Below are 46,443 nucleotides of genomic sequence, written 5' to 3'. Positions count from 1 at the left end.
CGACGAGACAGGCCGAGGGAGGCAGACGGAGGGAGGCAGGCGGAGGGCGTTACCGTCCGGCCGGGGAACCGCAGAATCCGGCAGTGCTGATCGCGGCGATGATCCTGCGGGCCTGGTCATCGGAGACCGGATCCGCGCCCGGGCCGGTGAATCTGATTTTCGTGACGGTCAGCAGGTCCTCGGCGCCGCCGGCAATGCCGGAGCAGGTTGCCCGCACCTTCGAAAGGGCATCACCGCTGAGCAGCAGCGGGTCGATCGCCGCCAGTTCCGCCAGCACCGCCTGCTGCGCTCCGGTGCCCTCCGTGGAGACAGCACGGTTCACCACCGGGGCTTGGGCCACCGGGGTCTGGGCCGCGCGCGTCTGGGCCGGCGGGGTCTGGGCCGACGGGGTCTGGGCTGCCGGGTCCGCGGCGGTGCCGCAGCCGGCGAGCAGCGCTGCGGACAGCAGCGCCGGAAGGGCTGTTTTCTGCATGTGCTCCTCCTGCCCGTCCGCCGCCACGTGCCGTCCGGGACAAGGCCCGGGGCGGTCCTGCGGTTGCGGTGCCGGTCCCGGACCGGCCCGCTACTGTCCAGGATCCGCCTTTCAGGCCCGGTTGCGGCCCGGACTGCACCCCAGTGATCGGATGCTGGGGTGGATACCGGCGGCCGGGACCAGGAGGGCGGCCAAGGCCCCGGGACCGTGTCGGCGAAGAAACCGCCGATGTTCACCGGCTGATGGCTGTTTCGATCAGCTGCCGGAATTCCTCCAGGGTGGACGGTTCGATTTTCTGCCCGTCCAGGAAGAAGGTGGGGGTGCCGGCCACGCCCAGGCCGGTGCCGTCGTTCTTGTCCTGCTCCACCCGGGCGGCGGTGGTCGGATCGGCGACGGCCGCATCATAGGCGGCCAGATCCAGGCCCATCGCCTGGGCGAAGCCACGGAAGGTGCTCGCACGGGAATCGTTCGCGTGGGCCCACTCGGTCTGGGTTTCGAACATCCGATGGTACATGTCCTCAAACCGGCCCTGCTGCGCGGCGGCCTCCACGGCCAGCGCAGCATTCATCGAGTTGTAGTGCCCGGGCAGCGGGAAGTAGCGGGTGACGATGGTCAGATTCTCGGCGTAGTCGGTGCGCAGTTCCTCCACGAAGGGATACGCGGCCAGGCAGGATTCGCATTCGAAGTCAACGAATTCCACGAGCACGGCCTTCTCATCGGCGGCTGCGGAGAGCCGGTGGCTGTCCTCCCTCACGACCTCGGCGCTCTGGGCCAGCGAGGCCTGCGATGCAGCTTTGCTGCCGGAGCCGATCACGACGGCGGCGACGATGGCCAGGATCGCGGCGATGGCCAGGCCGATGGCGAGCTTGTTCGGAAGGGACATGGCGGGTTTGCCGGTCGGGGCGGACATGAGGGTACTCCTGGTTTCGCAGTGAAGGGCCGGCCGCATGGTGCAGGCGGGCCGGCCCTTTGGATCATCCCGAGGTTACCCCGCGGTACCGATGACAGCACAAAACCGCTATCATCGCTCTATGGCGATCAATCGAACCGAACCCGCAAAGGCATGCCAGGGCCTTGATCCGGCGGCTGCCCTGTTCCACTCGCTGGGCGATCCGACGCGGCTGGCGATTGTGAAGCGCATGGCCGGTGGGGAGGTGCGCGTCGCCGAGCTGACCGGAGAGCTGGGGCTGGCCCAGTCCACCGTCTCTGCCCATGTGGCGTGCCTGCGTGATTGCGGCTTGGTCGAGGGCAGGGTGCAGGGGCGCAGCGTGTACTACTCGCTGACCCGGCCGGAACTGATGGACATGCTCGCGGCGGCCGAGATCCTGCTGGCCGCCACCGGGAATGCGGTCAGCCTGTGCCCGAACTACGGCACCGCAGGCCTTGGCCAGTCCACGACGAAGGAGGGAACCCGATGAGCGACGCGTGCGGCTGCAGCGACGACAGGCCCGGAACCACCGAAACCGGCGAGGAGGAAGCGGAAGGTTTCTGGCACGTCACCGAGATCCGTGCCGCGGCCGTCTCCGGTGTCCTGCTGCTGGCAGCGTGGATTGTGTCGCTGGCCGACGGCCCGCCATGGCTGGGTCTGCCGCTGGAAATCATCGCGCTGGTGGTGGCGGCCCGGACCTTTGTCCCGTCGACACTGCGGCGCCTGGCCAAAGGCAAGATCGGGGTCGGCACGCTGATGACCATCGCCGCGGTCGGTGCCGTCCTGCTCCGCGAGATCGAGGAAGCGGCCATGCTCGCCTTCCTGTATGCGATTTCCGAGGGGCTTGAAGAATATTCGCTGGCCAGGACCCGCCGCGGCCTGCGCGCCCTGCTGGACCTCGTCCCGGCCGAAGCGACCGTGCTGCGCGACGGGACGGAAGTAACGGTCTCTCCGGCCGAACTCGTCCCGGGCGACCGCATGGTGGTGCGCCCCGGAGAACGGCTCGCCACCGACGGGCGGATCATCACCGGCCGCACGTCGCTGGATACCTCGGCCCTGACCGGGGAATCCGTGCCGGTCGAGGCGGGCCCGGGAACCGAGGTCTATGCCGGCTCCATCAACGGCACCGGCCCGCTCGAGGTCGAGGTAACCAGTACCGCGGAGAACAACTCGCTGGCCAGGATCGTGCACATCGTCGAGACCGAGCAGTCCCGCAAGGGACCGGGCCAGCGACTGGCCGACGCCATCGCCAGCAAGCTCGTGCCCGGGATCCTGATCGCAGCGGCGCTCATTATCGCTTTCGGCTTTATTGTCGGGGAACCGCTGCTGTGGTTCGAACGCGCCCTCGTCGTACTGGTCGCCGCCTCACCCTGCGCGCTGGCGATCTCCGTGCCCGTCACCGTCGTCGCCTCCGTCGGCGCGGCCAGCCGCATCGGCGTGCTGATCAAGGGCGGCGGCGCCCTCGAAACCCTGGGCAGAATCCGCACCATCGCCCTGGACAAGACCGGCACCCTGACCCGCAACCGGCCCGCCGTCGTCGACGTCGCCACCGCGGGAACCGCCTCCAGGGAGCACGTGCTCGCCCTGGCCGCCGGACTGGAAGCCCGCAGCGAACACCCGCTCGCCCGCGCCATCCTCGCCGCAACCCCCGAACGGGCCGAGGTCACCGACGTTGACACCATCCCGGGCGCCGGACTGGAAGGAACCCTGGACGGCAGGAAGCTGCGCCTGGGCCGCCCGGGCTGGATCGAGCCCGGAGTTCTGGCTGCGGACGTCGAGAGGATGCAGCAGGCAGGTGCCACCGCCGTGCTGATTGAGGACGACGGCCAGGTCATCGGGGCCGTGGCGGTGCGTGACGAACTGCGCCCGGAAGCCCGCGAAGTCATCGCCCGGCTCACCCGTTCCGGCTACACCACGGCCATGCTCACCGGTGACAACACCATCACCGCCAACGCCCTGGGCAAGGAGGCCGGCATCACCGAAGTCCACGCCGACCTGCGCCCGGAGGACAAGGCCGAGATCATCCGTGAACTCAAGGGCAGACGGCCCACCGCGATGGTCGGTGACGGCGTCAATGACGCACCGGCGCTGGCCACGGCCGACACCGGCATCGCGATGGGCGCCATTGGCACCGACGTTGCCATCGAAACGGCAGACATCGCCCTGATGGGCGAGGACCTGAACCACCTCCCCCAGGCACTCGACCACGCCCGCAGAACCCGCCGCATCATGCTGCAGAACGTCGGCCTGTCCCTGCTGCTGATCGCCGTGCTGATCCCGCTGGCGCTGTTCGGAGCGCTCGGACTGGCCGCCGTCGTACTGGTGCACGAGCTGGCCGAGATCGTCGTCATCGCCAACGGCGTGAGGGCCGGCCGGATCCGCCGGAAGAACCGCCTCAGCGCCCAGCAGCCCTCTCCCGTGCTGGAGCCGGCGGCTTGAGCACCGAAACCACACGCCGAAAGGACACCGATGCAGGGATTTCCAATGGTGCTCGCCTTCGCCGCCCTGCCGGCTATTGGCAATCTGCTCGGAGGCCTGGCCGCCGAAGTCCCAGAAAAATCAAACCAAGACTATAGAAGTATTATGAATTCTATGGTAGTGCTAATGGCATGAAGCTCTCGGACTACGCGAAACGGAACGACATTCAGTACCGTGCTGCGTGGAACCGGTACAAGGCCGGGAAAATCCCGGGGGCTTGGCAGGATGAATTTGGCACTATCCATGTCCCCGATCCGGTCATGGTCGACGCGAAGCTTGAGAATACCGCCGTGGTGTACGCCCGGGTCTCGGACGCCAGCCAGCGCGAGAACCTGAACCGGCAGGCCGACCGTGCCGTGGACTGGGCGATCGCACAGGGACTGCATGTCGTCGAGGTGGTCAAAGAAGTCGGCTCCGGTGTCTCCGACACCCGCCCGAAGCTGCACAAGCTGCTAAAGAAAACGAGCTACTCCACCATCGTCGTTGAGTACAAGGACCGGCTGACCCGGTTCGGCTTCGCATGGTTCGAAACCCTCGCGACCACTTCAGGCAAGCGGATTCTGGTCATGAACCCCTCTGAAGGCCAGCGTGAGGACATCGTTGCCGACCTGACCAGCGTCATCTATTCGTTCACTGCGCGCATGTACGGGCAGCGCCGGGCCGCCCGCGCGAAGGCGAAGCTCGCGCAGGAACTGCGCCCCCAGGAAGCGACTCCCGGGGAGGACGGCACATGAGCAGGCGGAACAAGGGCCTGCCGGAGCCCGCCAAGAGCCGGAAGACCCGACGAAAGAAGAGGCCGCAGCCGCAGCCAGAGCTGAAACTGACCGGCGAGGAAAAGATCCGCGCCTACCCGCTGGAGAACCACGCCAATGAGGGCAAGCTCGTGCAGGTCCGCGAGGTCCTCGGACCGTGGCGGCAGGCGCTGGTTAATATGGCCTGCATGCTCACTCGGGGCATTTATGCGGGCGAGGGACTGAAAGAGCGCATCCCGCTCAAGCCCACCGACCTGCCCTTCACCACCGTCCTGTCCTCCCGGCAGGTCAACTCCATCCACACGCAGGCACGCGGTGCGCTCGACTCGTGGCAGGAGAAGATAAAGTCCGCCGTCCGTGCAACCATCACCGGCTCACGGTTGGATGATGAGACCAAGACGATCCTGTACCGGGTGAATGTGATTGCCGGGTGGTTCGCCAAAGAGCTGGCGCTGCCCATGAAGGTCGACATTAAGACCGGCGAGCTCCACCACGGTAAAGCCAAGGGTAAGGGGTGGAAGCCTGCCGACGACCTGATCGTCGACCCGGCGCTACTAAAACTGCTGCGCCATATGGTCAAGCACCACCTCAAGAGGCATGTCCGACTGCCGAACCTGTCCCGGGTGAACTCTATGGCCATGGACGGCAAGGTCGCCCAGATCGAGAAGGCGGGCAGGGACGGCAAGTCGAACTCCTTCGATTACTGGGTCCGGGTCTCCACCCTGACACTGAATAAGCCGGTCCGCATCCCGCTGAGGGTCAATGACCATTTCGTCAAGGCCGATGGTGACCTGTCCGGCTTCGTGCAGGTCACCATCAAGGACGACAACTCGGTGCAGTTCACCCTCCAGAAGAAATCCAAGGAGGTCACCCTCCGCGAGGACAACGACAACTGGCTGGGGCTGGACTGGGGCATGACCGTCCTATTCGCCACCTCCGACGGGCGACTGTACGGGCAGGGAGCGATGCCGCACCTGCATGAGCTGGACCGGCAGGTTACTGAGCTTCAGCGCACCCTCCAGAAGCACAAGATCCGGCCCAGCTCCAGCAAGCGGTACCGCCGGCTGCAGCACCGCATCCGCGAGTACATCAAAAACGAGGTCAACCGCATCCTCAACCGGATCGCGGACGAGGACATCGCCGGACTGGTCGTGGAGAACCTCGACTTTAGGGGCGGCGGGATGAGCCGGGCCATGAACCGGCTCATCACCCGGTTCGGCAGAGCCGCGATTAAGACCAAGCTGAAGAGTCTGACGCAGGACAGGGGGCTGGCGGTCATCGAGGTGAACGCCGCCCTGACCTCGCAGGAATGCTCCGGCTGCGGGTTCGTGCACGAGAAGAACCGCAGCACGAGCAAGCGCACAAAGTTTCTCTGCCGCTTCTGCGGCAAGAAAATCCATGCGGACGTGAATGGTGCGAGGACCACTAAGTCAAGACGTTCTTGGCTTGCGCAGGGGTCCTCCAAGACCAAGCGTCAACGCATGACGGTCCGTGAGAGGTTGGACGGTGACTTCAGAGCCTATTGGGGGATGAAGTCTCAGCCCGCCCCTCGCGCGTCGGGCAGGGGGCGCTCCGCGCCCGCTGCCCATGCCGCCTAGAGCACGGCTAGCTGCGGTCTCCACGACGCACGAACAAGCCGGGTGGGAACAGAATTCCACCCGGGGAGATACTCCTCCGGGTGTCCGATAAGATCCTCAGCCAGGCACTGCATCTGGCGGCTGGTATCGTGCTTGCCGTCGTCGGCCTGGAGCTGATGCCGGAAGCCCTCAGCGGAAACCCGCCCTGGATTCCCATCCTGGCCTTCGCCCTCGGCGGGGCGGCGTTTATCGGACTTGAACGCGTCCTCGCCCTCCTGACCCAACGCGCACGTGCCGGACATCAAGCCCAGGGCCCGATGGCCATCTTCGCGGGTGTCTCGCTCGACCTCTTCAGCGACGGCGTGATGATCGGAACAGCCACCCTCATCAACCCGTCCCTGGGCCTGCTGCTGGCCCTCGGGCAGGTACCCGCCGACGTACCCGAAGGCTTCGCGGCCATAGCCATCCTGAGACGCGCCAGGATCAGACGCCGCCAACGCATTCTGCTGTCCCTGGGCTTCAGTATCCCCATACTTCTGGGAGCAGCCATCGGATACTTCCTCCTGCGCGATGCCCCCGAAATTATCACTCTCTCAGTCCTGGCGCTGACCGGAGGGGTCCTGACCAGCGTCATCATCGAAGAAATGGTCACCGAAGCCCACGAAGGCGAAACCAGCCCGACTGACCCGATCTTCCTCACCGCCGGCGCAGGACTGTTCGCCCTGGTTTCGGTCTACCTCGGTTCGTAAGCCTGGGAACGCTTCGGACCGAGGCCGGATGCGAGGACGGACGTGAGGCCAGACGTGAACCCGGCTGCTGCCGGAATCATTCCGCAGCAGCCGGACAGGTTGGTGCTATTGGCCGGTGTGTTTGCGGTGGCGGAAGAGGAAGGCTGCCACGGCGTCGCGGTTGACCGGTTGCAGCGGTCTGAACGTGCCGTCGGGGTAGCCGGTGGTGATCCCGGTGGAGGCCAGCCAGCAGATTTCGGTGTAGAAGGGGTTGTCGGTGGCCACGTCGCCGAACGGCGAGACCAGCGGCGGGGTGAAGGCCGGGGATCCGGCCAGCCGGTACAGGAACGCGGCCATGGCGTCACGGTTGACCGACTGCAGGTACCGGTAGGTGCCGTCGGGGTAACCGGTGGTGACGCCCTGGGCGGCGAGCCAGGTGATTTCTTTGTAGAACTGGTTGTCCTGGCCCAGATCCCGGAACGGTGAGACGGCCGGCGGGGTGAAGGCCGGGGATCCGGCCAGCCGGTACATGAAGGCGGCCATCGCGTCGCGGTTGACCGGGCTCACCGGCCGGTAGCTGCCGTCGGAGTAGCCGGTGGTGATCCCGTGGATGGCGAGCCAGGAGATTTCGTTGAGGAACTGGGTGCCGGCGGGTACGTCGGTATAGGACGGTGCGGGCGGGTAGGCCGGCGGAATGGTGCCGTCGTCCCAGTAGCAGCGGTCCACGCTCATGGGGTCGTGGGGGTCCGGGGCAGTTTCCGGTCCCACCCGGAACTGGACCATCATGTCGTGGTCCTCATGCGGCAGGTTGTGGCAGTGGACCATGTACTTGCCTTGGTGCGGCCCGAACTGCATCAGCAGCCTCACGGTTTCGCCTTCACCGACGTAGGCGACGTCCTTGGGACCCTCTTCGTAGGTATAGGTGGGCCTGCCTTCGCCGCCGATGATGCGGAAGTCCACCAGGTGCACGTGCATGGGGTGGAACCATCCGCCGGCGTTGTTTTCGAACTCCCAGATCTCCACCGCGTTCAGGTCCGGAGCGGCGATCACGTCCCGGTAGCCGCTGGCCACCACGCTGGCCCAGGTCTGGTCGTCAATGGTCCACAGGTTCGTCACGTCATCGCGTTTGACCCGGAAGCGGCGGGTGACGGCCGCGTCCTCGGGACGCAGGTTCATGATTTCGTTGTTCGGGTTCAGGACGGACGGGATCGTGTTCCAGGTCGGGTCCGTGGTGTCGACCGGCTCATCGGTCACGTCGAAGGCCATAACTTGGTTGGTGAAGTCATAGTCGACGTTGTTCTTGTTGGACAGGTTGTGCAGTTCGATCCGGTCGCCGGGCCGGTAGTTGCGGAAATCGATGAGGATTTCGTAGCGTTCGCCGCCCGAATGCCGCCACTCCCCCACCGTCTGCGCGGCCGGCATGAGTCCGCCGTCGGTGGCCACTACGGTGACCGGATCTCCGTTGCCGAGGGTGAACCGGAAGGACCGTGACACGCACGCGTTCAGGACGCGGAACCGGTAGACGCGCCGCTGCACCTTCATGACCGGCCACGGGGCGCCGTTGACCAGGATGATGTCGCCCCACAGGCCGGAATGGTTGTTGTCGTCATAGGCCAGGGTGCCGTCAGCGGCGAACATCGCGTCGGTGACCGTCAGGGCGACGTCGAAGCGGCCCTGCGGCAGCAGTGCCCTCTCCAGCGGATCATGGATGTGGTACTGGGCCGCGAGCCCGGAATAGGCGTTGGTCCCGGTGTGGTGGACGGCATGGTCGTGGTACCAGATCGTGCGGGCGTGCTGCGAGTTCGGGTACAGGTAGTCCTTGACGAAGCCCGGCGGCGTGGTGTCGTTGGCGTAGCCGTCGTACTCGGGCAGGGAGGCCGAGCCGTGCAGGTGCGTGGACGTGGACAGCTCGTGTCCGTCCAGGGGATGGGTTGCCGGCAGTTGGTTGCGGACCCGCAGCACCGCCTTGGTGCCCCGCTCCACGCTGATCGTCGGGCCGGGGAAAACCCCGTTATAGGACAGGATCGGAGTCGTCAGCCGCGGCAGGATGGCCGCGGTGCCGGCCGTTTCCGTTACCGAGTAGTAGTGGATCGGAGCCCCGTCCTCCGGGTCGTTGCCCTTGGCATAGGGCTCCAGGACCGGGGCCTGGGTAAGGGGTGCCTGGAACAGCCCGGGCCTGTCCTGGGGACTGAGCCGGCTTGCCGATTTGGCCTCGATCGATCCCACCGGCACCGACAGTGCTGCTGCCCCCAACACTCCCAGGCCGCCGTACTGCAGGACCCGGCGTCGCGATACTGACATCCTCATTGTCACGGGAACCACCTCTGGAGAGGGGTGGACTGTCGGGTATGCGGCTCGGCCTGCAGAACGGGACCCCCACCCCGATGCTGCCGATAGCGCCGCATACCCCTTTGCGGTCCTCTGTTTTTCCCATGCATTCCTTGTAAAAAAGTAGGACGGCGGGAGTGACGGTGCGGCTGGCCCGCGTTACTGCTGCATGAGAATTCCTTCACCGATTTCTCATCGTCGTTTCATCAACGCTGCCCACAGTGGAAGACGCCGCAGGCCGCGGTTTCCACAGTCTTATCCCGCCCAAAGGAGTGTCCCCAATGTCCGAAATGAACCAACACCGTACAGTTACGGGACTGCGCGGCGGCATGCTGGCCGGTGCCGCCACCGCCGCCCTGCTGGCACCGCTGCTGGCCGTCCCCGCACAGGCGGTGACCCTGAGCCCGCCGGCCCCGCAGTCCGGTCTGGCCAAGGCCGGCCCCATCAGCCCCGAAACCGGTTTCCCGCAGTGGTTCGAGGACAAGGGAGACCCCGCCCGGGGCCTGGCACCGGTCCGGCTGGAACTGTGCCTGGACCCGGCCCAGTGCCCCATGCTCGCAGAATCGCCCCTGCCCGATGCCGGCGACACCGTGTCCTTCCCGGACAACTTCCCCGGGGAGGCCTTCTGGTGGGCCGGCGAAGCAGTGATTGAGACCCCGACCAACCGTGCGGTGCTGGCGATGGCCACCGAGGCGGCGTTCGGCGGTGCGACTGAGACCGCGGTGGACGGTGAGCAGATCGCCTTCTCCCGGCTGCGCATCCGCGTCGACGGCCTGACTCCCGGTGAGACCTACACCATCACGCACCCGTACGGAGTCGAACAGTTCGTCGCCGAGGACGACGGCAAGGGCAGCGGGGAGATCAACTTCACCGAGGACATCGGCTGCATGGACTTCCCCTGCACCGATGCCGGCTTCGCCCGGGCCACCGCCGGACGCGTGGGCCCGTTCCTGCGCTGGGACGCCGGCGCCCCGGCCGGCCACGTCGGCGACGCGAATGTTCCGCACACCGTCACCGGCAGCCCGTACGACACGAACTTCTTCCGCGTCGAAGGCCCCGGCACGAACCTGGAAACCAATCTGTTTACTGTCCAGGGCAAACTGGCCCCGCCGCCGTCGGTCTTTACCGACGTCACCGAGGAGAACCCGTTCCTGACCGAGATCAACTGGCTGGAGGCCAACGGCATCTCCACCGGCTTCGGCGACGGCACCTTCCGCCCCGCGGCCCCGGTCAACCGCGACGCGATGGCAGCGTTCCTCTACCGGCTAGCCGGCTCCCCGGACTTCACCGCGCCGGCCGCCTCCCCGTTCACCGACCTGGCAGCCACCGGCCAGTTCTACCGGGAGATCACCTGGCTCGCCTCCGAGGGCATCACCACCGGGCACCCCGACGGCAGCTACGGGAGCCTGGCCCCGGTCAACCGCGACGCCATGGCCGCGTTCCTCTACCGGCTAGCCGAATCCCCGGACTTCACCGCCCCGGCGGTCTCGCCCTTCAGCGACGTGGCCACCGACCACCCCTTCTACACCGAAATCACCTGGCTGGCCTCCACCGGGATCACCACCGGCTTCCCCGACGGCAGCTTCCACCCGCAGGCCCCGGTCAACCGGGACGCGATGGCGGCCTTCATGTCCCGCTGGAACACCCAGTTCGGAACCCTCCCTGCCGCAGGTACAGCGGTGGACCCGGAGGCCTAGCCGTCTACCTACAGGCAAGCACGCCGTTGCGGCCCCGGTACCTAACCGGGGCCGCACGGCCGTGGTCAGCGTTTTGGTGCTATCAGTCCCGTCAGAAGGCTCTCGACCCGGCGGCGGATGTCGTCACGGACCAGGCGCATGCGTTCCATGCCCTCGATGCCGCGCAGGGACGGCTCGTCGATATCCCAGTTGCGGAATTCGGTTCCGTCGATGTGGTTGACCTTGGCTTCGCTGCCGAGGGTGATGACCAGGTCTGCGGCCCGGATGGCCTCGTCGGTGATCGCTTTGGGGACTTCATGGCTGATGTCGATGCCGAGTTCGGCCAGTGATTCGGCGGACAGGGCGTTGATCTTGTCGCCGGGCTGGGTGCCGGCGGAGCTGATCTCGAGCCGGTCGCCGGCCAGCTGCGAGGCCAGGCCTGCGGCCATCTGGGATTTGCCGCCATTTTTGACGCAAACGAACAGGACACGGGGTGTGGACGTCATTTCTTCTCCTTAGGAGTCTGTAGTGAGCGGTCAGCAGTCCGGGTCGGAGGAGCGGCCGTGGGCGGTGCCGGTGGCAAAGCCCAGGGACACCGGCTGGGGCCCGGGCGGGCAGCAGGCATCGGTGGCTGCGGCCGGGGTGGTGTCGCAGCTGCCGCCGAAGTCCGAGGAGCAGACCCCGGTTTCGGGCAGGGACAGCTGGACCCGCTCGGCGGCCTGGTGGTCGCCGGCGAGGGCGGCGGCGATGGAGCGGACCTGCTCATAGCCGGTGGCGAGCAGGAACGTCGGGGCCCGGCCGTAGGACTTCATGCCGGCAATATAGAAATCCTGGTCCGGGTGGGCCAGCAGTTTCGCCCCGTGCGGGGGTACCGTGCCGCAGCTGTGGAATTCCGGGTCGATCAGCGGGCCCAGCGCCCGGGGCGCTTCGACGCCCGGGTCCAGTTCCAGCCGGACCTCGCGCAGGATGTCCAGGTCCGGGCGGAAACCGGTGGCCGGGATCAGCAGGTCCACGTTCAGTTCGGTGTCCCCTTCGGGGGTGGAGCCGTGCGCCAGCAGGTTGTCTCCGGTCTTGAACCCGGTGATGGTGAAGGAGGTGTGCAGCTCGAGGATGCCGTCCTCGACCAGCTTCCGTAGCCTGGTGCCGAGTTGGCCGCGGGCGGGCAGCCCGTCCAGGTCTCCCCCGCCGTAGAGCCGGGTGACGGACGGGCCGCGGACGGTCCAGCTGATCCTCGTGCCGGGTTCATTCTTGGCCAGCTGGCCCAGCGAGAGCAGGGTGTTGGCCGCCGAATGCCCGGCCCCGACGACCAGCACGTGCCGTCCGGTGAACCGTTCCCGGTCCGCACCGGTGACGTCCGGCAGCGGCGCGGTGATCAGGCCCAGGCGCCGGGCCTCGTCCTCTCCCGGAGCGGGCAGGCCGGCCTGTCCCAGCGGGTTGGGCCGCTCCCAGGTGCCGGAGGCGTCGATGACGGCGCGCACCCGGTGGTCGGTGACCGACCCGTCGGCGGACTCGATGCGCACCAGGAAGGGCCGCTCCTCCCGGCCCTTGGAATGGGTCTTATCCATGCCGACCCGGCTGACGGCGACTACCCGAGAGGAGGTGTGCAGGGCGGCGGCGATCTGCGGGATGGCGGCCAGCGGCGCGACATAGCGCTCGATCAGCTCCGACCCGTAGGGCAGGGAGGTCAGCCGGGGTTCCTCCCAGCCCGAGGCCTCCAGCAGACGGCGGGAGGCGGCGTCGATGTTGAACTGCCACGGCGAAAACAGGCGGATGTGGCCCCAGGCGCTGATCGCGGCTCCTGCCGACAGGCCTGCTTCGAAAATCAGCGGCGTCAGTCCACGCTCCAGCAAGTGGGCGGCCGCGGCCAAGCCGACGGGACCGGCGCCGATCACCGCCACCGGAAGGCTGGTGGTCTCAGGCATGAATGTCCTCCTTCATTAGACATCGAAGAATATCGATGTCTACTGGTCTTGAGTATGCGCGGAGATATCGATGACTGTCAATGTGTAAGGCATAATGGGACCATGAACACCGCGCACACGCTCCCGCATCGGGTTCTCGAAGCCTGCTCCTGCGGCCCCCTGACCGGGGAGGTACTCAGCGCCGACGACGCGCAGAAATCCGCCCAGCTGCTCAAGGCCCTGGCCGACCCGGCCCGGCTGCGCCTGATCTCCCTCATCGCCGCACAGCAGGACAACGAGGCCTGTGTCTGCGACCTGACCGAACCCATCGGACTGGGCCAGCCGACCATCTCCCATCACCTGAAGATCCTGGTCGACGCCGGCATCCTGCACCGCGAGAAGCGCGGCGTGTGGGCCTACTACTCCATCATTCCCGGCGCCCTGGAACGGGCCGCCGCCATCATTTCGCCGCGGTGAGCGGCTGGCTGTCCGGCGGTGCGTATCAGGCGTGGGTGGGTTCCTCCACGACGGCGGTGGCGATGCTGTCCGCGTCGGCCAGCGCGGCGAGGTAGCGCTCGGCATCCAGCGCGGCGGCGCAGCCGGTGCCGGCTGCGGTGATGGCCTGGCGGTAGCGGTGGTCCACGGCGTCGCCGCAGGCGAAGACGCCGCGGGCGCTGGTCACCGTGGTGGGCGCATCGACCCTGATGTAGCCCTCGCTGTCCAGGTCGATCTGGCCCACCAGCAGTTCGGTCCGCGGCACGTGCCCGATCGCCACGAAGATGCCCGTGGCGTCCAGCTGCCGGACGGCGCCGGTGACGGTGTCCGTCAGCGTCACGCCGGAGACCTTGCCGTCGCCGTGGATGGCCGTGACGGCGCTGTTCCATTCAAAGCGGATCTTCTCATTGTCGCGGGCCCGCTGGGCCATGATCCGGGAGGCCCGCAGCGCGTCCCGGCGTACGATGACGGTCACCGTCCTGCCGAACCGGGTCAGAAAGAGCGCCTCCTCCATGGCCGAGTCGCCGCCGCCGACGACGATGATGTCCTGCTCGCGGAAGAAGAACCCGTCGCAGGTGGCGCACCAGGACAGGCCGTGGCCGCTGAACTTCTTCTCCTCCGGCAGGCCCAGTTCCTTGTAGGCGGAGCCGGTGGCCAGGATGACCGCCGGCGCCTCGTACGTCCTGCCGGCTCCGGTGACCACCTGCTTGAGGTGGCCCTTCAGGTCCACGGCGGTGGCGTCGTCGTACTCGATGACCGCCCCGAACCGTTCGGCCTGCCGCTGCAGGTTCTCCATCAGCTCCGGGCCCTGGATGCCGTCGGGAAAGCCGGGGAAGTTCTCCACCTCGGTGGTGTTCATCAGGGCGCCTCCCGCGGTGACCGAGCCGGCCAGCACCAGCGGTGCCAGGCCCGCGCGGGCGGCGTAGACGGCGGCGGTGTAGCCGGCGGGACCGGAACCGATGATGATCAGACTATGGGTACTCACGACAGAAATCCTTCAGGCTAAGGGGCGGGGTCTACTTGGCGGGCAGCAGGTCGGCGATCAGGGCCTGGATGCGGCCCTTGATGTCATCGCGGATCGGGCGGACGGAATCCACACCCTTGCCGGCCGGATCCTCCAGTTCCCAGTCCTCGTAGCGCTTGCCTGGGAAGATGGGGCAGGTGTCGCCGCAGCCCATGGTGATCACGACGTCGGACTCCTTGACCGCCTCGGTGGTCAGGACCTTGGGAATCTCGGCGGACATGTCGATGCCCTCTTCCTTCATGGCCTCCACGGCGGCCGGGTTGACCTTGTCCGCCGGCTCGGAGCCGGCGGAGCGGACCTCGATGCGTCCTTCGGAGAGGGTGGTCAGGTAGGCGGCGGCCATCTGGGAGCGGCCGGCGTTGTGGACGCAGACAAACAGGACGGACGGCTTCTTGGCGGTTTCGGCGGTCATGAAGGACTCCTTGGGTAGCGGGATATGCAGGGGTGGTCAGTTGGTGGCGGTTAGTTGGTGGCGGCCGGGGCCAGCAGCGGGGCAAAGTTCTCCACGCGCCGACCCAACTCCTCCAGGGCCCGGTCGAAGGCTTCGGGCGTGCCGGCCCGGATCGGATCCGGCACCGACCAGTGGACATCGGTCTTCAGGTCGAGCTCCTCGTGGGCGCGGTCGCAGACGGTGACGACCAGGTCATTGTCCGTGCGCACGTCGGCGACCTGCCGGGGGCGCACCCTCGGCAGCGCCAGGTGGTGCCTTTCGGCGGCGGCGATGGCTCCGGAAGCGATCTGGGCGGCCGGGTGGGTGCCGGCCGAGGCAGCCGGCACCTTGCTGGCCCGGCGCCAGAGCGCCGCGGCCAGGTGGGAGCGGGCGGAATTGGCGGTGCAGACGAACAATACGCGGGCCGCCGGACGCGGGGCGCCGGGGCGGAGGGCATCAAGTACGCCGGGAACGATCCGAAGGTAGGAGCGCCTGCGGTCCCCCTCGGACCTGCTGCGCACCACCAGCCCGACACCTTCGAGGACCTTCAGGTGGTGGGCCAGCAGGTTCGACGGCATCGACAGCAGCGCGGCCAGCTCCGACGGCGAAGCGTCACCGACCAGCAGCGTGTCGACGATCCGCAGCCGGGCCGGGTCGGCCAGGGCTGCGTGCAGCGCCACCCGCCGCTGCAGTCCGTCATTTAGTTCAGTGTCCATTGAGTCAATGTTGACTGAGGCGATGGGTTTCTGTCAATTTTGTTCCATGACAACTACTGAAGCGGCGGTCGTACCGTCCCTAAGCCGCCGCCTGTTCGCTGAATTCCTGGGAACGGGACTGCTCGTGGCCATCGTGATCGGCTCCGGCATCGCCGCCCAACGCCTCTCCCCCGACGACGTCGGGCTGCAGCTACTGGAGAACTCGATTGCCACGACCCTGGGCCTGGCGGTGCTGATCGTGGTACTGGCACCGGTGTCCGGTGCGCACTTCAACCCGGTGGTCTCGCTGGCGGACTGGTTCCTGGACCGGCGCCATCCCGGCGGGCCGACCCTGCCGATGGTGGGCGCCTACATCGTGGCGCAGCTGGCCGGCGGCATCGCCGGAGCGGTGCTGGCCAACCTGATGTTCGAGGTCCCGACCACGATTGCCACCAAGGAACGCATCGGAACGGGGCTCTTCGTGGCTGAAATTGTCGCCACCGCCGGACTGGTGGCGGTCATCTTCGCCCTGGTCCGCACCGGCCGGGCGGCGACACTGGCCGGCCCCGCGGTAGGCGCCTACATCGGGGCGGCCTACTGGTTCACCAGCTCCACCTCGTTTGCCAACCCGGCCGTGACCGTCGGCCGCATCTTCAGCAATACCTTCGCCGGCATCGAGCCCGGCTCCGTCCTGCCGTTCGTGCTGGCCCAGCTGCTGGGCGGGGCCATCGGCGTCGCCGTCGTCCTGGTGCTCTACCGGACACCCGTCCGGGCGGACGCAGGGAACTAGCCTGATAACGGTACGGCAACTGTTTCCCGGGGCCCGGGCGAACCGGTACGCAAGTGCAATTGGAAAGGCATTGTGCCGGCAGAACGCTGATAAATACTGTGGAGATGCTGGCTTCCCGTTATGCGTCGACCTCGCGACCGCGTTCCGGGAAGCCTTCCCATGTCTACGAAGTCCTTTTGCGCGGTGCCCCTCCCGCTGGCCTCCCACTGGCTCCGCACCAAAGGTCGTCCTCAGCGCACATTCCAGCTTCTGTTGCTGAGTCACCGGGAGGGGACTAGGCGCTCCCCCGCGGCCGGCGCGGCCGCGAGCCGGCGCCCGGGGTCGAGGCCCACACCTGGGCCAACTCGGCCCGGCTGGAGACCCCGAGCTTGGTATAGACCCGCTGCAGGTGTGCGTTGACCGTGTTCACCGCGATGCCCAGCTTCTTGGAGATGCTGTCACTGGAGGCACCGGCGGCGGCCAGCTCCCCTACGGTCCGTTCGCGCGCGGTCAGGCCCGGATCCGGGGCCTGGGTGGCGCCAACGGAGATCTTCCGGATCCGGCCCGTCGTCGTGGGCGGCTCGTACACCGGCGGCTGCGGCATCCCCGGCACGCCGGCCACCGGCATGCCGTACGGCGGCGTCGCCGGCCCGAAGAGCCCGGCCCCCGTGCCCTCGGCGGCGCCTGCTCCCGGGGCACCCCCGGCGCCCCTGACTTCACCCGCACCCGGGGTGGGCCGCACGACCGGGATGGCGGTCGTCGTCGTCGGCGGTTCGGCCAGCACCGCCTCCCCGGCATCGATGCCCAGCTCACGCAGCAGCTTGCCCGCCTGCAGCTGGCCCAGCCGGTTGGCCTGCGCGGCGAACAGATCCCGGGCCTTGATCCCGTAATCCCGGGCCAGCAGAGAATCGCCCTGGCTCAGGGCATGCCGGGCGACCTCCAGCATCGCCGTGCCGTCCTGCGCCGCCATCGCCTTTGCATACGCGGTGGCCAGCTCCGCCGTCATCCGGCCCAGCGCCTCCGCTCCGGGGACGTGCGTAAACGTTTCCGGCCGCTCCGACTCCCGCAGCCGGCCCAGCAGATCCAGCGCCAGCTGCTCGACCCCGGTGGTGCCGTGCTCGTGCGCCTCGTGCGCCAGCTCGCGCAGCAGGTCCTGGGCCTCCGCCGACTGCCCCAGCGCGGCCCGGGCAGCGGAGGCGTAGCAGTCCGCGATCCGGGCGGGCAGGTACGGGTCGTAGCGCGGCACCTCGTCGAAGCGCTCCAGCGCCTGGCGCACGGTCTCCCGCTGCCCGGACATCCAGCCGGCGGCTGCCTGCGTGGCCAGCGCCAGCGGCAGCAGGCCCATGTCGTCGCGGGTGCCCAGCTGGGACACCGCGGCGCGCAGCTCCGGCAGCCCCAGGGCGTACTTGCCCTGCCGGCACAGCACCATGCCGCGGAAAAGCTGGATGGGCCCGCCGATGTTCTTCATCCACGGGCTGGCGCCGTTCAGGTGCCCGGCACGCAGCATCTCCGGCTCGCCGAAACGGCCCAGGAAGGTCAGCACCCCGGCGTACTCGGCGAGCACGGAGATGGCGTCCTCCACGGTGGCGCTGGGGACCTGGGTGATGGTGTCCACCGCGTCCCGGGACATCTCCGCGGCCTCCTCGAACCGGCCTTTGGCGGCCAGCCCCTGGGCCACAAGCGAACGCAGCAGCGTGGCCTCCAGCGACTTGGCCGGGCGGCCGTCCGGCAGCGAGAGCATCGGATGGTCCGGAGCAGGCCAGGTTCCGGAGCGGACCTCCACCGCGGCCTCGGCCACCGTCATGCGGTCCAGCATCTTCTTGTGCGCCTTGGGATTGAGCGGATGGTCCGCCCGGTTCACGGCCAGCCTGGCGGCGGCGCGGAAGCGTTCGGCGGCATCCCGCACCACGCGCAGCTCCTCCTCCGAGTTCAGGCCCAGCGGGATCATCTGGTGCACCAGCAGGCAGACCGCACGCACGAATTCGGGGCGGGCCGGTTCCTGCTCCTGCTCGATCACACGGGTCAGCAGCACATAGGCCTGGTGGTAGCGGCGCTCGTAGAAGAACGCGCGGGCCTGCTCGGTCCGGGCAGCCAGCTGGTGCCGGCGGTCCGCCACCATGGTGGCCAGCCGGAGCGCGCGTTCGGGGTCCATCAGGTCATTGGCGGCGCGGGCGGCCTCCAGCAGCAGCCGGTCCGGCACGTGCAGGCCGCAGTCCAGCGAGAACTCGACCCGGCGCAGCGTTTCCCAGAGCGAGCCGGTGCCACGGGGTTCGGCGGCACGGGATTCGGCGGCGCGGGATTCGGCTTCACCGGCGCCCTCCGGGGCTTCGGCTTCGCTTTCGATTCGCTCCGCCGACGGGACGGTCGCGGAGGAGGCGTGCAGGACTTCGGTGCGCAGTGCGACCGAGCGGGGCAGCGCGATGGTGTGGTAGACAACCTCCGCCTCCAGCGAGCTGGAGAGGGTGACGTTGCGCGGGGGCTCGTTGCGCACGGCGATCACGCCGGCCGCATACAGTCCGGAGAGCGCGGCGGACTCAACCAGCCGCTCCAGCGTGGCCAGCGGCAGCGGCTCGGCTAGGGACAGGATCTCCACGATCCGACGCTCCGCCGGGGTGTACCGGCCCATCCGGCGTTCCATCAGCTCCCGCAGCCGGCGCCCGGAGGTGTCGATCGGGCGCATACCCACCCACACGCCGTCGCGGTTGGCGATCGCCCCGGTGAGGGACGCCTCCTCCAGGATGGCGCGCATCAGCAGCGGATTGCCCTGGGCCAGAGCGTGGACCTCGTGCGCCAGGCTCAGCGCCGGTGCCCCGCCCAGCATGGCCCCCATCACTGCCGTCGCGGCCTCCAGCGTCAGCGGGCGCAGGGCGTGCAGCCCGATGGTTCCCTCCGTCACCAGCTCCTGCAGGTCCGGGGAGAACGCGGTCTCCGCCGAGTGGGTTCCCACTACCTGCAGGTCCAGGGTCTCGGCCAGCTGGGTGACCAGCCAGAGCGAAAGGTCGTCGGCGTGCTGCAGGTTATCCAGCACCAGCAGCGTGGGCTTCTCCGGGTCCACGCCGCTGTGGATGTACCGCCGGCAGGCGTTGAGGATGGCCACCGGCACGGCTTCGCCGGACAGCGGATAGCCGGGGGCCAGATGCAGGCCGATCCCGCCCGGGATCTCCCGCAGCGCCGGCGTCAGCGCGTGGCGGACGATGTTGTGCGTCTCCTCCGCGGCCTGGACGACGGCGTCCAGCAGCGTGGACTTGCCGCCTCCGGACGGCCCGGTAATAACGACGCCGGCAAGCTCAGTTGACTGCAGACGGTCCAGGATTTGCCTTGCCTCCTGGTGACGGATCGACGCTTCGCCGCTCATCGGACACTTCCCCGTATTTTCTTCAGTGCCGCCGGTTCCGCTCCCACGAAGCGGTACCGGCCGCGGCCTCCCATGGACTTGCCTTGCACGGTGCGCCATAGACCAGCCTTATCCCCATTGATTAATTAATAAGACTAGTCCTTCGACTGCCCTCATGATTGGCAGAAAGCCTTGGGAGTTCCTTGGAGTGTGCCATTTCTTCCCCGTCCCTCCCCTCCTCCATCGTTCGCTCTGCAGCACATGCACGATGGGCCGCGCTAATGAACGCGTACTGCGCAGCGAACGGGAGGTAAGGGGAAAGGCACCCGATGATTCAGCAGCAGATGCACGTCTGAGGGCGCTAACGAACCTGTGCTGCAGAGTCAGCGGGAGGGTGAGGTCCCCGCCAGCAGACCCAACCCACCTTCGCCGAAACCTCAGTTTCTGTAGGTTCTGACGCCCATTTCCTGCAAAAACTGAGGTTTCGGCGTTGGTGGGTGGGTCGGGGGTGGAGGGTTCGAGGGTGAGATGGAGGGTGGGTCGTCCGGGTCGTCGATCGTGCCCTGGCCGGGGACATCCACGGCGACGGTGACCATCAGCTCCGCCCGGTTGCGCACGCCCACCTTGGCGTAGCTGCGGCGCAGGTGGCCCTCGACGGTGCGCACGGACAGGTGCAGCTTTGCGGCGATCTCCTTGTTGCCCAGCCCCTGCACGGCCAGCTTCACCACGTCCCACTCACGTTCGCTCAGCTGCGCGTCCTCGGCGCTGCCCAGGACCGCGTGCAGGCCCAGCTGCTGCAGGATGCGCGCCGCCGCCAAGGCGTCCTTCCGGGCGGTGGCGAAGTCGCCGCGCTCCACCGCCATGGACGCGGCCAGCCGGAGCGCCCGCGCGGCGTACTGCTGCAGCCCCGCTTCGGAGAGCCGCTCGGAGGCGTCTGACAGGTCCTTCGGCCGGCGGGTCAGCAGGGCCTGGGCGAAGGAGGACATGGCCTCCGCCGTGATGCCTTCGCACTCCCTGGCGACCTCTGACAGGCGGGACAGCAGCGCGGCCTGCCGCTTCAGCCCCTGCTGCCTGGCCTCCGGCCCCTCGGCAGCGGGCACATCCGCCGCGACCGCCGCGGCCAGCGCCAGGATCTCCGTCTCGGCGGCCTTCATGCCCGACTCCGCGGCCGCCTGCGCGCACTGCGCCAGCACGCCGTCGTCCGGCAGGCCCGCCATCCGCCGGGCACAGGCCGCGTACGCCTCGGCGATCATCGTGATGAAGCCGCGGCCCCGGCGTCGTACTTCTTCATACTGGGCCAGCGCCTCCGCCACGCCCGGATCCTTCAGCCGGGCCAGCGCGAAGGCCTTCAGCGCGCGGGCCAGCCCGCGCATCCGCTGGTTGTCTACCCGGTCCAGGGCGGGCAGCACCGGTTCCAGCACCTGGAGCACCCGGTGCATGTTCCCAACGCGCGCCTGCATCCAGGCGATCATCACGTCCACGGCGGTGCCGAAGTAGGCCAGCGCGTACGGGGTGTGCCGCGCGTAGTCCTGCAGCAGGTCCGGCACCTGTGCCCACCGGCCGGACTGCAGCAGCGCCAGCAGGTGGCGGCGCAGGATCACCTCCGCGTGGAAGAGCAGCTCGTCCGGGTACCGGTTCATCAGCTCCAGGGCCTGCGTGGTGCGGGCCGCGGCCGACTCCGGCCGGCCCACCGTGGACAGGAATTCCGCTTCCAGCACCAGCAGCGTGACGTGCAGGCTGCGGTCCCGGGTCCGGGCCGCGTGCAGCCCGGCGGCTTCCTTCAGCCGGCGGCCCATCTCCGTGTACTGGCCGCGGCAGCCCAGTGCCATGAGCTCCAGGAGCTCCGCCGCACGGGCCAGGTCGCTGTGGGCCTGGGCGGCGTCCGCGAGCGCGGGATACTTGGGCGGGTGGTGGTTCGACGCCGGGTGGTTGCCCGGTGTCCTATTATTCGGCGCCCGGTGCTCAGGCACCCGGTTTTCCGGCACCCGGTTCTCCGGGCCGAGCAGCCGGATCGCGGCCTGCCGCACCTTCCGCGCATCCTCCTCCAGGGCCGAGCACGGCCGCGGCCGGCAGACCCGGATGGCCGGGGCCAGCGCGGCGGCGAACTGCACGGTGTGGACGTTCGGGGCCTCGTCGATGGCGCCGTCAATCAGCTGCGCTGCCCTCTCCGTGTCCCCCCGGTGGTAGCTCACCCGCGCCTTGATCAGCCGGGCGATCACCCGGTTCTCCTCCGAGACGATCCCGGCCGCCGCCTTCTCCGCCAGGTTCAGCCCGGCCAGGTTGCTGGCGGCGATGCCGGCGCGCACCAGCTGCTCCTCCGGCAGCTCGATCCCGCAGGTCAGCGACCATGCCACCAGCCGCTGCAGCCCCTGCGACGAGTCCGGCTCCGCCTCCAGCAGCGCCAGCACCTTGGGCCGCAGCCGCAGGCTTTCGGTCACCGGGGTCATCAGCCGGATCGCCTCCCCGGCGAGCGGATAGCGCAGGTGCAGGCCGGCGTCGTCCTCCGTCACCACTCCGGCCTCCCGCAGCTGGCGTACGACGTCGTCCCCCGCCACCGCGGCGGCGGCCGCGGTTTCCACCGGCTCGGCCATGGCGATCAGGGTGGCCGCTTCCTGCGCATCCTGGCCCAGCCGGTCCAGCGCGTGCCGGACCGCAGCCATGGAGTGCGGCCAGTGCCGGCGCCGGGCCGTGCCCACCACCCAAGTGCCGTCCTGCCGGACCAGGGTCCCGTTGCTGCGCGAGTCCTCCAGCAACGCGTGCGCCAGGGCCAGGTTGCCGCGGCACAGCTGCCAGACGATGTCCGTCTGCGAGCGCACCATCAGGCCCGCCAGCAGCAGCCGGCAGAGCTGCTCCATTTCATCCGGAGTCAGGGCCGGGACGTCGATGCGGCCGATGGTGTTGTTGGCCTTGAGCTCATGCCACTCGGGCGGGATGCCGATGGCGGGCGAGCCCTGCTCCGGGTAGCCGCGGGCTGTGGCCAGCAGACGCAGCTGGCGGTGCTCGAGCATCTCGGCGATGACGGCGGCGGAGGCGGGGTCCAGGTCATCTGCGTCGTCGATGACCAGCAGCACCGGGCCGGGCTGGGTGTGCATTTCGTCGAGGACGGCGTGGGCCAGCTGGCGGCGGGTTTCCCGGGCGAGGGACGCGGGCGAGGCGAGGTCCGCCGTCGCAATTCCCACCAGGAAGGGGGCGAGGGCGCTGTACGGGACGCCCTTGAGGGCGGGGCTGCCGGAGAGCCAGTGGACGGTATAGGCCGGTGTGCCTGCGGCGGCTTTTTCGGCGGCTTTTTCCGCGGCCCAGTGCAGCAGCTGGGTGCGGCCGCTGCCCGGCTCCCCCACCAGCACGGCCCCCGGCGGAGTGTCCGCGCGTAGGAAGTCCTCGATCCGGCGTTCGACGTCGGCGCGCATCAGCCGCCTGCCGACGTTCCCAGCGTCCGCCACAGTCCCTCCCTTCCACCCGCACCTCCGGTCCCGGCTGCTACATAAACTGCTTCAGCTGGGAGCGGGCAGTGATATTCAGCTTGGCATAGATCTGGTAAAGGTGGCCCTCCACCGTGCGCACGGATTTGCCGATCCTTCCTGCGATTTCCTTATTGCTCAGCCCCGCCGCCGCCAGCATGGCCACCTGGCGTTCGCGTGCGCTCAGCTGCGTACTGCGCCCGCCGCCGGAATTCAGCCGGGGCTGCGGGCCTGTGTCATCGGTGACCCGGTGCCAGAGCATCTGGTGGGCATTGAAGCCAGGCGGGTGGGGCGGGTGGCCGTTGTGGCTGGGCTGGCCCTTGTGGTTGGTGCGGCCGTTGTGGTGCGGCTCGTCCGGGGCGGCTGCACCGGACTCGCCTGCACCGGACTCGCCTGCAAGGTCGGAGAGCCGGGCGGCCTGCGCGCAGAACATGTACTCCAGGGCGTCGCCGCCGCTTTCCGCGGCCAGGTCCGCCGCGTGCAGCAGCAGGCCCATGTCCTGCTGCCGCCAGCCCCGCGCATAGTCGTGCATGGCCCGCGACAGGGCCCCCTGCGCTCCGGCGGTGATCTCCTCCAGCCGGGCCAGCGCCGCCGGATCCTCCCACAGCGCGGCCAGGGCCAGCCGCATCTCCGCCGGAACATAGCGGCCGGACCGCAGGTCCTCCTCCGCCGTCTCCCGCAGCAGCGGAATCATGTCCAGGTCCCCCGTATGCAGGCGGGCGGACATCTTGCAGTACTCGGTCATGGACCGGGTGAACCAGGAGCCCGCATCGGCGTACCCGGCCGCCAACTCCAGGTACTCGTAGGCGGCGTCCCTCTCATCCATTTCCGCGTGGGCCAGGGCCGCGGCCGCATAGCCCATGCCCAGGTTGGCGGCCGTGGCCCGCTGCCGCAGCTGGGCGATGGCCAGGCGCAGGTAGTGCAGGGCGTCCTGCGGGTAGCCCTGCAGGACGTAGACCAGGCCCAGGACCAGCTCCAGTCCCCCGCGCTGGCTGGGCAGGCGCGCGGGCATGCGATCGATCGACTCCTGGACCAGCACCCGGCAGCGGTTGAGCAGCCCGGCCAGCAGCAGGCACTTGAACAGCCGCGACATCGCGGTGCTGCGCACCGGGGCGCCCAGCTCCGGATCGGGCAGCTGCGCCAGCACCTCCTGCAGCAGGGCCAGGGCGTCCTGCTGCCGGCCCGTGACCGCCAGTGCCTCGCACAGCAGCGCGGCGGCGGCAAAACGGAACTCACGCTCGTCCGGCGTGCGCGCGGCGTGCGGGGGGCGCGGCGGAGTATGGGCGGGCGCGGCGGGGCCGGCCGGATCTGCGGTGCCCGCACCCACGACGCTGGCGGCGATGGTCTCCCGGCCGCCCGCGGGCAGCGTGTCCCCGTCCGGCAGATCCTGCAGCAGCTCCTGCAGCGGACGGATGATGTCCCGGTAGTTCCCAATGAACGCGTAGTGCTCCAGCTCGCGCAGGGCGACCAGCTTCAGCAGGTGACGGACGGTATCCGGATGAGGGCCGGCGTCGTACTTCGCCTGCCACGCGGCCTCGTCCACGCCGGCCGGCGACGGGCCGACGGGCTCGATCCGTGCCCGAGCCTCCGCGAAAAGCTCGGGAACCTCATCGGAGCGGCCGTCGATCGCGTGCAGCACCACGGTGCGGGCGGTGGCGTACTCCAGGAATTCCTCGCCGTCCATTGCCGCCAGCCGATGCGGGCCGATCGCGTCCAGTGCCGCCATCGCCGCCTCCGGATCCTCCTGAATCAGGTGCGCCCGGGCGGTGGCCAGCTGCCCGTCCGTCCACTCCGGGTCCTCCGGGCGGATGTCCGTCACCACGCGCAGCGCCAGCAGCGGATCCAGCAGCCGGTTGGCCTCCCTTGCTGCAGCCAGTGCCGTGGCCGGGGTCAGCCGGTCCCCGCACGCCTGCGTCCACGCCGCAAAGGCCAGCAGCTGGGAACCCTTGACGCCCTCGGGGTGGGCGTAGGGGCCGGCTGTTTCCGGGGTGGCTGGCTGCGGGGCGGCCTGGCCGGGTCCGCCTTGGCCGGGCCCCCCAGGGGCCAGCTTGCGGCGCAGCGCGCGGCTGCGGATCACGGACACATTGGCGCGCACCGTCTCCGCCACGAAGCGGTTCCGGAAGACCACCATCGGATCCGCGGTCAGGGCAATCTCCAGTATGCCCTCGTCCTCCAGAGTGGAGATGTCCTCCGGGTCGTACAGGGCCACCAGCTGGCGCAGCGGGATCCCCTCGGACAGCGAGACCAGCTCCAGGATCTCCGCCAGCGCCGGACCGTAGCGGGCCACGCGGGCATGGATGAGCTCCTGTGCAGCGCTGCCGCTCACGGTGAGCGGACCGCGCAGGGCCCACACGCCGTCGTCGTTCTTTTCGGCGCGGTCCGGGCAGCGGTCCAGGAAGAGGTTCCCGCTGGCCAACTGCTCCGCGACCAGACGCTGCAGGTACAGCGGATTGCCCTCCGTGAGGCTGTGCAGCGCGGCGACCACCGACGGGGCCACGGTCCCGCGCAGCTGCGTCCGCAGGGTGGCGGCCACGCCCTCCTCGGTCAGCGGCGGCAGCTCCACCGGGACCAGCCGGCCGTCGCGGGCCAGGCGCTGGAAGTCCTCCGGGATGTCCTTGGCGCGGCGGCCGAACACGACCACCCGGGCCGCGCCGCTGAACACCAGTTGGATCAGCACGGCGGTACCCTGCGGATCCACCTGCCCGGCGTTATCCACCAGGATGGCCACGGGCTTGCCGTGGGCGTCGCGCTGCAGGTTCCGGGCCAGTTCAAGCGCCACCGTCACCGGGGAGTCCAGCGCCGAATCCGGCAGATCCGCGAGCAGATGGCCGAGCGCGCCGTACGGAATGCGGGAGGCCAGGTTGGTGCCGCGCAGGGCGACCAGATGGTGGGTACGGGCAAGCTTCTGGGCCAGGGCGCGGGCCAGGGCGGTCTTGCCGATGCCCGCTTCGCCGGTGACGACGGCGCCGGCGGGCTCGTGGTCGGGCGGCTGGGTGGCTTGGTTCGTGAGGTGGCCCGGTCCGGGGTGGCTGGGGTGGCCGGCGATGTGCTGGCCCCCGAGGGCGCGCAGGACCGTATCCAGCTCCTGGTCGCGGGCGACCAGAGGCCAACTCCGGCTCACGACTGATCCGGCGAAGGTCTCTGCTCCGTCGCCTGTCTTCCCAACGCCCTCGCTGCCTTCGCTGTCCGGGCCGTACATATCCCGCTTCACAGCAACCCCATTGCGTTCCCGACTTATCCCGACGAAGGCCGATTCCCAGTAGCCCTTCAGGTGACACAAAGCCTACAACGATCACAGGCATGGTTGAACGCTTTGGGGCAATTGTTTCATTGCGGCTTGGGCCCGGCTCGAGCGGAGTCACCGTATTTCGCGCCGATTGGGCTTGTCGCGGGCCGGTGCCGGCTAGCGAAAAACCCGTTAGAGCGCGAAAAGCGTCGGCGCAGCGAGGGGCCGGATGGTTTACACCGTAAGCAACACCGGGATTTTCCCATGGTGCCCGGTGTGTGGTGACGTTACGCCGCTTCAGGCGAAGATCGTGTGCCGGGGCCAGCCCCCCCAACAGCCGCCCCGGCACACGACGTGCGAACGGACACGAGAATCAAGCCGCGCCCTGACGCCCACGGCAAGCAGCCGGCGTCGTAGTTTCCTCCACGAGCGGCACGGCCGCTCCGCAGCACAGGTTCGTTAGCAGTCAGTACCTTCACGGTCCACCTCCCGGGCCGGCGCTGGGGTCATCGGGACCGCAGTGTGCACGGTGGCTCCGCCGCACACGTCGGTTAGAGCACACATTCGTGCGTTACGTACTGCGTCAGCGGGAGGCGGGGCATTCCAAGGTTTTTACAAGTTCCGCTGTTGAGGATATCGACGGGGATAGGTATTGAGGCGCATGAATATTGGTATTCTGCGCTGGATTATGACAGTCGGAGGTCCACGGAGACTCAGCTCCAATAGGGACCCAGCTTGGGGGGGGACAGTTGGTGCGGGTTTCTGACGATTTCAGGTTCCGCCGGTGGCGGCTACAGTGAGGCCGCCGCTCCACGACGATACAAGCCGGCCGGACCTCCAGGTCCAGCCGGCAGGTTCGGCCTGGCCGAAGGCGGGACGCGGAATCCGGCGATGGCTGACGGCGGGCTGTGCCGCGGCAGCGGTGGCCGTCGCCGCGGCGCTACTGTCCTGGGCGGCAGCTGCGGCCCTTGAGCGGGCCGTTCCGGACGCCTGGACCGGGCCGGAAGCGTGGGCGGGGTGGACGGTGCCGCTATCGGCCGTGGTCCATAACCTTGCCCTGTCCGTGGTGCTGGGCGCTCTGGTCTTCGCCCTGCTGATCCTGCCGTCCGGCCCGCACTCAGGTCCGCTTTCAGGTCCGCCCGGATCCTCGGGAGGTCCGCGCGATACCGGCCGGCAGCCGCACCCGGCATTCTCCCTGGCGATGCGGATTGCCGGCGTCGGAGCCGTGCTGTGGGTGTTGGCCGGGACGGCGAACCTGGTCTTCAGCTGCGCGGAAACCCTCGGCAGCGCCGGGGCGGCAAACGTCCACTTCCTGGGGAACCTGGCCGCGTTCATGCTCGGAACCACCGCCGGGCAGGCGTGGCTGGCCGTCATCATCCTCTCGGTGGCGGTCCTCACCCTGGTGATGGCCTCCCCCTCCACCGCCGGGCTGGCAACGGCCGCGGTACTGACGGCCGGAGCCATCGCTCCGCTGACCCTGAGAGCGCATGTGGAGGGCAGTGACAATCACAATGCGGACACCGACACCCTGGCCCTGCATATCCTCGGCGCCAGCCTCTGGGTGGGCGGTTCGTTCGTCCTGGCCCTGATTGCCCGCCGGCTGACGGCAACAGGCACCGGAGGAAGGGAGGAAGTGGCCGCCGTCGTACGCCGGTTCTCCGGGCTGGTGGGGTTCTCCTTCATCCTGGTCCTCGGGGCCGGCACCGCCCATGCCGCGCTGGAGCTCGGCAGCTGGGGCGGACTCATGTCCCCCTACGGTGCGCTGATCGCCGTCAAGGCCGTGGCGACGCTGGCGCTGGGAGCTGTCGGACTCGCGCACCGGCGCTGGACCGTCCTGCGGCTGAGCCGTGCAGAGTCCTCCCCCAGGCCGGACCGCGGCAAGCAGGGCGACGGCAGGATGGACCGCGGGCCGCTCTGGTGGCTGGTCACGGTCGAACTGCTGCTCCTGGGCGCGGTCAGCGGGCTGGCCGTCGCACTCTCCAGCACGTCCCCACCGGTGCCTGAGGTGACCGCAGCTGAGCTGACCCCGGCCCTCCGCCTGACCGGCTACGAACTGCCGCCGCCGCTGGAGCTGGGGCGATGGTTCACCCTGTGGCGGGTCGACTGGACCTGGCTCACCGTCGTCGTGATCGCCGCCGCGCTGTATCTCCGCGGGGTGTCCCGCTACAACCAGCAGGGCCGCGTGTGGCCCGCCCACCGGACCCTTACGTGGCTGGGCGGGCTGGCGATGGTGGCCTACGCCACCTGCGGCGCGCCGGCGATCTATGCCCCCGTGCTCTTCAGCGTCCACGCCGGCAGCCAGCTGGCGCTGGCGATTGTCGTCCCGCTGCTGCTGATCCTGGCCATGCCGCTCACGCTGCTGACCTCCACCGCTGCACCCAGACTGGACGGCAGCCTGGGTCTGCTGGAGATAGCCAGCGACCTCAACGCGGCCCGGGTCAAATGGCTGGGCCATCCGGCCGTGAGCGGAGCGGTGCTGTTCGGCTCCGTTGCAGCGTACTACCTGTCCCCGGCGTTCCATCTGATGCTGGACGGCCACATCGCCCACGAGCTGATCCAGGGCTACTTCCTGGTGATCGGGGTAAGTTTCCATGCGTCCGTGCTGGGCAGGTCCGCGCGGAACGACATCCATGTCAGCACGCGCGGGCTGGTAGCAGCGGTGACGGCGGTGGCGTTCAGTGCCTGGGCCTGCTGGCTGGCCATCTCCCCCGATCCGATCGAAGCCGGCTGGTTCACCTCCCTGGGCCGCGACTGGGGCGTCGGCCCGCTCACGGACCAGCGCAACACCGCACTGGCCGTGTGGTTCATGGCGGTCATGCCTACGATGCTGCTGGCCGCCTGGGTGGGGCTGCGCCGGAAGACCACCCACATCAGCGTGCGGGTGGGGCCGGAGCGGTGAACTGTACCTGCAGCTGTTCCTGCAGGTAGCTCGAGGCCAGCGCCGCCCACCGCGGCCGGAACGAGTACAGGCACGCCAAGCGGAGCCGGTGCACGGCGGCGTAGGACTCGAACCGCACGCGGCTGACGCCGAGCTGTCCGACGGCGGACCGCACCTGCGCGTGGGCGGCCGCGCAGCGCTCCGGCGTCAGCTGCTGCTGGCGCAGCCGCACGTCCAGATGCACGTCCAGGTTGGCCAGGTCCAGGGCCGGCTCCGCGCGGGCCGCCTCGTCGAAGTCCACGAGCCCCAGCGGGGAACCTCCGCCCAGGCCGATGATGTGCTTGTCGTGCAGGTCCCCGAGGGCCCACACCGGCGGATCGGGCACGGACCGCAGCAGGCTCTCCGCCACCGCCGCCGTCCGCGTCTGCAGGGCGTCCCGCTCGGGCTGCACCTCAGGCACGCCCGCGCTGTGCCGGAGCCAAGGATCCACCCAGCGCCGCAGAGTCGCCACCTCGGCCTCAGGTGTATGGAGAGGCAGCGCCGCCACAGCGGCGTACGCCGGCTCGGCGACCAGCAGTGCAACCCAGGCCCGGGACCATTGGGCCCACATCCGGGCAAAGGACTCGTCGCTGACCTCGTTGTGGTCCTGTCCGAGGTCGAGCAGGCGCCGGCCCGGGATTCGGCTGAAGGCAATGACGTCCGACGACACCCGCAGGATCCGGGGCGTGACGAAGCCGCCTCCGGCCAGCAACGAGATTGAGCGGGCGCAGCGCTCGGCCGGGACTTCGGCGTGCCCGGGGCGATAGACCTTGATGTACTGGTCGGGGGTCCGGATGACTGCGCGTTTGTGGGCGCGGTGAACCACTACCTCCCCATACCCGGCCTCCCGGCGCAGGGCGGGCAGTTCCGGATCGTCCAGCGGGACGAGGTCGAGCCGGCCCTGCCGGAAATGCGCGGCCCGGATGCCGGGCCGGCCGGGCGCGGCGACTTCCAGAACGTACTCCCCCGGCGCAAAATCCGGCCAGGCCCGCACCACCAGCCAGCGAGCGCCGGCGTCGTCAACAGCCTCCGGCGGCACGGGTGGATGCCAGCTCACCAGCCACACTCCTTGGGATCTGCCGGGCAGGGGCGCGGTCCGCGGTTGCTGCCCGCCTCCGGCCTGCCCGCCCATAGCCGACGATCCTCCGGGCGGGCCGCGTTGGCAAGGGCGTTTTGGCAAGGGGCGCCCGCCGTCTTACCTTCGTCTCAGCTTGGCGGAGCACAGTGGTAATGGACCCTTACGGAAACTCCGGAAACCGGGCAGGACCATGACGATGACAGCAGGCAGCAAACAGCGGCAGCGGGCCGACGTCCCGGACCCGGTGGACGCGAACCTGCCGGCCCTCGATGCGGTCCTGGACGGCGTCGTACTTTCCGGCCTGTTCGGCGAGGCGCTGCGCGCGGACTACCTCCGATACAAGCCGGGGCAGTCGGTGGTGGCACGCGTGCTGTTTGCCGAAGGCGGGCTGGGCTGGGCTGCCGGCTACCACCCGCGGTACGCCGGCAAGGAGCAGAAGATGTTCGCCGCCGCGCAGCGGTACAACTTCCGGCTGCGCACCGCCGGGTTGGGCGCAGGGCACCGCCTGGTGCTGGGGCCGTGGCAGGCCGACCATCGGGTCTGCCTGCAGCACCGCCTGGCCCGCCGGCTGCCGGCGCTGGCCGCCGGGGCCGAGATGCTCAACTACCTGCCGCACCGGCGCCTGGTACTGGGGTCTTCCGGAGACGCGCCCCGGGTGGTGACGAAGGTGTCCGCGAAGCCGGCGCCGGACCTCGCACCGCTGCTGCACTGGCTGCGCTTCCGGCAGGTGCCCGTGCTGGAACCGCTCGCGCCCCGGGCTGGGCTGCCGGACCACCCGAACGTCACCTATTACCCGTGGTTCGGGGCGGCGGACCTGGACGGACTTTCCCGCGGCCAGCGGCAGCGCTGGAGCCGCCGGACGGCCGAGGCCGCAGGCACGGCACTGGCTGCGCTCCATTGGTCCGGGCCGCTTCCGGGCGGGCTGCTCCCCGAGGACGACGACGGTCCCCGCACCTTGGGTGCCGACGCCATCCGGTCCCGGCTCCACGCACTGTCGCAGGAAACGGCCAGCCTGGTTCCGGAGCTGGAGTTCCGACTCCGACGCGCTGCCCGGCGGATCGCCGAACGGGTCTGCCGGCAGGCCCGGCCTGTCCTGATCCACGGGGACTTCTCCGCCGACCAGGTCCTGGTGGACGGGTTTCAGCTGCGCATCATCGACCTGGACCGCTGCGCCTACGGCCCGCCGGCGGCGGATCTGGGCAGTTTCGCGGCGGCGGACCTGGGCGGGGGTGGACTGTTGCTGACCCCGGCGCTGCTGCAGGGTTATTCGCGGTCGGCGGAGGTGGACCCGCAGGCGGTGACGGACTGGACCGCATTCCACCTCATGGCCCGGATCCAGGAACCGTTCCGCCGCTGCCTGCCGGACTGGCGGGGTCAGGTCGAAAGCCGGCTGGCGGACATCGAGGGCATCCTCGACGGCCCAGCGCTCACCGGGGCCTGACGTCCCAGCGCCCTACCACCCCTCCACTCCCGTCCCTGCCAATCCCGTCCCCACCACCCCCGCTGGCTCCGCGCGAAACGTACGAAAGAGCGCTCAAAGGGACGTGTGCTGCGGAGTGATCCTAGGTTTCAGGCTCCATTCGTGCGCGAAGTGCTGAGTCAGCCCACGGCTGTGGATAACCGGAGCGGAAGAGGACGGTGCCTGCCGATAATGACCGAATGCGGACATCGAAACCCCTCCCCGATCATCTGGCCACCAGCGGTTTCACGCTCACCGACGGCCTCAAGGGCGGCGTCACCGTTGGACAGATGCGCAACCGGCAGCTCGCCATCCCCAGCCGCGGCATCAGGATGCCGGACATCCAGGACATGCAGCTGCTCGACCAGGTCCGGCCCTACACCCGGATCACCGACCGGTCGGCTGCCTCACACGCAACGGCCGCCGCACTGTGGGACCTACCCCGGCCGGAGGGTCTCGGCGAATCGAAGCCGTTCCACATTTCCCGGCCGTCCAATGCTGCCGCTCCCCGCCGCCCCGACGTCATCGGCCATCAGTGCCTGCTCCGCCCGGACGAAGTCGAGGAAAAGGAGGGCGTTTACCTGACCACCAGGGCACGCACCTGGCTGGACCTGGCCGAGCTGCTCGGGCGGCACAAGAAGAAGCGTGGCATCGTGCGGGCGCGGGAGGCCCTTGACCTGAGCCAGGTGGGCTCGGACTCCGCACAGGAGACACGCCTGCGGCTGGCGATCATTAATGCCGGCCTGCCGGAGCCTGTGCTTAATCAGCGCATCGTCGCGGAGTGGGGAGACACCTTTCACGAGCCGGACATGAGCTACCCGGAATATCGCCTGGCCATCGAATACGACGGCGACAGGCACAGCGCCGCCGGTCAGGTGAACCTGGACATCGGCCGCGAAGAAAAGATCGACATGGCCGGATGGAAACAGGTACGGATATCAGCCCCGGATATGCGGAACGAGGCGAAGAAAGCCGTGGCGAAGATCAGGACGGCGCTGTACCGCCAAGGCTGGCGGCCGGCGTCGTAAGCCCCGCGGGCTTCCGGCTCCCGCCCGGTTCAGTCCCCACGTCCACCTCCGGTAAGTCAACAGCACACGCACGAATAAAGGCTCAGACGAACGCGTGCTGCCGAGCCAACGGAGGGAGGGAGGAGGGAAGGATGATGGAGCGGCGCTAACCGTCCGCGGTGAGCCGGTAGCCCAGGCCCCGCACGGTCTTGAGCGTGTTCAGGCCAAAGGCGTCGTCAATCTTGCGCCGCAGATAGCCGATGTAGACCTCCACAACGTTGTCACCACCGCCGAACGCCGGATCCCATACGTTCTCAAGGATCTGCGCCTTGGACACCACCGCGCCGGCGTTGCGCATCAAGAAGTGCAGCAGCGCGAACTCCTTGGCCGTAACCGGTACCGGCTCCTCGCCGGCGGGCAGCCGGCGGGCCACGGTGCGGCGCGCCGGGTCCAGCGCCAGCGAGCCGACGGCCAGCACAGCCGGGCGGGCCGGGGCGCCGCGGCGGATGAGGGCGCGCAGGCGGGCCAGCAGCACCACGAAGCTGAAAGGCTTCGTCAAGTAGTCGTCCGCACCCAGGTCCAGCGCATCGCTCTGGTCGTACTCGCCGTCCTTGGCGGTGAGCATCAGCACCGGTGTCCAAACCTCGGCCTCCCGCAGCCGGCGGACCACCTCATAGCCGTTGAGGCCGGGGAGCATGATGTCCAGAATGACGACGTCGTAGCTGTTCTCCAGCGCAAGCCACAGCCCCGTGGTGCCGTCGTGGGCCGCTTCCGCCACGAAGCCCTCCTGGGCCAGGCCGCGGCAGAGCGATTCCGCGAACAGTTTCTCATCCTCCACCAGCAGCACGCGCATCCGGGGCACCTCCCGCACCTGCGTTTTCTCCAGCCAGCTTAGACCCTGGCGCCCCGCCTGGCTCCGCTGCTTCTCCTACTGGCTCAGCGCCAGACGCTCGAAAGCCGCGTCTAACGGACGTGTGGTGCGGACTCAGCGAGGGGGTGAATCGGGAGGATCCGGAGCCGCGGGAAGGTCGACGGTAAAGCGGGTCCAGCCTTCGGGCGAACTCCCGGCGCGGACGGTGCCGCCGTGGGCCTTGGCGATTTCCGCCACGATGGCCAGGCCCAGTCCGCTGCCGCCGGTGTCCCGGGAGCGGGCCTCGTCCAGGCGCACGAACCGTTCAAAGATCCGGGTGCGGTCGGCGGCCGGGATCGTGTCCCCGTCGTTGTCGATGACCAGGCGGGCGCGGGCGCCGTCCAGCTCCGCGCTCACCCGGATCCGCGATGCTGCGTGCCGCCGCGCGTTGTCCAGCAGGTTCCGGACCAGCTGCGCCAGCCGTCCGGCGTCACCGCGCAGCCGCACCGGCTCCAGCCGCACCTCGATCATCGGAGAGGGCGCCGGAGAGGCCGCCAGGCGGCGGAGTTCACCGTGGACGACGTCGTCCAGATCCACGTCCTCGAACCTCACGAACGCCGCCTGGTCGTCCACCCGGGCCAGCAGCAGCAGGTTCTCCACCAGATGGGACATGCGCTCCAGCTCCGCCAGGACGAGGCCGCGGGACTGCGGCCAGCCGCCAGGATCCCGGGCCGCGACCTCCAGCGAGGTCTTCGCCGCGGCCAGCGGGGTGCGCAGCTCATGGCTGGCGTCGGAAACGAAGCGGCGCAGGCGCACGTCGGCGGCCTGCAGCCGGGCCAGCATCGCGTTCATGGTCTCCGCCAGCTGCGCGATTTCGTCCTGCGTGGGCGGTACGTCCACCCGCCGGTCCAGCTCGGCCGGGCCGATCGAGGCCACCCGGGCCCGGATGGCCTCGACGGCGGTCAGCGACCGGCCGACCAGGAACCACACCATCAGGACCACCAGCGCCACCAGCAGCGGCGCGGCCACCAGCAGGTACAGGCCCACGGTCCGGACCGTGGCTGCCTGGAGCTCGGCGGAGGCGGCCACCAGGACCGTGTACTCGACCTCGTCCTCCTCCACCCCCTCGCCCGCCACCATGTACCGGCCGTCCAGGGCGCCGTTCAGGTCCACGATCCGGCGCGCAGTGTCCTCTTCGCCCAGCAGCAGGTCCGTGATGGCCTCATCCGCGACGTCTTCATCGGACGCAGCCAGGACGTCGCCGTCCGGTCCAAGGATCTGGACCACCTGCTCCCGGCTCTCCATCCGCTCGACCAGCTCGCCGGCGTCGTCCAGTCCATCCGCATCCAGGGCGGTGGCGATGACCGCCGCCCGGGTCTCCACCGTGTCCCCGAGGGCGTCCAGCAGCCGCTGCTGGAGGAGGAACAGCAGCAGGGCGCCGCCGGCCAGCAGTGCCAGTGCGACGACGACAGCCGCCGCCAGCGCTGCCTGCCGGCGGATCCCCAGCCGGTTGGGCATCCTGACCGGGATCCGGTTCAGCGGGGTCCGGCGCAGCGGGATCCGACGGCCCCGCCCGTCAGTGCTGGGCGCCGCCGTGCATCGGGTCGTCACTGCTGTCCTGGGCGGCATCCGGAGCCCCCGCATCCGGCAGGTCCAGGTTTTCGCGGGCCTGGCCCATGCTGGGCTCGCTGCGCGGAACACTGTAGCCCTCCGGCTTCACACCGCGGGCCTGCTCCTCGATCAGCGCCTGCTCTTCACTCAGGCGCAGGACGTTGGCCTCATCCGCGGCATCCCCGGGCACACCCTCGTCACGGACATCCTGGGTATGCGGAGTGACGAACTTGTCCGCCTCCGTATTCCGGCCACTGGTCTGCTCGCTCATCGAACTGTCCTTTCCGCAGGGGTCATTGACATACCGCCGGCACGCTCGCACGCGCCAGCCGTAACCATAAGCCTACTGTTGATCAACTTCGGCCACGAGTCCGGCGGTGCGGGCTGCTGTAGCCAGCGGAGCGGGCTGCTGTTACCTTGGTTTTGGGTCCTGAAGAGGCGGCCCAATTCAACGACGAGTTAGGTCTGCCGATGACCATCACTCCATCCCGCATCCGCCCTCCGGTTCCCGGTCCGGATCAGCACAGTCCGGTTCAGACAGGCCCGGCTGAACGGTTCGCGGCCCGTTCCGTTAAATCCCCGGTCCGCACCTTCGGTGTGGAAGAGGAAGTGCTGCTGGTCGACGCTTCCGGAACCCGGCTGGTGGCCGCGGCCGAGGACGTCGTCCGAGCGGCGCAGGAAGCAGCAGCCCACAGCGCCGGACCCGCCCAGGACCAGGGCGGCCACAAGCTCACCCTGGAAGTGAAGCAGGAGCAGATCGAGATCGTGGGCCCGCCGCAGTCCCGGCTGGACGAACTGGCCGCCTCCATCCGTGCGGGCCGGGCCATGGCAGATGCGGCCGCGTCGCAGGTGGGTGCACGGACGGTCGCCCTGGCCACTTCCCCGCTGGGCCCGGAGCCCCATCTGGTCGCGACCCCGCGGTTCCGCCGGATGCAGGACAAGTTCGGGCTGACCCTCACGGAGCAGCTGACCTGCGGCTTCCACGTCCACGTCGGGATCGAGTCGGATGAGGAGGGCGTCGCGGTCCTGGACCGGATCCGCGCCTGGCTGCCACTGGTGATTGCGCTGAGCGCCAATTCCCCGTTCTGGCACGGCACCGATTCCGGGTACAGCAGCTACCGGTACCAGGCGTGGCGGCGCTGGCCGACGGCCGGCCCGATGGACCTTTTCGGTTCGCCGGCCGAGTATCACCGGCAGGTGGAGGACCTGCTGGGCTCCGGCGTGCCCATGGACAACGGCATGATCTACTTCGACGCCCGGCTCTCCAAGCGCTTCCCCACGGTGGAGATCCGCGTGGCCGATGTCTGCCTGGACCCGTTGCACGCAGCGGGAGTGGCCGGCGTCGTCCGTGCCCTGGTGGAAACCGCCTCGCGGCAGTGGCGCTCCGGCCGTGCCCCGCACCCGGCCACCGCTACCCAACTGCAGCTCTGGTCCTGGCAGGCGAGCCGATCGGGCGTCGAGGGCGAGCTGGTCGATCCGGTGACCGGCCGCCCCTGCCCGGCCGGCGACGCCGTCGCCCGGCTGCTGGACCTGATCCGCCCGGTGCTCGCGGAGTGGCAGGAGGAGACGATGGTGGACACCGTCGTCGGAAGCATCCTCCGCGACGGCTCCGGTGCCGTCCGGCAGCGGAAGGCGTACGGGCGGCGCGGGGACTTCGCCGATGTCATCCGCGACGCGATGGAACCGGACCTGAGTCAGTAGCCGCCTCGGTCAGTAGCCGGGCATGATGGGCGCGGGCGGCCGCGTTTCCCCGCCGCCCGGCGCATACTGCCGGTACTGATCCAGCGTTCCGTCCACCACGGGCACCAGCAGTTCGGCGCTCTCCCCTCCGGCGGAGACCGTCACCGGCACATTGGTCCCGGGCGGCTCGGCCACGGACTCCAGCACGGTTTCTTCGGTGTCGAGCGTGATGTCGCCGTTGGACGGGATGGTCAGCGGCAGGTCCTCGTCGTTGTCGGCGATGGTGATCTGCGCTTCCGTGCCCGACGTGTTGGACAGCGTTCCCAGCAGCCGCCCGGGCTCGGACTGAGCGGTGGACACGATGAGCAGGCTGCGGACCTCCACCTGCCCGACATCCCCGTCCACGCCCACTGCTACGGCCTCAAGGTCCTCGCCCTCCTGCCGGGAGGGATCCTGCTGGTTGTCACCGCAGCCGGCGGTGAACCCAAGCGTCAATACAACAACGACGGCGGTACCCGCCCGCCGTGCGGCGGTCCTGGGTTGGGATTTCATCAGTACTGCTCCTCATCGAATCGGCGAGGTATACGGCTGAGCTTGCCCACACAGTCGTGGGCCCTGCAGAGCCAGCGGGAGCTACTTGGCCGCCAGATCATCCGCGACGCGGTTCAGGTCCGCGGCCCATTCGGTGGACCGGCCGGGCACCAGCGTGCCGGCTTCGAAATTCCGGAGGGCCGCAGCGATGCTGGCAAGGGCCTGGGAAATATTCGCCCGCACTCCGGCGTACCCTTCCTCCGACCGTGGATCGGCGGAGGCGGTCAGCAGTTCCGCCGCTCCGGCCTTGATTATCAGGGACGCTTCGTACTCATTCATGCTCATTGCTCATTCCCGGAATGGACGGGACTCCAACGGCCTGGAAGAGTCAGGAGGTTCCCGGCTGCTTCCAGTGTATGACCGGCCGTGCCGTAGCGGGGCCGGCGCATAGGGCGCAGGTTACTCCGAGAGCCGGTGGTGGGAAAATGGCATATGAACACAAATTTGTCGCCGTCGGCCGCGGACACCTCCCCGGAATCCACTCTGCGGCTGACATCCGTAGTTGCCATCCCGAGCGAACTGTACCTAGGGAAGGCGCCGGCCCGCTATGCGGTGTCGGCCGCGTTCTCCCGGCGGCCCAACACGGCCGAGGCCAAGCTGATTCAGGGACCGGCGGCCCATGAGCGGCTGGCGGAGCAGGGCTACGAACACGTCCGCCTCGGCATTGACGAGCGGCGGCTGGAGATCGCCAACACCAATCTGGAAGAGCTGAATTCAGGTTTGGCCAAGGTGATCGGCTCCCTGGTCCGGGAGATCAGCGAGCAGGCACGCCGTGAACAGGAACAACGGGACGAAGCGGCCCTGCTCAAGAGCCGCGCGGAGGCGGGCCGCCGCAAGGAAGTCGAGGAACTGGCGCGGCAGATCTCCTTCGACTGACTACCCGCGGTACCGCTACCCGCGGTACTGCTAACCGCGGTACTGCTGCACGAGCGGGCACCTGAACGGGTCGCCGGATCTGAGGCCTACCTGGTTGAGGTACCGCACGATGGTCCCGTAGGACTCCCACAGGGAGGTTTCCGTGTACGGGACGCCGTGTTCGCGGCAGTACGCGCGCACGGTATGCCGGACCCTGCGCAGGTTCGGCCTGGGCATGTCCGGAAAGAGATGGTGCTCGATCTGGCGGTTCAGGCCGCCCATGGCAAAGTCCAGCAGCCGGCCGCCGCGGATGTTCCGCGACATCACCACCTGGCGGCGGAAGAAGTCGATGGTGGCATTGGCCGGCACCCAGGGCATCCCCTTATGGTTCGGAGCGAACGCGGCACCGAGCAGGAACCCGAAGACGCTGAGCTGAACGGCCAGGAACGCCGCCGCCTTCCCCGGCGGCAGCACCGCGGCCAGCAGGGCAAGGTAGCCGCCGAAATGCACGGCCAGGAACAGCGCCTCGACCCACCGGTGCCTCACCCCGGCAGCGGCCACCACGGTCCGGATGCTCGCCGCATGCAGCTGGGGGCCTTCCAGCAGCAGCAGCGGAAAGAGCAGATACCCCTGGCGTTTCGCCGCAGCCGCGGCGAACCCCTTCCGTCCCCGGGCGGCCCCGGGGGTAAAGGCCATCACCGTCGAGACAATGTCCGGGTCCCTGCCCACCTGGTTCGGCGCCTGGTGGTGGCGGTTGTGCTTGGTGCTCCACCAGCCGTAGCTCAGCCCGGTCAGGAGCCCGGAAATCACCCGGGCCGCCCACTCGTTCCAGCGGTGCGACCGGAAGATCTGCCGGTGCGCCGCCTCATGGCCCAGGAACCCGAACTGGGCCAGCACCGCGCCCAGCAGCCCCGCCAGAACCAGCTGGTACCACGAGTCACCCAGCCGGACAATGCCGACCCCGATCGCGGCGGTGGCCAGGACCATCCCGATGATCATCGTCCAGTAGAACCCGTAGCACCGCCTGAGCAGACCATCCCGCTGGACCTGCCGCAGCAGCTGGACATAAACATTCACCTGGCCGGTATGTCCACCGGCCCTGACTTTCCGGCGTCCCTCCGGTCGTTCTCCGCCTGCGTCCAACGCCACCGACCTCCCCTGCAGACCAGGAATGCGCCCTGGAGCAACAGTCTAGCGAGAGGAAGAATTCCCCGGAACCGGCTTACCCCAACGTTTCCAGCGCCCTTGGCGCGCACTCAACCAGGACAGGAGTGTCGGCGTCGATCTGCATGACTTCGCCGTCGATCTGGAAGGGAATCGGATCGATGGTGATGAACCCGTACCGGCTGACGCTCGGCTGGACCCCGAGCCCCACGGTTGCAGCGCGGAGGGCCATCAGGCCCACACGCCATCCGCCAGCATGCGGCAAAGTGACGACCTCGAACAGTCCGTCGTCGGGCTCCCCTGCCTCGCTGATCCTGCCGTACTTGGCCATATCGGGAATATTGGCCAGCACCAGGCTGTCGAACGTGGCCCGGGCTCCATCTGCGCGGGTAATCTCAAAGGGCGCCAATTTGGTGAACGTGCGCACCACGGAGACCAGCTCCTTCAGCCTTCCCTTATTGCCCTGCTCAATGCCGATGGCCATGAGCGGTGTCAGCCCGAAGCCAATATAGGAGTGGGCGTAATGCGACCATGCTGCCGGCCCCTCGCCCACCGTCAGGCGCAGCAGGTCGATCCGGCGGACCTCGCCCCTGACGATTGCCTCGATCAACGGCAGCCGGCGGGTGCTGCGGCGGTGATCGTTGGCGTTGCCGCCCGCCAGTACCGCACAGACAGCCCGGCTTCCCTCGGTCTCCATCACCCCGTTGACCACCTCGTTGTACCCGCCGTCACCGCTGACGGAGACGATCAGCGGCCGGCCTCCCGCCGCCGCACGCGCCAGAGCGCGGGCGTGGCCGGCCGATTCCGTGGGCTGCAGGGCGACAGGAGTATCAGGCAAGCGCCGTTCCAGATCCGCGCGCAGAAGCTCCGCCAGGTACACCGGAATACCGCTGCTCTTGGGGTTGTAGATGAGGACGATCCGGTCAAACCGTGCCGGGGAGGAAGAGTCATTCATGCTGGGAGATCCCTTCAGCGGGGCGTCATGTTCAGTTTATCCGGCCCCTTTGAACGTGCCGATCCGGGTTCAGCGGTCGCCTATGGTGCGACGCAATGGAGGAGAATGAAAGCATGCCGATCGATCCGCAAGAGCCAGACGCCACCATCACCTTCTCCGAGGCCGCCCAAGCCGCCCATCGGAACGCCCGGATCCTCCAAGCAAAGCTGCAGGAGGGCACGGTGTCCAAGGAGGAGATGCTGCGGGGGCGTGAAGATTTTGCCCTAGCCTTATCCTGGCTGGCGACTGCGGCCGCAGACATGGCGCCCGAAATCAGGAACAGCGACGACTTCAACCGTCTGGTGTCGGTGGCACACGACCTGGCGGGATATTTCCTGGGCGAAATGCGGCTGCGGCCCAACGACTAGCCGCGTGTCGGCGCGAGGTGCGTGCCGGCGTCGTCATTTACCTGCCGGAACAACGCGGCGGGCTATATCGTTTCCTATACGACCATCAAGTACCACCAACGGAATGGAGACCATGAGCGCGCGCAGCGACGCCCCGTGTCATAGACCCAGGCCTTCGGGCCTCCCTGTTGGGACGAGGTGGAACCGCTGATGGAAGTCGCAGCCATAGTCATCGGCCTGGTTCTTATCCTCGCCTGCGGCACGTTTGTTGCTGCTGAATTTTCACTCATCACGGTCAACCGGAACGACGTCGAAGCTGCCGCAGAGGGCGGCGACCGCGGCGCTGCCGGCGTCCTGAAAGCCATGCGGACGCTGTCCACGCAGCTGTCCGGCGCGCAGCTGGGCATCACCGTGACCAACCTGGCCATCGGCTTCCTGGCCGAGCCGGCCATTGCCGCCCTGATTGTCGGGCCGCTGCAGGAACTGGGGCTGCCCGAAGCGGGCGCCCGGACGGCGTCGATCACGATCGCGCTGGTGCTTGCCACGGGCCTGACCATGATCTTCGGTGAGCTCGTTCCGAAGAACCTGGCGATCGCCGAACCCCTGAAAACCGCCAAGGCGGTCCAGGGCTTCCAGCGCGGCTTCAGCAAGGGCACCGCCCTCTTCATCCGCCTGTTCAACGGCACGGCCAACAGGATCGTGCGCAGCCTGGGCGTCGAGCCGCAGGAGGAACTGGCGTCCGCCCGCTCGGCCGAGGAGCTGGCCGGGCTGGTCCGCCACTCCGCCAAGCAGGGGGCGCTGGCGACCGCGACCGCCGAACTCATGGAACGCTCCTTCGCTTTCGGCGACCGGCGCGCGAACGATGTCATGACCCCGCGCGGGCAGATGGTCACGCTGGAGCCGGAGGATTCCGTCCACCAGCTGCTCATCCAGTCCAAGGCCACCGGCCACTCGCGCTTTCCCGTGGTCAGCGGCGACGAGGGCAGGGTCCTCGGCCTGGTGCACGTGCGCCACGGCCTGGCCGTCCCCTACGAGCGGCGCGATACCATCACGGTCGGCGAGGTCATGGGCCCGGTCACGACGGTGCCGGACACCGTGGAGCTGGACCATCTGATGGACACGCTCCGCCGCGGCGGCCTGCAGATGGCCGTGCTGATCGACGAATTCGGCGACACGGCCGGTCTGGTCACGCTGGAGGACCTGGTTGAGGAGCTGGTCGGCGAGGTCCGGGACGAGCACGACCCGGTTGAGCGCCGGATCGCCGCCGCCCCGGACGGCTCCTGGGACCTGGACGCCTCCCTGCGCCCGGACGAAGCGGCCGAGTATCTGGGCGTGGCGGTCCCGGAGCACGAGGAATACGAAACACTGGCCGGTCTGGTCACCCTGGAACTGGGGCGCCTGGCCGACGTCGGCGACCGGGTCACGGTACCGGCGGAACCGGTGCCGGGTGAGCCCAAGGCGGAGCTGACCTTCGAGGTCACCGAGCTGGACGGGCACCGGATCGAACGCGTCCGGGTGCGGGTGGCTGAGCTGCGCGACGAGGACGACGGCGGCGGGAACGGCAAGCATGACGGCCCCGGGAACGGCGCGGGCCGGGCTAACGGCAGTGGCCGGAACAACGGCGCGGGCCGGGCTAACGGCGCGGACAGCGCGGTGCGGTCATGAGTGAAATCTTCGGCCTTGTCCTGACCGTCGTCCTGTTGCTGGCCAATGCCTTCTTTGTCGGCGCCGAGTTTGCGCTGATTTCCGCCCGCCGCACCATCGTCGAGCCCAAAGCCCTCGCCGGGTCACGCGCAGCGAAAATCACCCTGGGCGCGATGGAGCATGTGTCCCTGATGATGGCCGGTGCGCAGCTGGGCATCACCATCTGTTCCCTGGCGCTGGGCTATGTCAGCGAGCCGGCGATCGCCCACCTGCTCGAGGTGCCATTTGCCGCCGTCGGAATCCCGGAGGCGCTGGTGCACCCGATCGCCTTCGCGATCGCACTGACGCTGGTGACGTACCTGCACGTGGTGTTCGGCGAAATGGTGCCCAAGAACATTGCGCTGGCCGGTCCGGAGCGGATGGCCCTGATCCTGGCGCCGGTGCTGGTGGGGATTGTCAAGGTGCTCAAGCCGCTGCTGTGGCTGCTGAACTCGATCGGCAACCTGTTCCTGCGCCTGATGAAGGTCCAGCCCAAGGACGAAGTGACCAGTGTGTTCACCCGCGACGAGGTCGCTGCCCTGGTGGAGGAATCCCGCGAGGGCGGGCTGCTGGACATCAACGACGAGAAGCTGCTGCTGGGCGCGCTCACGTTCGAGGAGCGCGATGTCTCCAGCGTGGTCCTGCCGCTGCACACGGTGACCACGCTGCCCCTGGACGTCACCCCGGCCATGGCCGAGGCGGTGGCGGTCGAGGGCTTCTCCCGGTTCCCGGTGCGTTCCGATGCCGGCCGGCTGGTGGGGTATGTGCACATCAAGGACCTGCTGGAACTGGACGAAAAACAGCGCAACGTGCCCATGGCCCGGAACCTCATCCGCCGGCTGCCGACCATCCGCACGGACATGCCGCTGCGGCAGGTGCTGACCCGGATGCAGAACACCGGCGCGCACCTGGCCAGCGCCACGGACGAGGCCGGCCACGTGCTGGGCATCGTCACGCTGGAGGATGTCCTGGAGGAACTCGTGGGCCAGATCCGCGACGACAGCCGCAGCCTCAAGAACCGCCGCTAATGTCCGCCCGGTGACCGAGTCTGCTCAGGTTCTGGACGGCAAACCCGGCGTGTTTCCGCAACACGCCGGCAAAACCGGCCGCGTGGACGAAGAACCTGAGCAGACTGAACCGCAGCAGCCGGGACACTACCGCCGGACAAACCGGTCAGAGAGCACCTGGACAACCTGTGCCAGCACCTCGTCCGGGGCGAACATGATGTCCTCATAGGTATAACGGAGCACCAGGTAGCCCCCAACGATCGTCATGTTGTTCCTCCGGCGGTCGTTTCGGAGTGCTTTCCGGTCCGAATGATAGGCCGCGCCGTCCAGTTCGACGACCAGGAACCCGTCCAGCAGGAAGTCCACCCGCCCTACCCCGGGGACCTGGACCTGCGTTTCCGTGAAGATACCATTGTCCCGGAACAGCAGCCGCGCGACTACCTCGATCGGCGAATCCGCGTCTCCCTGGACCAGGTCCATCGCCTTCCTGGCACACCCGTTCCGGTCTCCGTCCAGGCGGCGTACCAATGCCTCCGGCCGGATCCAGGCGAATCGTACGGCGCTTTCAACTATGACGACGGCGTCCAGGAGCGGCAGGCACCGCAGTGCATGGAGCAGCACGTCCGTGAGCCCCAGGACCGGCAGCAGCGGATGCACGGATTCCGAACGCTCCCGGTGGTTGATAACGGTTTCAGTCAGCCCGCCGTCGGGAGCCTGGGGTGGGCGGGCATGCCGGCAGCTCAGATGCAGGGATGCCGGCGGATGAAGCTGCCAAAGGTCCAGGTGCCGGGCTGCCGATGCGCAGGTCAGGAAGCCGTTGGACATGCCGGCAACGGCGAAGTCGCGGCGGGCTGTCGGCAGGGCGATAACACCCTCGCGGAGCCGGACAGCCGTACCTGTGGTGGTGAGCCTGCCGATCTCCGACCGTGTGACTCCTCTGTCCAGGAGGGTCTTGGTCCGCGCCCCGGATCCCAGGTGTTCAAGAATCTGCAAAGCTTCCACGGACCCATTGACGCGTACTGGGCCGTTGCCGTGCAGACCGTGGGACGCGAATGTGGACGAGGCTGGGCCGGCCAGGCGTTGTGCAGGAGAAGCGGCGGCCCGAGTCTGCTCAGGTTCTGGACGGCAAATCCGGCGTGTTTCCGCAACACGCCGGCAATACCGGCCGCGTGGCCGGAGAACCTGAGCAATCTGGGCCCGGCCGTTCCGGCTGCAAGGGCCCGGGTGCATGGACGGCAGGCTTAAACGGTCCGGCCGCCGGATCCTTGGTGGATTCCGGCGGCCGGTCTTTGGCTCTCCTCCCCCGAAGGAGCCAGGATGGTGGCGAGTGCGTCTGTGATCGGGTCCGGGGATGCCCTGTCCCCCAACCGGGCATTCCCCGAACTTCGATGCTTAATCATCGGCGCGCTTAACCCTTTGATTCAAGTGCCCGGAATACGTGTTCTTCAACCCAGTTGCGACCGAGTAGTCACTCACCGGTAGTTAAACAGAGGACGCGGAGCGGCGATTAAAGATTCCGTCCCACGTCAGCTCCAGACCGAAGGCAAATTCCGCCTCATCGTCCAGCCCCGCGAGCGGCGGAGCCACTTCGACGACGTTCGGCAGGTGCCGCTGTAACGTTTCAGCCTGCGGGAGGAACGCCTCCGCTCCGGGATGCAGCGCGAAGTACTTATTGATCTCCACCATGGCCGTACCCAACACCGCCCAGGACCTGCTGGGCAAGTCCGGGACCGTGGACCAGGTGTCCGTGCGCGCCGCGGAGGACGTCTCCGCCATCGAACTGCGCGACCGGATCTCCGCCGCCCTGCCCGCAGGCACCGAAGCGGTGACCTCCGAACAGGTCTCCGGGGAATCCTTCAAGGCGGTCCGCGACGGCCTGGGCGTGTTCACCCAGGTGCTGCTGGCGTTCGCCGCCGTGGCGCTGCTGGTGGGCTCCTTCGTCATCTGGAACACCTTCAATGTGCTGGTGGCCCAGCGCCGCCGCGAGGGCGCGCTGCTGCGCGCCGTCGGCGGCACCGCTCCGCAGATCCTGGGCGGCATCGTGGCCGAGGCCGCGGTGATCGGCCTGGTCTCCGCAGGACTGGGTCTCGCCGCGGGCATCGGCCTGGCCAGCGGTATCCGCGCCCTGCTGCTGGCGGTCGGAATCGAGATTCCGACGACGGCGGCCGGCGGATCGCCGCCATGCTGCTCTCGCGGCTGGTGCTCTTCGCCATCCTCCAACTCCTGGTCACGGGGGCCCTGGCCGCGGCCGGTGCGGCGGATCCGTGGCGGGAGTCGGCGGACTGGTGGCCCCCTGACCGCCGCGGCGGCCGACCTGGTCAGCCGGGGTCTGCTTGCCGCCGCCCGGGCGGAGGGCTTCCGGCTGCTGGACTTCTACCGGCCGGTGCGCACCGACAGCCAGGGCCGGCCGGTCCTGGGCCGCGACCTGCTCTGGGTCCTGGGCGCGACCGTGGCCGGCGGCGCGCTGGCGGCGGGCACGAACCTGGCCCTGGCGTCCTGGCTGTACGGCGACCCGCAGGGCGGCTACAACCTGCTGGTCCAGCCGCTGCCGCTCTGGGCCGCGGTTGCCGCCGTCGTGCTGTTCCCCGTGACTACGGCGCTGTCGGAGCTGCCCACCTACTACGGCTACCTCCAACCGCGACTGGCGCGGCGGCGTGGGCCGTCGTCGTGGTTCCCGTGGTGTTTCACGCGCTGCAGCGCATCACCCTGCCGCTCGTGTTCGACGGGACGTTCCTGGCCTGGCGGGGTCTGATGTTCCTGCCGTTCGCGCTGCTGCTCAGTTGGGCCTGCGGCGCCGTCCGACGTTGCTGCTGTATCTGGTGGTCATCCACTTCGTGCTTGACCTGCAGGCGGCACTGGCCGTCCTGGCCGTGGCACAGCGCTGAATCCTCTTAAACAGGCCGGCCGCCGGACCCGTCATGGGTCCGGC

38 protein-coding genes are annotated in these 46,443 nt (G+C 68.7%); 17 read left to right on the top strand and 21 right to left on the bottom strand.

The window, feature by feature from the left end; genetic code table 11:
- Positions 1–49: 49 nt before the first annotated feature.
- Entirely contained in the window at positions 50–472 is a 423-nt protein-coding gene (locus tag AC5RWU_RS17025; protein ID WP_494037101.1) for a hypothetical protein, read from the bottom strand.
- Between the two features lie 232 nt (positions 473–704).
- Positions 705–1,382 (bottom strand): DsbA family protein, encoded by a 678-nt coding sequence (locus AC5RWU_RS17020; RefSeq protein ID WP_494032337.1) that lies wholly within the window; start codon positions 1,380–1,382, stop codon positions 705–707.
- 121 nt (positions 1,383–1,503) lie between these two features.
- On the opposite strand from AC5RWU_RS17020, the gene AC5RWU_RS17015 reads away from it, so the two are divergent.
- From AC5RWU_RS17015 to AC5RWU_RS16995, 5 genes are all read left to right on the top strand, one after another.
- Positions 1,504–1,890: an ArsR/SmtB family transcription factor gene (locus AC5RWU_RS17015; protein WP_494032338.1), complete on the top strand. Its 387-nt coding sequence runs from the start codon at positions 1,504–1,506 to the stop codon at positions 1,888–1,890.
- Positions 1,887–3,839 carry a heavy metal translocating P-type ATPase gene (locus tag AC5RWU_RS17010; RefSeq protein WP_494032339.1) on the top strand — a complete coding sequence of 651 codons (1,953 nt, stop codon included), beginning with the start codon at positions 1,887–1,889 and terminating at the stop codon, positions 3,837–3,839. Before AC5RWU_RS17015 ends, AC5RWU_RS17010 begins: the two co-directional genes overlap by 4 nt.
- 170 nt (positions 3,840–4,009) lie before the next feature.
- Entirely contained in the window at positions 4,010–4,612 is a 603-nt protein-coding gene (locus AC5RWU_RS17005; RefSeq protein WP_494032340.1) for an IS607 family transposase, read from the top strand.
- Positions 4,609–6,228: an RNA-guided endonuclease InsQ/TnpB family protein gene (locus AC5RWU_RS17000; RefSeq protein WP_494032341.1), complete on the top strand. Its 1,620-nt coding sequence runs from the start codon at positions 4,609–4,611 to the stop codon at positions 6,226–6,228. Before AC5RWU_RS17005 ends, AC5RWU_RS17000 begins: the two co-directional genes overlap by 4 nt.
- Before the next feature lie 80 nt (positions 6,229–6,308).
- Positions 6,309–6,956 (top strand): ZIP family metal transporter, encoded by a 648-nt coding sequence (locus tag AC5RWU_RS16995; protein WP_494032342.1) that lies wholly within the window; start codon positions 6,309–6,311, stop codon positions 6,954–6,956.
- Positions 6,957–7,061: 105 nt separating this feature from the next.
- Here the strand turns inward: AC5RWU_RS16995 and AC5RWU_RS16990 are convergent, their stop codons facing one another.
- Positions 7,062–9,242 carry an S-layer homology domain-containing protein gene (locus AC5RWU_RS16990; RefSeq protein WP_494032363.1) on the bottom strand — a complete coding sequence of 727 codons (2,181 nt, stop codon included), beginning with the start codon at positions 9,240–9,242 and terminating at the stop codon, positions 7,062–7,064.
- A gap of 302 nt (positions 9,243–9,544) precedes the next feature.
- Here AC5RWU_RS16990 and AC5RWU_RS16985 point away from each other — a divergent pair, with 302 nt between their 5' ends.
- Entirely contained in the window at positions 9,545–10,960 is a 1,416-nt protein-coding gene (locus tag AC5RWU_RS16985) for an S-layer homology domain-containing protein (RefSeq protein WP_494032343.1), read from the top strand.
- A gap of 65 nt (positions 10,961–11,025) precedes the next feature.
- Here the strand turns inward: AC5RWU_RS16985 and AC5RWU_RS16980 are convergent, their stop codons facing one another.
- A complete protein-coding gene (locus AC5RWU_RS16980) occupies positions 11,026–11,445 on the bottom strand; it encodes an arsenate-mycothiol transferase ArsC (protein ID WP_494032344.1) in 420 nt (139 codons plus the stop codon).
- A 30-nt stretch (positions 11,446–11,475) separates the two neighbouring features.
- Entirely contained in the window at positions 11,476–12,861 is a 1,386-nt protein-coding gene (locus AC5RWU_RS16975) for an NAD(P)/FAD-dependent oxidoreductase (RefSeq protein ID WP_494032345.1), read from the bottom strand.
- A 102-nt stretch (positions 12,862–12,963) separates the two neighbouring features.
- Here AC5RWU_RS16975 and AC5RWU_RS16970 point away from each other — a divergent pair, with 102 nt between their 5' ends.
- The gene (locus tag AC5RWU_RS16970) at positions 12,964–13,317 is read left to right on the top strand and encodes an ArsR/SmtB family transcription factor (RefSeq protein ID WP_494032346.1); all 354 of its coding nucleotides are present in this window, start codon (positions 12,964–12,966) and stop codon (positions 13,315–13,317) included.
- A gap of 25 nt (positions 13,318–13,342) precedes the next feature.
- Here AC5RWU_RS16970 and trxB read toward each other — a convergent pair whose 3' ends face one another.
- From trxB to AC5RWU_RS16955, 3 genes are read right to left on the bottom strand one after another with little or no spacing between them, the layout of a single operon-like run.
- Positions 13,343–14,320 carry a thioredoxin-disulfide reductase gene (trxB, locus tag AC5RWU_RS16965; protein WP_494032347.1) on the bottom strand — a complete coding sequence of 326 codons (978 nt, stop codon included), beginning with the start codon at positions 14,318–14,320 and terminating at the stop codon, positions 13,343–13,345.
- A gap of 31 nt (positions 14,321–14,351) precedes the next feature.
- Positions 14,352–14,771, bottom strand: coding sequence for an arsenate reductase ArsC (locus AC5RWU_RS16960; protein WP_494032348.1), 420 nt, complete (start codon positions 14,769–14,771; stop codon positions 14,352–14,354).
- Positions 14,772–14,821: 50 nt separating this feature from the next.
- Positions 14,822–15,505: an arsenate reductase/protein-tyrosine-phosphatase family protein gene (locus tag AC5RWU_RS16955; protein ID WP_494032349.1), complete on the bottom strand. Its 684-nt coding sequence runs from the start codon at positions 15,503–15,505 to the stop codon at positions 14,822–14,824.
- Positions 15,506–15,551: 46 nt separating this feature from the next.
- Between AC5RWU_RS16955 and AC5RWU_RS16950 the strand changes: the two genes are divergently transcribed.
- Entirely contained in the window at positions 15,552–16,274 is a 723-nt protein-coding gene (locus AC5RWU_RS16950) for an aquaporin (RefSeq protein WP_494032350.1), read from the top strand.
- 274 nt (positions 16,275–16,548) lie between these two features.
- Here the strand turns inward: AC5RWU_RS16950 and AC5RWU_RS16945 are convergent, their stop codons facing one another.
- The 3 genes from AC5RWU_RS16945 to AC5RWU_RS16935 all read right to left on the bottom strand — a co-directional run bounded on the left by AC5RWU_RS16945 (position 16,549) and on the right by AC5RWU_RS16935 (position 26,256).
- A complete protein-coding gene (locus AC5RWU_RS16945; RefSeq protein ID WP_494032351.1) occupies positions 16,549–19,608 on the bottom strand; it encodes a helix-turn-helix transcriptional regulator in 3,060 nt (1,019 codons plus the stop codon).
- A 416-nt stretch (positions 19,609–20,024) separates the two neighbouring features.
- Positions 20,025–23,027, bottom strand: a complete 3,003-nt coding sequence (locus tag AC5RWU_RS16940; RefSeq protein ID WP_494032352.1) for a helix-turn-helix transcriptional regulator — start codon at positions 23,025–23,027, stop codon at positions 20,025–20,027.
- A gap of 37 nt (positions 23,028–23,064) precedes the next feature.
- Positions 23,065–26,256, bottom strand: a complete 3,192-nt coding sequence (locus AC5RWU_RS16935; RefSeq protein WP_494032353.1) for a helix-turn-helix transcriptional regulator — start codon at positions 26,254–26,256, stop codon at positions 23,065–23,067.
- A gap of 799 nt (positions 26,257–27,055) precedes the next feature.
- Between AC5RWU_RS16935 and AC5RWU_RS16930 the strand changes: the two genes are divergently transcribed.
- Positions 27,056–29,170: a bifunctional copper resistance protein CopD/cytochrome c oxidase assembly protein gene (locus tag AC5RWU_RS16930; RefSeq protein WP_494032354.1), complete on the top strand. Its 2,115-nt coding sequence runs from the start codon at positions 27,056–27,058 to the stop codon at positions 29,168–29,170.
- On the opposite strand, the gene AC5RWU_RS16925 is transcribed toward AC5RWU_RS16930, so the two are convergent.
- Positions 29,142–30,245 carry a phosphotransferase gene (locus AC5RWU_RS16925; RefSeq protein WP_494032355.1) on the bottom strand — a complete coding sequence of 368 codons (1,104 nt, stop codon included), beginning with the start codon at positions 30,243–30,245 and terminating at the stop codon, positions 29,142–29,144. The genes AC5RWU_RS16930 and AC5RWU_RS16925 overlap by 29 nt on opposite strands.
- Before the next feature lie 217 nt (positions 30,246–30,462).
- Between AC5RWU_RS16925 and AC5RWU_RS16920 the strand changes: the two genes are divergently transcribed.
- A complete protein-coding gene (locus AC5RWU_RS16920) occupies positions 30,463–31,707 on the top strand; it encodes a phosphotransferase family protein (RefSeq protein ID WP_494032356.1) in 1,245 nt (414 codons plus the stop codon).
- Positions 31,708–31,925: 218 nt separating this feature from the next.
- The gene (locus AC5RWU_RS16915; protein ID WP_494032357.1) at positions 31,926–32,753 is read left to right on the top strand and encodes a putative endonuclease domain-containing protein; all 828 of its coding nucleotides are present in this window, start codon (positions 31,926–31,928) and stop codon (positions 32,751–32,753) included.
- Positions 32,754–32,898: 145 nt separating this feature from the next.
- Here the strand turns inward: AC5RWU_RS16915 and AC5RWU_RS16910 are convergent, their stop codons facing one another.
- The 3 genes from AC5RWU_RS16910 to AC5RWU_RS16900 form a co-directional block, all read right to left on the bottom strand.
- Positions 32,899–33,585: a response regulator transcription factor gene (locus tag AC5RWU_RS16910; protein ID WP_494032364.1), complete on the bottom strand. Its 687-nt coding sequence runs from the start codon at positions 33,583–33,585 to the stop codon at positions 32,899–32,901.
- A 132-nt stretch (positions 33,586–33,717) separates the two neighbouring features.
- Positions 33,718–35,193, bottom strand: a complete 1,476-nt coding sequence (locus AC5RWU_RS16905; RefSeq protein ID WP_494032358.1) for a sensor histidine kinase — start codon at positions 35,191–35,193, stop codon at positions 33,718–33,720.
- The gene (locus AC5RWU_RS16900) at positions 35,159–35,464 is read right to left on the bottom strand and encodes a hypothetical protein (protein WP_494032359.1); all 306 of its coding nucleotides are present in this window, start codon (positions 35,462–35,464) and stop codon (positions 35,159–35,161) included. The genes AC5RWU_RS16905 and AC5RWU_RS16900 overlap by 35 nt, the downstream gene beginning before the upstream one ends.
- 200 nt (positions 35,465–35,664) lie before the next feature.
- Here AC5RWU_RS16900 and AC5RWU_RS16895 point away from each other — a divergent pair, with 200 nt between their 5' ends.
- Positions 35,665–36,894 (top strand): carboxylate-amine ligase, encoded by a 1,230-nt coding sequence (locus AC5RWU_RS16895; protein WP_494032360.1) that lies wholly within the window; start codon positions 35,665–35,667, stop codon positions 36,892–36,894.
- 9 nt (positions 36,895–36,903) lie between these two features.
- Here AC5RWU_RS16895 and AC5RWU_RS16890 read toward each other — a convergent pair whose 3' ends face one another.
- A complete protein-coding gene (locus tag AC5RWU_RS16890) occupies positions 36,904–37,425 on the bottom strand; it encodes a hypothetical protein (protein ID WP_494032361.1) in 522 nt (173 codons plus the stop codon).
- An 81-nt stretch (positions 37,426–37,506) separates the two neighbouring features.
- Positions 37,507–37,743, bottom strand: a complete 237-nt coding sequence (locus tag AC5RWU_RS16885; RefSeq protein ID WP_494032362.1) for a hypothetical protein — start codon at positions 37,741–37,743, stop codon at positions 37,507–37,509.
- A gap of 153 nt (positions 37,744–37,896) precedes the next feature.
- On the opposite strand from AC5RWU_RS16885, the gene AC5RWU_RS16880 reads away from it, so the two are divergent.
- Positions 37,897–38,340 (top strand): hypothetical protein, encoded by a 444-nt coding sequence (locus AC5RWU_RS16880; protein ID WP_494037100.1) that lies wholly within the window; start codon positions 37,897–37,899, stop codon positions 38,338–38,340.
- Between the two features lie 30 nt (positions 38,341–38,370).
- Here AC5RWU_RS16880 and AC5RWU_RS16875 read toward each other — a convergent pair whose 3' ends face one another.
- Together AC5RWU_RS16875 and AC5RWU_RS16870 are read right to left on the bottom strand one after the other, a co-directional pair.
- The gene (locus AC5RWU_RS16875; protein WP_494037099.1) at positions 38,371–39,396 is read right to left on the bottom strand and encodes a fatty acid desaturase family protein; all 1,026 of its coding nucleotides are present in this window, start codon (positions 39,394–39,396) and stop codon (positions 38,371–38,373) included.
- Positions 39,397–39,541: 145 nt separating this feature from the next.
- Positions 39,542–40,438 carry a diacylglycerol/lipid kinase family protein gene (locus AC5RWU_RS16870; RefSeq protein ID WP_494037098.1) on the bottom strand — a complete coding sequence of 299 codons (897 nt, stop codon included), beginning with the start codon at positions 40,436–40,438 and terminating at the stop codon, positions 39,542–39,544.
- Positions 40,439–40,533: 95 nt separating this feature from the next.
- Here AC5RWU_RS16870 and AC5RWU_RS16865 point away from each other — a divergent pair, with 95 nt between their 5' ends.
- The 3 genes from AC5RWU_RS16865 to AC5RWU_RS16855 all read left to right on the top strand — a co-directional run bounded on the left by AC5RWU_RS16865 (position 40,534) and on the right by AC5RWU_RS16855 (position 43,535).
- Positions 40,534–40,845 carry a hypothetical protein gene (locus tag AC5RWU_RS16865; RefSeq protein ID WP_494037097.1) on the top strand — a complete coding sequence of 104 codons (312 nt, stop codon included), beginning with the start codon at positions 40,534–40,536 and terminating at the stop codon, positions 40,843–40,845.
- A gap of 189 nt (positions 40,846–41,034) precedes the next feature.
- Positions 41,035–42,489, top strand: coding sequence for a hemolysin family protein (locus tag AC5RWU_RS16860; protein ID WP_494037096.1), 1,455 nt, complete (start codon positions 41,035–41,037; stop codon positions 42,487–42,489).
- On the top strand, positions 42,486–43,535 hold the full coding sequence (locus AC5RWU_RS16855) for a hemolysin family protein (protein ID WP_494037095.1): 1,050 nt from the start codon (positions 42,486–42,488) through the stop codon (positions 43,533–43,535). The genes AC5RWU_RS16860 and AC5RWU_RS16855 overlap by 4 nt, the downstream gene beginning before the upstream one ends.
- Positions 43,536–43,661: 126 nt before the next feature.
- Here AC5RWU_RS16855 and AC5RWU_RS16850 read toward each other — a convergent pair whose 3' ends face one another.
- Together AC5RWU_RS16850 and AC5RWU_RS16845 are read right to left on the bottom strand one after the other, a co-directional pair.
- Positions 43,662–44,507: an endonuclease domain-containing protein gene (locus AC5RWU_RS16850; RefSeq protein ID WP_494037094.1), complete on the bottom strand. Its 846-nt coding sequence runs from the start codon at positions 44,505–44,507 to the stop codon at positions 43,662–43,664.
- 489 nt (positions 44,508–44,996) lie between these two features.
- Entirely contained in the window at positions 44,997–45,200 is a 204-nt protein-coding gene (locus tag AC5RWU_RS16845) for a hypothetical protein (RefSeq protein WP_494037093.1), read from the bottom strand.
- On the opposite strand from AC5RWU_RS16845, the gene AC5RWU_RS16840 reads away from it, so the two are divergent.
- The gene (locus tag AC5RWU_RS16840) at positions 45,199–46,266 is read left to right on the top strand and encodes an ABC transporter permease (RefSeq protein ID WP_494037092.1); all 1,068 of its coding nucleotides are present in this window, start codon (positions 45,199–45,201) and stop codon (positions 46,264–46,266) included. The genes AC5RWU_RS16845 and AC5RWU_RS16840 overlap by 2 nt on opposite strands.
- Positions 46,267–46,443: the final 177 nt, after the last annotated feature.

It is taken from the genome of Arthrobacter sp. B0427-1-12, assembly GCF_059092905.1.
This window is presented reverse-complemented; position numbering and strand designations above follow the sequence as displayed.

Coding starts and splice junctions, on each gene's coding strand:
- AC5RWU_RS17025 (WP_494037101.1), bottom strand. CDS start 472: ATGCAGAAAACAGCCCTTCCGGCGCTGCTGTCCGCAGCGCTGCTCGCC.
- AC5RWU_RS17020 (WP_494032337.1), bottom strand. CDS start 1,382: ATGTCCGCCCCGACCGGCAAACCCGCCATGTCCCTTCCGAACAAGCTC.
- AC5RWU_RS17015 (WP_494032338.1), top strand. CDS start 1,504: ATGGCGATCAATCGAACCGAACCCGCAAAGGCATGCCAGGGCCTTGAT.
- AC5RWU_RS17010 (WP_494032339.1), top strand. CDS start 1,887: ATGAGCGACGCGTGCGGCTGCAGCGACGACAGGCCCGGAACCACCGAA.
- AC5RWU_RS17005 (WP_494032340.1), top strand. CDS start 4,010: ATGAAGCTCTCGGACTACGCGAAACGGAACGACATTCAGTACCGTGCT.
- AC5RWU_RS17000 (WP_494032341.1), top strand. CDS start 4,609: ATGAGCAGGCGGAACAAGGGCCTGCCGGAGCCCGCCAAGAGCCGGAAG.
- AC5RWU_RS16990 (WP_494032363.1), bottom strand. CDS start 9,242: ATGAGGATGTCAGTATCGCGACGCCGGGTCCTGCAGTACGGCGGCCTG.
- AC5RWU_RS16985 (WP_494032343.1), top strand. CDS start 9,545: ATGTCCGAAATGAACCAACACCGTACAGTTACGGGACTGCGCGGCGGC.
- AC5RWU_RS16980 (WP_494032344.1), bottom strand. CDS start 11,445: ATGACGTCCACACCCCGTGTCCTGTTCGTTTGCGTCAAAAATGGCGGC.
- AC5RWU_RS16975 (WP_494032345.1), bottom strand. CDS start 12,861: ATGCCTGAGACCACCAGCCTTCCGGTGGCGGTGATCGGCGCCGGTCCC.
- AC5RWU_RS16970 (WP_494032346.1), top strand. CDS start 12,964: ATGAACACCGCGCACACGCTCCCGCATCGGGTTCTCGAAGCCTGCTCC.
- AC5RWU_RS16960 (WP_494032348.1), bottom strand. CDS start 14,771: ATGACCGCCGAAACCGCCAAGAAGCCGTCCGTCCTGTTTGTCTGCGTC.
- AC5RWU_RS16955 (WP_494032349.1), bottom strand. CDS start 15,505: ATGGACACTGAACTAAATGACGGACTGCAGCGGCGGGTGGCGCTGCAC.
- AC5RWU_RS16950 (WP_494032350.1), top strand. CDS start 15,552: ATGACAACTACTGAAGCGGCGGTCGTACCGTCCCTAAGCCGCCGCCTG.
- AC5RWU_RS16945 (WP_494032351.1), bottom strand. CDS start 19,608: ATGAGCGGCGAAGCGTCGATCCGTCACCAGGAGGCAAGGCAAATCCTG.
- AC5RWU_RS16920 (WP_494032356.1), top strand. CDS start 30,463: ATGACAGCAGGCAGCAAACAGCGGCAGCGGGCCGACGTCCCGGACCCG.
- AC5RWU_RS16915 (WP_494032357.1), top strand. CDS start 31,926: ATGCGGACATCGAAACCCCTCCCCGATCATCTGGCCACCAGCGGTTTC.
- AC5RWU_RS16910 (WP_494032364.1), bottom strand. CDS start 33,585: ATGCGCGTGCTGCTGGTGGAGGATGAGAAACTGTTCGCGGAATCGCTC.
- AC5RWU_RS16900 (WP_494032359.1), bottom strand. CDS start 35,464: ATGAGCGAGCAGACCAGTGGCCGGAATACGGAGGCGGACAAGTTCGTC.
- AC5RWU_RS16895 (WP_494032360.1), top strand. CDS start 35,665: ATGACCATCACTCCATCCCGCATCCGCCCTCCGGTTCCCGGTCCGGAT.
- AC5RWU_RS16890 (WP_494032361.1), bottom strand. CDS start 37,425: ATGAAATCCCAACCCAGGACCGCCGCACGGCGGGCGGGTACCGCCGTC.
- AC5RWU_RS16885 (WP_494032362.1), bottom strand. CDS start 37,743: ATGAATGAGTACGAAGCGTCCCTGATAATCAAGGCCGGAGCGGCGGAA.
- AC5RWU_RS16880 (WP_494037100.1), top strand. CDS start 37,897: ATGAACACAAATTTGTCGCCGTCGGCCGCGGACACCTCCCCGGAATCC.
- AC5RWU_RS16870 (WP_494037098.1), bottom strand. CDS start 40,438: ATGAATGACTCTTCCTCCCCGGCACGGTTTGACCGGATCGTCCTCATC.
- AC5RWU_RS16865 (WP_494037097.1), top strand. CDS start 40,534: ATGGAGGAGAATGAAAGCATGCCGATCGATCCGCAAGAGCCAGACGCC.
- AC5RWU_RS16860 (WP_494037096.1), top strand. CDS start 41,035: ATGGAAGTCGCAGCCATAGTCATCGGCCTGGTTCTTATCCTCGCCTGC.
- AC5RWU_RS16855 (WP_494037095.1), top strand. CDS start 42,486: ATGAGTGAAATCTTCGGCCTTGTCCTGACCGTCGTCCTGTTGCTGGCC.
- AC5RWU_RS16840 (WP_494037092.1), top strand. CDS start 45,199: ATGGCCGTACCCAACACCGCCCAGGACCTGCTGGGCAAGTCCGGGACC.
- AC5RWU_RS16845 (WP_494037093.1), bottom strand. CDS start 45,200: ATGGTGGAGATCAATAAGTACTTCGCGCTGCATCCCGGAGCGGAGGCG.